The organism is Microbulbifer maximicatervae (SeqCode) (assembly GCF_052467385.1).
Map to the genome: position 1 here is coordinate 783,349 of NZ_CP174311.1, position 57,671 is coordinate 841,019.

Below are 57,671 nucleotides of genomic sequence, written 5' to 3' on the forward strand. Positions count from 1 at the left end.
ATCCATTCCCAGGGCGCGACTCAAAAACGTGCGTCCAGGTCCGAGGCTGTGGCTGTGATCGCTACTCAGGCACTCTAATTTCCTGTCGCGGAGTCGGTAGATCCGGGAATCGCCGATGTGAACCAGATGTGCGCTGGTGCCTTTGAAAATAACGGCAGAAAATGTGGTCAACCAACCCCGTTTAATTTCGGCACTGCCGCCACTTTGTCGAAACAGCCAGCTATTGAGCGAGTGCAAAACCCGCGCAACAGCGTGCTTTGTCGACCAGGTTTGCGGGGTGCTGTAATAATCGGAAAAGAATCCATTGATGGCTGCGCGGGCTGCTTCACCGCCGGCTTCCGCATTGGCAACACCGTCGGCTACTGCGGCAAGGCTGCCGTGGCGCTGTAATTCAGCGCCTTCGGGAAGCCGCACTGCGCAGGCGTCGTCATTGTGTTGGCGAAGTCCGGTGCAGGAGGCAGTGAACAGTTGCAGGGCATCTTTTTTATTGCCCTGCGAACTGTCACTGGCAGCGAGCCCGGATTCTTTGGTGCTCGCTGCAGTGGGTAGATCGTTATTAGGCAACATCGATCATGGATACGCTGCCATCGGGGTGTACTTCTGCCATTTGTCCCTCCGGTTCTTCCAGTAGAAGCAGGGCGGCAAAGCCGAGCAATGCGGTAGCGCAGATTACCAGGAAAAAGGTCTGGTAAGACACCATGCTGAGAACGGTGAGATAGAAAACGGCTCCGACATTGCCGTAGGCACCGGTCATACCGGCAATCTGTCCGGTAAGGCGGCGTTTGATCAATGGCACCACTGCGAATACAGCGCCCTCACCGGCTTGCACAAAGAAGGAGCAGGCCATGGCAGCGGCGACCGCCAGGTACAGGGGCCACTCGGCATCGATCATGCTCATAGTGAAGTAACCCAGAGCCAGGCCAGCGGTGAGAATCAGCAGGGTAGGTTTGCGCCCCCAGCGGTCGCTAATCAATCCGCCGGCAGGGCGTGACATCAGGTTCATAAAGGCATAGGCGGAGGCCAGCAAGCCAGCTTTTACCGGGTCCAGTGTAAAAGTCTCAGAGAAAAAGAGGGGTAGCATGGAAACCACAGCCAATTCGGAACCGAAAGTTGCGAAGTAGAGCAGGTTCAAGACTGCTACTTGCTTAAATTTATAGCGGTGTACTGGTGCGGGTGGGTTGCTGAGCACTTCGCGGTTAATACTGTAGGTTTTATACGCGTCCAGAAGGTACAGTAGTACCAGGCCTGCATAGATCAGGTTGGCGGTAAGGTTGGATATTAATGCAACGCCGCTGGATAATTTCCAGGTTAGCAGAGCCAGTGCCGCATACATGGGCACTTTCATCACCAGAAGCAGGATAAAATCCCCGGGGCTGGTGACTTCCATAGCGCCAATTTTTTTGGGTTTGAAATAGGTTGATCCCTTGGGCGTATCAGTCACAGAGAAGTAATAAACTACGCTGTAAACCAGTGCAATTGCGCCGGTGAGGCCAATGGCATAGCGCCAGCCGTCGTCACCGCCAAAAAACAGGGCGATAGTGGGCAGGGACATGGCTGCTGCGGCTGAGCCAAAATTTCCCCATCCCCCGTAAATACCCTCTGCGGTACCCAACTGTCGAGCTGGGAACCATTCGGACACCATTCGGATACCTACAACAAAACCTGCACCAATAAAGCCCAATAGGAATCGGCCAATGGCTGCCTGCACAAAATTGTCTGCCAGGGCAAAAATAAAGCAAGGCACACTGCCGATTGCCAGTAATAGCGAGTATGTGAGTCTGGGGCCATATTTATCAGTGAGCATCCCGATCACAATGCGCGCGGGAATTGTCAGGGCCACGTTTAAAATAAGTAGGGTTTTGACCTGGTCCGGGGTTAATGAAAGGCTTTTCGCAATTGCCATTAGCAATGGTGCGTGGTTAAACCAGGCAAAGAAAGTGATAAAGAAGGCCACCCAGGTTAGGTGGAGCACTTTTATCTTCCCGCGGAACGAGAATAGATTGAGTGAGTCACTGGACATGCGCATTTCCTTTGTTTGCTAATTCCGCAGGCACAAAAAAAGCCCAAAGCTGCAGCCGCTTGACTGCAGACGATGGACTTCGTTGCCCGTTATATTCGGCGAACAACCGCTTCACCGCGCTGATGCGCCTGAGGGAAGGCAATTGCATCATCGAATTATTTCCATTCAATTAATGTGCCACTATTTTTTTGCGAGCAGGAAATCCACCGTTTGCCGGTAGAGGTCTGGACGATAGGCTTCTGCTGCACGAAGTGTTGAGCTCCCCAGATCTGAATACATCTCCAGCAGTTGCCGTGCTTTTTCCTGAGTTGGACGCCCACAGTCGTTATCAATATGGGCAAAGAGGTGCCAGCCGGGATTGGCGAGGATTTCCCGGTCACGGTGGTAGAGAATCTGGTCATTGAGGGAGCGTTGAATCAGCTCCTCAGGCAGGTTGAGGTATTGCCCCAGGGACAAGAGCTTGGCAGCCTCGGCTCTGTTTGTGCGTGCGGCAAGCCAGGTACAGGCTTTGAGAAGAGCGGCCCTTAGGGCCAAGTGGGTTGCAGGGTTGGCTTGGTGCCAGCTTTCAGTGACTGTCAGCACTTTTTCCGGCATAGCTGGCAGCAGTGTATTACAGGCTGCAATGACTACTCCGGACCCTTTGTGGGCGGCCAGGGAGTTCCAGGGTTCGCCTACACAATAGCCATCGATAACGCCGCTGTGGAGGTTTTCCAGCATTTGTTCAGGTGGTAATACCACCAGTTTTATATCCCGGTCCGGGTCGATATCGGCAGAGCGTAACCAGTATCTTAATTGCAAGCTATGACTGGAGAATGGATAAACCGTGGCGAGCCTGACAGTAGGTGGGTATTTATTGTCGTGAAGGTAGCGCTTTAGCGCCAAGGCGATATCACTTTGTGAGTCACCTTCACAGTAATTTTGCAGGCGTTCGAATAATTCTGCGGAAAGGGTAATAGCGTTACCATTGCAGCTGAGAATTAATCCACTTAACAAGCGTTCGTGGCAATTGGGTAGTGCTTGTTCAAGTGTCAGGGGCATAGGAGCGAGCATTGCTGCAGCATCGGCTTTGCGCGCAATTAACTTGTCTCGCAGGGTGGCCCAGCTTGTTTCTTTTTGCAGCTGTACCTTTAATCCATATTCTTGGAAGTAGCCTAGCTCCTTGGCGACAATTAGCGGTGCGCTGTCGGTCAGGCGCAGGTAAAGCAGTTTGATGGTCTTTTTTTCCGGGCACAGAAGGGCTGACATCGGTAATCTAATGCTCTTTCTGAAAATATTGGATTACTTGCTCGGCAACTGTATGGATGGTCGAGTTGCTGTTCATCGCGAGATTGCGCAAGGTCTTATGGGCATCCTCTTCACTGAGGTTCTTCTTGGCCATTAATAGCCCTTTGGCCCGCTCGATTGCTTTTCGCTCTGTGAGTTGCTGCTGGGTGCGCTCGAGAGACTGACGCAATTGCTGGAAATGTTTAAATTGTGCCATAGCGATTTCTATCGCCGGTGCCACGCGCTCAGGAGTCATTCCCTCGGCCATATAAGCGCTTACCCCGGAGTCGACCGCGCGACTAATAAAGTCTGCGTTTCCGTTACCTGAAAACATAGCCACAGGGGTTGGCGCCTCACGATTGACTATGGCCAGGCTTTCCAGGATATCCCTGTCCGGGGATTCGATGTCTATCAGCACAATATCTGGACGGTATTTTTCCACCTGGAAGAGGAGCCCCTCGGCACTATTGATCTGGGCGAGAATGCTGTAGCCAGCAGCACGTAATCGCTCACAAACCAAGTGGGCGCGCTCGGGATTGTCATCGACCAGCATGATTCCAGGGCTTGGATTAGTCACAATTTACTGCGGCACTCATCTAATAATTTTTATTGGGCTTTACCAACTTTTAATCAATAGTTGTGCCAAATACGCAGAGGTGGGGGAGTGGATGTATGTCTCTAATTCCATGAGATAAATCTGATGTTACTGCTTTTTCCTGGTGCGACATTCTGCGGATATTGTTTTTTTTGCACAAGTAGGGGGCTACTACATATTTTTCAGGCAGAAAAGTGTGACTTGGTACTATGGAAGCAAAATTATCTGCACATTTGTGGTTTGCGTGAATAGACTGTCACATGGCGCGTTATTTTTTATTATAGGTGTAATGTGATGGTCGCCTTTATCGACAATATTTAACTAACACGGTGTGTTTGGTGATCTATTTGCGGTTATTAAAAATAGTCAGTTACCCCTAAATTTTTATAGTTTTTTGTTTGTTTGTAGGTGGTCACTCCACTGTGGGGATTTTCTTGGGTTGAAAATTCATAGTGAATTGAGCGGTAAGGCCATTTAAAAAGGAAAACTCCTTATATTTTGGATAAACAAATAGCAATTTAACTTCAGGGAAAAGGTTTCGCGCAAGACTAATTTTTGCTTATTTCTCTCAGGTCTATATAGCCAATTCAGGATATATAGTCTTATTAATTTCACCAATTACGGCTATCAGGTTATCCCCCTTTTCATCCCCTTTGACGACGTTTACACTCGATCTGTTTATAAATTGGGCAATCCAATACTTTTTGAGGTAGATGTAGCTGTAAGTTCATAAAATCAACTAAGAGGGGCACGGCGGTGATTATAGCCATACCTAGAGAGACCGCAGAGGGAGAAGCACGTGTTGCAGCGACTCCCGATAGCGTAAGACGATTACGCGATTTGGGTTTTTCCGTAGCGGTGGAGAAGGGGGCTGGTAACAGGGCCAGTTTTACTGATGAAGCTTATGCTGAAGCCGGTGCAGAAATCCGTGAGGATATGCAACAGTGTCTGGCTGATGCGGGCATAGTATTAAAAGTACAAGCACCAACTGATCAAGAGTTGGCCCTGATTCCCAAAGGGGCTACGCTGATCGCCTTTCTGAAGCCGGCACAAAATGCCGAGTTCCTACAGAAGCTTGCCGAGCGCGATATCAATGCGCTAGCGGTCGAGTCGATTCCAAGAATTTCCCGCGCGCAAAAAATGGATGCGCTCAGCTCCATGGCAAATATTGCCGGCTATCGTGCGGTTGTGGAGGCTGCCCACAATTTCGGTCGCTTCTTTACCGGGCAGATCACGGCAGCAGGAAAAATTCCCCCGGCAAAAGTACTTGTTATTGGTGCTGGTGTAGCGGGGCTCTCTGCAATAGGTACGGCAAAAAGCATGGGAGCTATAGTGCGGGCCTTCGATACCCGCGCTGAAGTACGTGAGCAAGTGGAGTCCATGGGGGCTGAATTCCTCACCGTAGAAATTGAGGAGGAAGGCTCGGGCTCCGGTGGTTACGCCAAGGTGATGTCGAAGGAATTTATTGATGCTGAAATGGCCCTGTTCCGCGAGCAGGCCAAAGAAGTGGATATTGTGATCACCACTGCCCTAATTCCGGGGAAACCCGCTCCAAAATTGTGGCTTGCAGATATGGTCGACAGTATGCCTAAGGGTTCTGTCGTCGTGGATTTAGCGGCAGAAATGGGCGGTAACTGTGACTATACAGTGCCCCATGAAAAAGTGGAGCAGAACGGCGTCACTATTCTTGGTTATACCAACCTGCCCAGTCGAGCAGCGGCACAATCCTCGCGCCTGTATTCAACCAATCTCGCTCACCTGCTTGGGGAGCTGACTCCAGAGAAAGATGGTGAGATTAATCTCAATTTTGAGGATGAAGTGATTCGTGGAGCCACGGTGGTTAAATCCGGTGAGATTACCTGGCCTCCACCCGCACCAAAAATTTCTGCCCAGCCCAAGCCATCGGCGAAAGCTACTGAAGAAGTGAAAATTGTTGAGGAGAAAGCTGAGAAACGAAAATCTCCCGTATCTATTTTTGCATTTTGGGCGGTCGCGGCCATCTTATTGTTGTGGTTGGGGCGCGTGGCACCTCCTGATTTCGTCTCGCACTTTACCGTATTTGTCCTGGCAATATTTGTTGGCTGGCAAGTGATTTGGAATGTTACCCATGCGCTACACACTCCGTTAATGAGTGTTACTAATGCAATTTCCGGCATTGTGGTTGTTGGTGCATTAGTGCAGCTTGGGATTGCCAATTCGGGTTTGGTGAGCCTGCTTGCTTTCATCGGCGTGTTGGTGGCCAGTATTAATATATTCGGTGGTTTCTTTGTGACCTACCGTATGTTGAAAATGTTTCGCCGGTAACGGGAGGAGGGAGTGATGAACGGTATGATTGCAATGGCTTATCTCTTCTCGGCAGTGATGTTTATCTTGAGTCTGGGAGGTTTATCCAGTCACGAAACTGCGCGCAGGGGAAATATTTACGGCATGGTGGGAATGGCAGTTGCCATTATCGCCACTATTGCTGGAGTGGCCGCCGGGGCTTACTGGATGGTCGCCATCGCCATGATCGTCGGCGCGGTGATTGGTTTGGCACTGGCCAAGCGTGTGGCTATGACTCAAATGCCACAAATGGTTGCTTTGCTACACAGCTTCGTCGGCTTGGCTGCGGTATTAATTGGTTGGGGCGGTTTCCTCGATCCGGTTGTGGAGTTACACGGAGCTGCTCATGTTGTCCACAGCACTGAGATATACCTGGGTGTATTTATTGGAGCAATTACCCTGACCGGTTCTTTGGTTGCTTTTTGTAAGTTGCAGGGATTGGTTTCCGGGAAACCATTAATGCTACCGGCCCGGCACTGGCTTAACTTGATTGCCATTTTGGCTTGTATTGTTCTGGGTGTGTTGTTTGTACCGGCAGATGTGCATGCGGGTACGGTTATTAACTTGCTGTTAATGACCTCAATTGCATTGCTGTTAGGTATTCACCTTGTGGCAGCTATTGGCGGCGCTGATATGCCGGTGGTGATATCCATGCTGAACAGCTATTCCGGTTGGGCCGCTGCCGCTACCGGATTTATGCTGGGCAATGATCTGTTAATTGTAGTGGGCGCCCTGGTGGGTTCTTCCGGTGCCATCCTGAGTTACATCATGTGCCGGGGAATGAATCGCTCTTTTATCAGCGTTATTCTCGGTGGGTTTGGTTCTGATGGTGGTGAAGTCTCCGATGAGGAAGTCGATGGTGAAGTAATTGCCATTGATCAACAGGAGCTTGCGGATGAACTGGATGCGGCGGACAGTATCATTATTGTTCCCGGATTCGGAATGGCGGTAGCCCATGCACAGCAGGCGGTTAGTGACTTGACCGATCGTTTGAGAAAAGCGGGCAAAACAGTGCGCTTTGGTATTCACCCGGTAGCTGGACGTCTTCCCGGACATATGAATGTGCTCTTGGCTGAGGCTAATGTGCCTTATGATATCGTTCTGGAAATGGATGAGATTAATCCAGACTTTCCTGCTACAGATTTGGTTTTGGTGATCGGTGCTAACGACACGGTAAACCCGGATGCAGTGGAAAAACCGGGCTCGCCAATCGCCGGTATGCCGGTATTGGAAGTTTGGAAGGCCGGTAAGGTTGTTATCCTCAAACGCTCTATGGCTTCAGGGTATGCGGGAGTTGCTAACCCGCTGTTTTACAAAGAAAACTCACGCATGCTGTTCGGTGATGCAAAAGATAGTTTGCAGGGGGTTTTGGGTAAAGTCGGCAATTAGTTGCTGACTCGGGTTATTAATAGTAATTAACCTCTTTTGTACTGAAAGGCCTGGTGGGGTACAAATTGTGATGTGCCTCTTCAGGCCTTTCTGTATTTTGGTTTAGCAATTTCTTTTGATGAAAAACTTGGTTATCGAACCCTTTTTCAAATAGTGGTAGGCTCCACTGCTTTACATATCTTTACTAATAAAAAGGTTAATAGGAGTTTGGGGATGGAAATCCGTCTACGTAAGCTAGCTTTAGCAGGGGTTGTTACTCTGGGAGCTTTGGGCTTGGCGGCCTGCGGAGGTGGTGGCAGTTCCGATTCTGATAGTGGCAATGAGTCATCCTCGCCGACTCCGGTTGGCGGCTCCTGGGAAGTGGATAACTTTCTGCCATCCACAACTTATACAAACCGATGTGTTTCTCCCCGCAGCGGCACAGATCCCTCAACAGGTTCTGCATATGCGGACGTGGCGGGCACCCGCGAGGATGAAAATAACTGGTTGCGCTCAATGAGTAATGAGCTTTACCTATGGTACGACGAGATTGAAGACAAGGATCCAGCGAGCTTCGATGATTCCTTAGCTTACTTCGAAGAGCTGAAAACATTCGCCTTAACCCCCTCGGGTCAGGAAAAGGATCGCTTCCATTATACGGTTCCATCAGACGAGTGGTATTCACAAACCGAGTCAGGGGTTTACGTTGGTTATGGTATTCAGTGGGCTTTACTCTCCAGTACGCCGCCACGTAAAGCGGTAGTTGCTTACCTGGATGAAGAAAATGGTGGCAATCTGTCGGATATTATCACCCGCGGTGCAGAAGTTATCAGTGTGGACGGTGTGGATCTCGCCTACGGTGATGATGTCGATACTTTAAATTACGGTATGTGGCCGGAAAACGCTGGTGAGTCCCATGTATTTAAAATAAGACCTTTGGGTTCTTCAACGATTGAGACTGTCAATTTGGTTGCATCCCCAGTGCAATCGGACCCTGTTCAATATGTTAAAACGGTGGATACAAATTCGGGCCGCAAAGTCGGATATATGTTATTCAATGATCATATTGCGACAGCCGAAGCGGAATTGATTGATGCTGTCAGCGAGCTTGAGTCTGAGTCTGTTGACGATTTAGTGCTAGACCTTCGTTATAACGGTGGTGGTTACCTCGATATCGCTGCAGAGTTAGCTTATATGATCGCAGGTGATAATACTGCCGGGCAGGTATTTGAAATTGCCCAGTTTAACGACCAGCATCCGGAAACTAATCCAATTACCGGAGCGCCATTGGATGGGACTCCATTCTACTCGACCGGTCTGGGCTTTATTGATGAGTCTTTATACGGAAAAGAATTGCCGACTTTAAACCTCTCTCGGCTATTTGTCCTAACCAGTGAAAATACCTGCTCAGCCAGTGAGGCCATTATCAATGGCTTGCGCGGAATTGATGTAGAAGTTATTCAGATCGGTGAGACTACTTGCGGTAAGCCCTATGGTTTTTATCCTTTGGATAATTGTGGCACCACTTATTTCACAATTCAGTTCTCCGGTGTGAATGCAAAAGGCTTTGGTGATTACTCCGATGGCTTTATGCCCAATGGTGATTACGGAACTGATGCCGATTTGCCTGGGTGTGTGATCGGTGACGATTTTGAGAATCTCTTGGGGGATGTCGATGAAGCGCGCTTTGCTACCGCACTGAATTACATCGAGACCGGAGAGTGTGGAGATATTTCCACCAGTGCATTCTCCATATCAGGTGAAAGTGAAGATGCTCCCGTTTTCAATGCGAGAGTGACCAAGGAAGTTTCCCGCAGTAACCGCATAATGGTGAAGTAAAATGAGAATGGCAGCTCTGGCTAAACTTTGTGTTTTTGCATTAATGTGCCTTGGCTGCTCCTCTCAGCAAAGTGTTGAAACTGCAACACCGGCGCTGTTACGGGAAACAAGCCCGGAGATTCAAAGCAAGTTGCAAGCTGCAGTTTCGCAAGCGCTGGGCGGGGTTAATGTGACCCTGGGCCCGAGGGTGTTTGTGGACGATACTACTTTGGTGATTGAGAATGATCCCAAAAAGATGGCTCTGATTGGCCGGGATATGGGGCGGCCGATCAAGTTTCAATTAGTCGGCAATGGTGAGAAGTGCTGGTTGAGGCGACTGTCCAATGGAGAATCCTGGGAGTTGCCTGTGATGTGTAAGCCTGTTTCCACTGGTTGAGAAAAGAAAGGGGAGCATTAGCTCCCCTTTTTGTTTAACGCAGCAGGTTGGACTTGCGAATATCCGGCTTCTGCGCCGCACGGAAAATCAGGGCAATCTTGCCGATTTCCTGTACCAGCTCGGATGAGGATTTTTCGCAAAGCTCACCAACGATTTGGTGGCGTACTTCCCGGTCGGCGATCATCAGTTTGACCTTGATCAGCTCGTGGTCTTCGAGTGCACGGTTCAGTTCTTCCATCACCCCCTCGCTCAGCCCATTGCCGGCTACGGTCACGACAGGTTTCAGGTTGTGACCTAGAGAGCGAAGAGCTTTTTTGCGGTCGGCGGTTAAAGGCATACAATACTCCATTACCACTTTGTGGAATTCGATGTGGGAGCGGCCACAGACCGCGATCGTCGCCAGCGTTTGTTCGGCGGACCCGATCGCGGCCAGTGGCCGCTCTTATAATTAAGCTGTAGTGATTGTAGGCATTGTACCCGATGGGCCGATCTAAGAGCAGCCACCGTTGGCTGCGTGAACATTTTAATGACCATTACGTCAAACAGTCCCAAAAAGAGGGCTATCGCTCCCGTGCCAGCTACAAGCTGCAGGAGCTACAAAATAAGGACCGCTTATTCAAGCCAGGAATGACTGTTGTCGACCTGGGTGCGGCTCCAGGGGGCTGGTCCCAGGTAGCGATGGAGTTGGTAGGGCACAAAGGCAAGGTTTTGGCGTCAGATATATTGCCGATGGACCCGCTGGCCGGTGTGGACTTTGTCCAGGGGGACTTTACAGAGGAGTCGGTGCTCAGTGAACTGTTACAGCGCATGGGCGATGAACTGGCAGACCTTGTGATTTCCGATATGGCCCCCAATATGAGTGGGATACGCGATGTTGATCAGCCCGCCTCCATGTATTTGGTGGAACTGGCGGTCGATATGGCCCGGCAGGTACTTAAGCCCGGTGGTGCATTTGTTGCAAAGGTATTCCAGGGAGAGGGTTTCGACGAGTTGATCCGCGACTTGCGTGGGAGCTACAACAGTGTCGTAACTCGCAAACCTGGTGCTTCCCGCCCCCGTTCACGTGAAGTATACGTGGTGGCGCGAGGATTTAAGGGCTGAGAGCGACTGAGGACATCGGCGTATTTCTAGTCTGACTCCCCATATGGTATAAGCGATACCTGTATCGGGGGCGAAGGCTGTTGACCCCCCGCACCTATACTGGTTTTATCCGGTATTGATGTGGCCGGCATTGCCGGAATGAACGGATTTTGATTGCGAAAGCGAGAGGGCTATCCCTTTGAATGATATGGCAAAGAACCTAGTACTGTGGTTGATCATCGCAGCGGTACTGCTGATGGTTTTTCAAAACTTTAAACCGCAGTCACGGGATGAGGCTCTCAGTTACTCCGACTTTGTTCAGGATGTGCAGTCGGGCCAAGTTAAGAACGTGATCGTAGACGGTCTGGTAATCACCGGCGAAAAAGCCGATGGCAGCCGCTTCAAGACTATCCAGCCACAGATTATCGACGATGAACTCACCAATGAGCTGGTTCGCAGCAATGTGCAATTCGTTGGTCGCGAGCCTGAGTCTCCGAGTATCTGGCAGCAGCTTCTGGTAGCCAGCTTCCCGATCCTGATTATTATCGCTGTATTTATGTTCTTTATGCGCCAAATGCAGGGCGGAGCCGGCGGTCGCTCAGGTCCTATGGCATTTGGTAAGAGCAAGGCGCGCCTGCTGGGCGAAGACCAGATCAAGACAACTTTTTCCGATGTTGCCGGAGTAGATGAAGCTAAGGAAGAGGTACAGGAGCTGGTCGAGTTCCTGCGCGATCCCACCAAGTTCCAGCGCCTGGGTGGCAATATCCCCCGTGGCGTATTGATGTGTGGCCCTCCCGGTACCGGTAAGACCCTGCTTGCCAAAGCAATTGCCGGCGAAGCAAAAGTACCTTTCTTCTCCATCTCCGGTTCTGACTTTGTTGAGATGTTTGTTGGTGTGGGCGCTTCCCGGGTGCGGGATATGTTTGACCAGGCCAAGAAGCAGGCTCCCTGCATCATCTTTATCGACGAGATTGACGCTGTTGGCCGTCACCGTGGAGCCGGTGTTGGCGGTGGTCACGATGAGCGCGAGCAGACCCTGAACCAGTTGCTGGTTGAGATGGATGGGTTCGAAGGTAATGAGGGCGTGATCGTTATTGCCGCGACTAACCGCCCGGATGTACTGGACCATGCCTTGCTGCGCCCAGGTCGCTTTGACCGCCAGGTATTTGTTGGACTCCCGGATATTCGTGGCCGCGAACAGATCCTCAAAGTTCATATGCGCAAGGTGCCTATGGACGACAAGGTGAACCCACAGACGATTGCCCGTGGAACCCCTGGTTTCTCCGGTGCCGATCTGGCCAACCTGGTCAACGAAGCCGCCCTGTTTGCTGCGCGGGCCAATAGACGCACCGTGACCATGGAAGAGTTTGAGCGCGCCCGTGACAAGATCATGATGGGCGCCGAGCGCAAGTCCATGGTGATGAATGAAAAGGAGAAGGTGAATACCGCCTATCACGAGGCCGGTCACGCCATTATTGGTCGACTGGTACCGGAGCATGACCCGGTACACAAAGTAACTATTATCCCCCGTGGCCGCGCTCTGGGTGTGACCCAGTTCCTGCCAGAGGAAGACAAGTACAGCCTGTCAAAGCGCGCGATTGAATCGCAATTGTGCTCCCTGTTTGGCGGCCGTATTGCTGAGGAAATGACCCTGGGTATCGACGGCGTTACTACCGGCGCTTCCAATGACATCGAGCGGGCCACCGACTTGGCGCGCAGTATGGTGACCAAGTGGGGCTTGTCTGAAAAGCTCGGCCCATTGCATTACGGCGAAGATGAAAGCGGTCAGCCCGGCCAGGGTAATCCGGTTTCCGGCAAGACCACTTATGAAATCGAAGCCGAAGTACGCCGTATTATTGACGGCTGTTACGACCGCGCGCAGAAACTGCTGGAAGACAATCGAGATATTCTTGAAGCTATGAAAGATGCGCTGATGGAATATGAAACCCTGGATGCGGAGCAGGTGGACGATCTTATGGCTCGCCGCAAAGTTCGCGCACCTAGGGATTGGGAAGATAATAACTTCGGTTCTGGTGGAAACAGCCCGACCCAGGATACTGAAACCACAGAGGCCTCAACTGAGGCGGATAAGAGCAATACCGTCGGCGGCCCATTAAACGGCCACTGATTCTCCGAAGCGACTAACTGGACAAAACCAAATGCCGGGTTGGGGATAGGGCGATAGCCTGTTCCGATCTGGCATTTTTTTATTTCAGCCAATGAAAATTATCTGTGGTAACCACACCTTAGACCTCTCCCAACCGGTGGTTATGGGGGTTCTGAATACAACGCCAGACTCCTTTTCCGACGGTGGCAATTACTATGCCTCCGGTAGCCTGGACTTGACCCTGGCTCTGCAGAGAGCGGAACAGATGCTCTCTGAGGGAGCGACAATCCTGGATATTGGCGGAGAATCGACACGCCCTGGCGCATCGCCGGTCACCGAGCAGCAGGAGCTGGATCGGGTAGTGCCGGTGGTGGAGGCAATCAAAGCGAACTTTGACGCGATTATCTCTGTCGATACCAGTACCCCGGCAGTGATGCGTGAGTCAGCTGCGGTAGGGGCGGGACTGATCAATGATGTTCGCGCCCTGGAGCGCCCGGGTGCACTGGAAGCAGCCGTCGAAAGTGGCTTGGCGATCTGCCTGATGCATATGCAGGGTCAGCCCGGCACTATGCAGGATGATCCGTCTTACACTGATGTTGTAGAGGATGTCGCCAGGTATCTGCAGAAACGGGTCGATCTCTGTATCGATCTGGGGGTGACACGGGACCGGCTCATTCTCGACCCGGGTTTTGGCTTTGGCAAAACCGATGAGCACAATTTGACGTTGTTGCGTAATTTGTCGCAGCTGGCGCCGGCGGATATGCCCATACTGGCAGGCTTGTCGCGTAAGTCGATGATCGGCCGCCTGCTCGATCGAGATGTAGATGGCCGACTCCCCGGTAGCTTGGCCCTGGCCATGTTGGCTGCGCAAAAAGGCGCAAGAATTTTACGTGTCCACGATGTTGCGGAAACCGTGGATGTGTTGCGCATGCAGCAATTGGTTTGCAGCGAAATTTGATGAGTGATGTCTTACAGAGACCTTAAGCCGCAGGGTCCTGTTGTGGTTTTCCGACAGAACAGAAAAGCGGCGAAGTACACAATTGAGAAGCGTTATGGAAAGAAAGTATTTTGGCACTGATGGTATTCGTGGTCGCGTTGGCGAGGGAGCAATTACTCCCGATTTTATGCTGCGCCTGGGATATGCAGCGGGCAAGGTACTGGGAAGAATTTCCAAAGCTAAACACCACAGGCGCCCCCGCATCCTTATCGGTAAGGACACTCGGGTCTCCGGCTACATGTTTGAGGCAGCGCTGCAGGCGGGCCTGATTAATGCTGGCGTGGATGTCGCCCTGTTGGGGCCAATGCCGACTCCGGCGATCGCCTACCTGACCCGGACTTTCCATGCCGGTGCAGGCATTGTTATCAGCGCCTCCCATAATCCTTACCACGACAATGGCATTAAGTTTTTCAGCGCTGAAGGCTCCAAGTTACCGGATGAGGTTGAATTGGAGATTGAAGCCGCTCTCGAGCTACCGATGGAAACTTCCGACGATCTCGGTCGCGCCTATCGAGTTGATGATGCAGCCGCGCGTTACATTGAGTTCTGCAAGGCTTCTACGCCCTGGGGTTTCTCCTTGGAGGGTTTGAAGATTGTTCTCGACTGCGCCAATGGTGCCACTTATCACGTAGCGCCGATGGTGTTTCGTGAGCAGGGAGCAGAAGTCAGCGTAATTGGAGCGGGCCCTGATGGACTCAATATCAATCTAGATTGCGGCTCCACTAAACCTCAGCAGTTGCAACGGGCCGTGGTTAAGCGCGGTGCGGACCTGGGCATAGCCTTTGATGGTGACGGGGACAGGGTGTTGTTCGTCGATGCCAATGGGGAATTGGTCGATGGCGATCAGCTGTTGTATATCATCGCTATGCACCAGCATAAATTCCTGGGCGGTTGTAGTGGTGTTGTCGGCACCTTGATGAGCAATTACGGTTTTGAGCTTGCATTGCGCGAAAACAAAATCCCGTTTGAGAGAGCCAAAGTGGGCGACCGCCATGTGCTTGAGAAAATGTCAGCTAATCAGTGGAAGCTGGGAGGCGAGTCGTCAGGCCACATTATCTGTGCCGATGCTTCTACCACCGGCGACGGTATCATTGCCGCACTGCAGGTACTGCGTGGCCTGTGTGAATTTGATGAGCCCTTGCATCAGCTTAAATCCCGTATGACAATGCTCCCCCAGCACATGATTAATGTGCAACTGGCTCATCGCGATGGTGTTCTCGATCACACAGACGTTAAGGCCATTGTTGTCGATGCAGAACGTCAGCTCGCAGATAGCGGGCGTGTGCTGCTGCGGCCATCTGGCACAGAGCCTCTGATCCGGGTAATGGTTGAAGGTCGCGACAGCGCCCTGGTGGAGCAGCTGGCCAAAGATATTTCCTCCGTGGTGGAGCGAATTGGAAATAACTGATCTGCTGCGATTTAACCCGTAGTAAATCGGTCCTCTTGGGGCGTAGAAGAAACTCGTATAATTTTGGTTGTATGTTGGCGTCAATGTCGCTAAGATTTGCGCCCCTTGAAGGAGCACACATGCGAACACCGCTAGTAGCAGCAAACTGGAAAATGAACGGCAGCCGCGAGTTTGCCGAACGTTTTTTCACCGAACTCAACCTCGAAGGTGTGAAGTCCGGTGTTGTTGTTTGCCCATCTTTTCCATATCTCGGCCTAGTGGCTGATGCGGCGGAAAAGAGCGGAGGTTTTAGTCTGGGTGCCCAGGACCTTAGCCAGGAGCCCAAAGGGGCGTTTACTGGTGAGGTTTCCGCTAGCATGTTACTGGATTGGAATACCCGTTACGTTATTGTCGGGCATTCTGAGCGCCGTAGTCTCTACGGAGAAACCAGTGAGTTAGTGGCGAAAAAATTTGTTGCGGCCCAAGAGGCGGGACTGACTCCAATACTTTGCGTCGGGGAAACCCTTGAAGAACGCGAGCAGGAGCGCACTCTCGAAGTGGTTGCAGAACAACTTCAAGCGGTTGCCGATATCATTGATTCGGCTGGCTGGAAGCAGTCCGTGATTGCCTATGAGCCGGTATGGGCCATTGGCACGGGGAAAACTGCGACACCTGATGAAGCCCAAGCTGTACATGCGTTTATTCGCTCGCAGTTGGGAGATTTGGGCGCTGAAGTACAGATTTTATATGGCGGTAGTGTAAAATCCGCAAATGCCAGGGAGCTTTTTGCCCAGGCAGATATTGATGGCGCCCTGGTGGGTGGAGCCTCGCTGGATGCCGGCGAGTTTGCTGAGATTTGTCGCGCTGCTGTTTAAATTAACAGCACGCGGGTTGGCGAATACTGAATAACGGGTTGTTTAGACCCTGGTAGAGAGTTTCCAGAAAATGGAAAAATTGGTATTAGTTGTACACGTTTTGACCGCATTAGGCATTATTGGCCTGATTTTGTTGCAGCAAGGTAAAGGTGCCGAAGCCGGTGCATCCTTTGGTGCGGGCGCGTCCCAGACAGTTTTTGGCAGTCAAGGTAGTGGAAATTTCTTTTCCCGCTTGACAGCAATTTTTGCGACGGTATTCTTCGTCACCAGTTTCGGCCTGGCCATCCTGGCTAAGCAAGGTGCAGGCGCCAACGTTGATGCGGACCTCCCGCAAATTCCAGCAATGGAGCAGCAAATTGGCCCAGCCGAAGAACTGCCGGCTATCGACAGCGATATCCCGCAGCTCGAAACAGATTTGGAAACTGGCGATATCCCACAGATTCCTGCAGACAGCACCGGCTCAGAAGAGCCTGCTAACCAGGAAGGTGAGGAACAGCAGTAAAAGATTTTTGCCCAGGTGGTGGAATTGGTAGACACGCTATCTTGAGGGGGTAGTGAGCTATGCTCGTGCGGGTTCAAGTCCCGCCCTGGGCACCACATCAAGATCCGAAGAAGTTCGGAATCATCCAAAAAGCCCGGTAAGTCCGGGCTTTTTGCTATCTGTAGGGTACGCAGCCCTCCGCTCTCGTTCGTTGTCACCCGGTGCTACCTGGTGCTACATTTGGTGCTACCTAGTTCAATTTAGAAACTGGTAGTACCACCATGGCTCTGACAGGTACTTAAATCAAACATAGCCAAACCAAGTGACAAGGATTAGTGGCTTACGGATATCTGGTAGCCCTGCATGTGGCTCTTCCGCTCAGTGCTCAATACGCAAAGTAATGTAATCAATATAACTTGAGCTTTGGGATCAGCTTTAGATCTCAACTTTGGCCAAGTAGGGAACTAGTCATTTCAGCAAGAAACGATATGGACTACTAGCTATTTGACTAAGCCAGGGAATAATTATGCCTACCCTACGCAGTTGCTTGTTTATAAGTTTTAGTATATTCGTCCTAATTTATGTCCTGCACTGGCTTCTTGCCTTTCCATGGCTGTGGGTGATTGGCTATCTTGTAGTTGGTGCAATATTCGTCGGTTTCTCAACGTGGCTTTACTCTGGTATGTATAGCGAAGACGAATGAAAATTTTTACAAGCGCGCATATGCATAGCTGAATAGTGCGGCCTTGGTGGTCCATACTGTTTGAAGTCCTGGACCTTGCCAACCACCAAGGGTTGTAAGGGGGGCGATTCTGGACTCCCTTTGGGGTCTTTTGATAACCACTTTTGCTAAAGCCGGCTTGCCTGTTCAGTATTAGGTAAACTCGCACTTTGTCGATTTGGAGTAGGTGAAGCCACGCTTGAATTTCAGTATCACGCTCAGTCGTTGAGACGCCTCAGTAGAGGGAGGATTCAAAGTGGTGTTACTTTTTTGTTGTGCTTTCCTATACGTCCCGTAACCACTAGCTAGAAATTATTTTTCAAGTCCCGCACTGATCAAGAAACGAAGAAGCTCAGAATCACCCAAAAAGCCCGGCTGGTCCGGGCTTTTTACTATTTAAAAAATAAAAATATTAACCTTTCACTTTGTCAGGAGTTGCCCTGCATAGCCTTGAATATCCCTTCCTGGCTCACTCATTTAAGACCAGGTGCCTCTCCAATAATTTATAAGTCATCTGCAGAGCTCACCGGTGGTTGATGTGATTTTGTAGGCAGGAAACATTCACTAGTAGACCTGTAATTCTATGTAATAGCTTTTCCGGGAGGTTCGGTTGCGGGTTTATTTGGGGGGATGGATACTGGATTACTCCAGTTGCTCGGTATCAAGTTAGTAACTATTTTGCTTCCCTTTCGCGATCCCTATTCTCGGCACGAGTTCTGAAAGTGAATTAAAAATCGGCTGAGATTTTTGGTAAAAATAGAAAAAGGAGTTTTCGATTGAAGTCTTATACCACTAAATACAAAAAGCTTTTGACACTTCGGGGGCTAGTAATATTTGTCGGGCTACTGTCCATGGAAGGTGTATCAGCTGACGCCTCTCTTTCTGATCTTGATATTGATAATGATGGTCTGATTGAGATTCGCAGTTTCAAAGACCTTAATGAGATTCGTAACAACCTAGACGGATCAACTTTATACAATAGTAACTATGGTTGCCCAGAAAGTGGCTGTTATGGCTTTGAGCTGACCAAAGACCTGAATTTTGATACCAATGGCGATAGTTATGTTGATGCGAATGATGAGTACTGGAACGAGGGCTTGGGCTGGGAGCCAATCGGTACGAGTGAAAACCCGTTTACTTCGACCTTTGAAGGTAATGGCTATTCCATCAGTAATTTATATATAAACTTCTATGGAGGGGAATTTACAATTCTAAATGAACACTCAGGCCTTCTGGGACACGCTCAATCGGCGGAAATACATAACCTTACTACAATTGATACCGTTGTTTCTTTCATGGGTGTTATGCCCGCAGGAGAAGACTCGGCAAACCCTAGTGAGGGATGCTCGGGCGAAGCGGTTGACTCTAGTACAATTTCCAATGGAGACTTCGATACGACATGTGTATTCAGTTCGGTAGTGATGACCTTGGATTTAACAGGTGCTGAGATAGAATTACCCTATATTAATTTCGAATCTCCAGTAGAAGGTAATGAAGTATCTGTTATTGATTTATCTAATTTCCCTTTAGTTGATAACGGGTGCGGTGCTAGTGATTTCTCCGAGGACAGTGATAGCTTTTGTGTTATTGAGTCAACGATTAGTTTCCAAGATTGGGCTGATGGTGACAGTTTAGTTGCTATTTCAAGTATTCCACTTATACCTAGCGCTACATTTAACTTTTACCCCAAAGTTACGGCAAAGCTATTTCAAGCTGGCCAGTTCAGGGCTGTAATTTATGAGGATCAGGGACCGGCAGAGATTCAAGCCTGGGTCACAGATGAGTATGAGCTGGACCCATTTACCTATAGTTGGAATAGCCCAAAGCTAGTTCAGCTCAACGACTCTGGTGAAAGCGTATTTACCTTTGATCCAGCAGGTTTGTCGGGAGCTTTCGAAGTTACTGTTACTGTTACAGATTCTGGTGGTTTGTCAGATACTGCGAAGCTGATATTGCGAGTGGATGGTAGTGCCCCTGTATTGTCCGATAATGAGGATGCTGATCAGGATGGGCTGAGTGACAGCGTTGAGGGATTCTTAGATTTAGATGGTGATCGAATACCGGACTATCTAGATAGGGTAGCGGTTCGTTCCCAGCTGCCGGTAAATAGAACTGGTGCAGTGATGCAAAGCTCTGAAGGGACAAGCTTGAGACTTGGTGATAGTGCCTATATTGCCGGTCAACAAGTGGGCCAGGTTACGTTGGAGGATATAGATAATCTCTTTGAGGATAATTTGGCAGGACAGAATAGCTATAAATTCCTGCATGGTATTTTTGACTTTGTTATTTACGATACAGATTTTGGAGAAAGCGCTAACATTGTTGTCCCTTTAAATGCCGCTTTACTCGAAGGTGCTCGTTATCTGAAATATCGCCAAAGTGTTGGATGGGTGGATTTTATTGAGGATGAATTTAACCGTGTATCTTCTGCACTGGGGCAATTGGGTGATTGTCCTGAGCCGGGTAGTGAGAAGTACCAGCCTGGGCTCCATGAGGGCCATTTTTGCATCCAGCTTAGCTTGGTAGATGGTGGCCTCAATGATGATGACGGAGAGATGAATGGTATTATTGTCGATCCTGGTGCTGTCGCGACCCTCAATGTTAAAGAACCTATTGTAAATATAAAATCCTATGCACTTGAGAATTCACAGTTTCAGTTAGAGGAGGAGGCACCGGTGTTGGCTTTCTCCCTACAGAGTGACTCTGCTGATGCGATGCTGAAGTCACTCACACTCAAGGCCGATGGTGAGTTGGATGAAGTATCGGACATACAGAGGGTGCGTCTGTATTTGGATATGGATAACAATGGAATTGCCAGTAATTCGGAGTTAATCGGCGATGGTCTCTTTTCAATTGATAATGGCTATCTGAAGTTAGATTTATTCAAAAAGTTTCAGTTGCCCGTTGGTGAGGCCCAGTTTTTGGTGACGTATGAATTTTAAAACCTCAGAGAGTTTTTCGGAATTACTGCTATTAATTGGTGGATATATGAAACCTTTAAAATCCAATGTGCGTTTTTATTTTGTTTTAGTTATCGCTGCTTTTGTTGGTGGTTGTGCTGATTCTTCGAATAGCATAGTTGAGCCAGAAGAAAAGCCCGTAAGTAAGGCCTTTTCGATTACCCTAGAGTCAGTTGAGGTTGAGAGGCTAAGTAATGGTGAGACTGTCTCTGTGGATGCAGGTGAGATAAAAAATGAAGCTCTTATTTTGGTGCCAAATTTCGATTAAATAATTCTTAGTAAGTAAGCGTAAAGCCCCTATTTAGGGGCTTTTTTAATGTTTAAATGCAGGAGTGCTAAAAGTAATTAGCTAATATTTGTTTCTAATAACTTTGCACTAAAGGGTTTAAGTATCAAAATAATAACCGAAGTTGATGCAATTACCTTGAATATTTTACAGTTTATATAATAGCAGTCGATTTTTGGCTGATAACCAACCGTACATACACTTCCTTAGTGAGCTGGAAAAGATACCCAGACTTGGGTAAGGTATTTTTTCTAATCAGGGTGACATGCGGTAATAAAGTTAGTGCCCCTAAAGTGACGCTGAGAGACTTAGTTCTCAAAAACGGAGCTGGTTCCTGATATTGCTTTCTCTTTAGGATGGTAGGTCACCAGATTTCGACTCTGAAGGGTATCAGCTGATCATAAGGAAAAGAGTGGATAGTTGGAGTCAATATCTGCTACTTCTTCTCCACCAGTAGATCAAGTGGTGGCAGAAAATTGATTGAAGAGTATTGATGCTAGATTCAGTAATAAAGAAAAGTGGTTGGAGTGAGTGAAATCAACTTAACCAGTTTGAGATAACCCAGGAGCTAGCTTGTAATCGAGGTGATGTACTTTAAGTAAAATAAAAGAGTGCTTAAGCTGTAATTAGATCGAGAATAAGCTTTAGGCTAGCTGAGTTGATATTTTATTACTTCGTTTGTTTTAGCTTTTTAATATCATTCGGGTCTTAAACATGTTGTCGATGTCTGCGATGTGATAGATGTTTCCTTTGCTTTGTTAATTATTGCTTTTTAATCGCGGGGCAATATTCAAATAAAAGCTAAGTTTTTCTTTAAGTGGTTTCCTGTCGTTTGGTTGGGATGTTGTGATCTGTTATTTTGTAGCGAGAAAAGATAAATGGAAATTAAATAATCGGTTAATTTAAGTTTTGATTTATATTTTTTGAGATTTTTGTAAGGCATACTGAGTGTGAATGCAGCCTGAATATATAGTTTTTTTGCTGTAATTGCTGAAGTATTTATAAGTTTAATTTTTTGTTTGGATCTTCTTGTTAGTTAATATTTGGGTATTTATACTGCCTGCTCGATTATTTTTTAAGGGTGAAAAATGAAGTTTTTGAAGTCTGTGTTGTCGGTGTTTACCTTGTTGTTAGCGAGTCAGTCTTTTGCAGAAATGACTTTTATTAGCGGCGTTAAGCACAATGTTACTGAGTACTCTTATACTTCGGATACTCGGCGAATTGCTGAGATTGATATCTTGGGTGATAGTGCGCAAGAAATCAGTTTCGATATTACTGCGATTGTATCTGGTTTGGGAGGGTTGAGGCCAGATGTAGTTTGTCGTTATTCCCATAGGGAAGAGCGTTGCTACACTATAAATCATCCTAGAATTTTTGACTATGTGTATGACGTTTCGATCACGGCAAGTTGTGTTGCCAAAGATGGTACTCAAACTGCAATAGGGGTTGATAGGGGCGATAAAAATATTTATACGAATGTGCCCATTTCAGATTTTCGCAATGAAGTAGTCTTAACGATAGATAATGGTTCAATTGCCGCGGATATGTGCGATACCTTGACAGTTGATATTCAGGGTGATTTAGAGGCTATTGAAGATGTAAATTTAAAAGTTTTCACCTACGAAATTTTCTAGTTAATAGTATGAATGTGTCGGTAATAATTGCCGGCACTTTCGCAGTTGAACTCCAATCTAGTATATCCATACAACCAAAAGTAGTGGATCACCGCATATCTAATAGAAATGATGTCAGCTCTGTATCAGAGTCAGAAGCAGTTAATAAAGTCTTTTCTTTTATCTGAAGTCGGTAAGGGTTGAACGGCTTAGTAGTGGCGATTCAGTGCCGATAGCTACCGGCCGGTTAAAAGTGATGAGCTTATATTGAGCTGAATACCGATTCGTTAAATTTCCTTCACAATAGAATCTGTCGCTAGTTTTGAGCCCCATCAAGGGGCTTTTTTGTATCTGTTGATTGACAATTGATATCAATAGCTGATGCTGGCTAAAAGGGCGGGAGAACTGTCTGTACAGGAATACTCTCATATAGAGAGGCGAATGGGATTAATACCCTTATCTTGTGTGTGGTCTATGCGATAACTGAGTACTTTTCTTTGTGTGAGGTAGTAGGCGCTACCCTGATTTCCGGTGCGGAAAGTGAGAAAGATGCCCAGACTTGAGCCAGATCATTTTTCCCCAGTCAGAGTGGCATAAGGTAACGGAATTAGTGTCCCGGCAGTGACGCTGAGAGATTGAGCACTCAAAAATGAGGCAGAGGCGCTCGCACTGCTCTGAGTGTAACTGTTCCCTCTAGCTCTTGAAAAAAGCATGGCTATAACGGAGTAAGAGGGCGGAGACTGGATCAGGGAGGATCGTGGTGAATTTGGTTGAAGATTCCTGGCTGCCAATTATCCGGCGATGCGGTATGCAGGAAAGAATTGCTCCTTGGCAAATTGTCGAGGTGGATAATCCTGTCGTAGATATTTGTACGGTACGACCGGATTTTCGCGGGGCGCTGTTCCAATTTTTAATCGGCCTGTTGCAAACAGCTTTTGCACCTGAAAGTGTGGATGATTGGGGAGTCTACTGGAAAAAGGCGCCTACAGAGGAAACACTAAAATCACGGCTGCAAAGCTACGTTCCCAATTTTGAATTATTTCAAGAGCCCGGGCCTGCATTTATGCAGGACTTGGAGCTGAGAGATGGGGAATCAAAGTCGATTGCTGCCCTACTGATTGAGGCGCCGGGCAGTAAAACCTGTAGAGATAATCAGGATCTATTTATTAAGGGCGGTAGGGTGCAGGGTGTATGTCCCAGCTGTGCCGCTAGTGCCTTGTTTACTTTGCAAATTAACGCCCCCTCCGGAGGAGTGGGGCATAGAACCAGTTTGCGTGGTGGTGGTCCTCTGACCACATTGATAATACCAGAGGCAGATGATGCCAACCTTTGGCAGAAATTGTGGCTCAATATCCTGCCACAAGAGGAATTTGGGTCAAGGTCTGAAAGCTCTGATAGTTGCATCTTCCCCTGGCTCGCTCCCTCCCGCCTCTCTGACAAACAAGGTTCCTCTACGTCTCCCAATGATACCCATCCCCTGCAAATGTACTGGGGTATGCCGCGCAGGATACGTTTCCATATCCCGAGAGAAGGCAAGGGTTACTGCGATCTTTGTGGAGAGCAGACGAGTCAATTAATTCGGGAATATACCACTAAGAATTATGGCATTAATTACGAGGGTCCCTGGATTCACCCCCTAACGCCCTATCGACGTGACCCCAAGAAAAAAGCCCCACCCTTGAGTTTGAAAGGTCAACAGAGTGGTCTCGGTTATCGGCATTGGTTGGGGCTTATGTGGAATGACCATTCAAATGGCGATGAAGCGAGCCGTGCGGTGCGCTTGTTCCATGAGGAATATGCGGAAATTCTCGAAGAACTTGATTTGAATGTCGATGTACGCCTGTGGGGATTTGGCTATGACATGGACAATATGAAAGCGCGTTGCTGGTATGAACAGGAAATGCCAGTACTACCTATTTCCCCCGAGTACCGGTCGCTATTTATTCAGCTAGCAGGGCAGCTTTTAACGGCTGCAAAAGATACTTTGAAAGAGCTGCGCTTTAGGGTCAAGGCTGCCTGGTTTAATAACCCTAATGAGGCTAAAGGGGATTTTTCATTTGTCGATCAGGCGTTTTGGCAGGCGACGGAAAGCCAGTTTTATCACTCGCTCAAGCAATTATTTCTCGAATCCAAGAAATCCCAATTTACACCTGCACCGGTGGCTATTGCCTGGGCACACACACTGAGAAAAACGGCTTTAGCGCAGTTTGACCATTGGTCAATGGAGGGCTCTGCGGAAGACCTGAAATTGCAGCGAGTGACTCGGGCGCGACGTCTTTTAAGGAATAAGCTCGCCAGTCTGGCAAGTTTAAAGACTCTGGATAATACAGCCAAAGTTGAGCAACAACAGGAGGAATTGTGATGGCCGGATATCAATATCTTAGCGATACAGATGTGAGCCGACTGCGCGAGTGGCACCGCTGGCTCAATGACAAAGCTGGCCGGGCCGACCGAGCGCGTTTGCGCCGTGCGGTAGAGCCTATGGATGTAATGCCTACTCCCGCCTTTATCCGTTTTTTAAAGGATATGCCCGAGCGCTGGCAGAAAGATGAGCAAATTCGTATCGAAGATGCGGCTCTGGTAGCCACAGTAATTGCACACGTAAAAGCTGATAACACGAGCAAAACAATTGATATTGATAGCAGCGAGGCTATGGATGTCAGCTTTGCCCGATCCCTGGCTATGCCCCGGGAGAGAGGCGGGCGCCCCCCTTTAAGTGAGCTGCGCTTTTTTCAGTTACAAAAAAGTCGCGATACGGCCGAGTTTTATCGCCGCATAGTACGGGCCCTGGCCCTGCTGGATGGCAGAGCCAATATAGCTTCTCTTGCCAATGATTTGCTGCACTGGCAAAGAGAGATGCGCACGATTCCAGCACGGCATCCACAGGAACGCCTGACTGTGCGTTGGGCAACTGATTACTACGCCGTATTACCAGACTGAGAAGTATTTAGAGAATTACAAATTAAAGGGGTCTTAGGGGCCTAAAGAATTTTTAAATGCTATTCCCATAACAACACTAAGCACAGAGCAAAGCCAGACCGATTGACAGTGACTGTTGATCAGATACCTGAGAAATGAATCGAAGTAATGTGATGGCCTGACGGTCGCAACAAGGAGAGATTTATGAGCCGCTTTATTCAATTGCATGTATTGACCGCCTATCCCCCTGCGAACCTGAACCGGGATGACTTGGGGCGGCCAAAAACAGCGAAGATGGGAGGTTGTGATCGCCTGCGAATCTCTTCCCAGAGCCTTAAGCGTCACTGGCGAACGTCAGAGTTGTTCCAGCAGGTATTGGCTACGGAGCAGGGGGATAGCCTAATTGGCACCAGAACCAAGCGTCAAGGGGTACTGGCCTATGAGACTTTATTGGATCTGGGTGTCTCTGAAAAAAAGGCCAAATTGTGGGCACAGAAAATTGCCGAGCAATTCGGTAAGTTAAAAAAGCCGGAAAAAGATAACCCTCTGGCCGATTTGGAAATCGAGCAATTGGTTCACCTCAGTAGTGCTGAGCAAAACGGGATCAATGCATTACTGAAAACCTTGGCAGAAGAGGGGCGGGAGCCGGAGAAGGCGGAGTTGGATTTATTGCGTAAGGAAAACATGGCGGTGGATATCGCCTTGTTTGGCCGTATGCTCGCTTCCAAGCCCACCTATAACGTTGAAGCGGCGTGCCAGGTGGCCCATGCACTCTCGGCTCACTCTGTAGTGATTGAAGATGATTATTTTACTGCGGTAGACGACCTGAATGATCGCAGCGAGGATGCCGGTGCCGCTCACTTGGGAGAGGCGGGTTTTGCTGCGGGATTATTTTATTCTTATATCTGCATTAACAAAGAGCTGCTAATTGAAAACCTGGGCGGGAATAAACCCCTGGCCAATCGAGCTGTAGCTGCGCTGACTGAGACAATCCTTAAAGTTTCTCCCAGCGGTAAACAAAACAGCTATGCCAGCCGTGCCTATGCCTCATATGTCGTGGCCGAAGCCGGTGGCCAGCAACCGCGCTCTCTCTCTGCGGCCTACCTGAAGCCGGTTGATCGCTATAGCGAGGATTACGCCCATGACGCTATTGATGCACTGCAAAAGCAATTGCAGAGTTTCGATAAGGTGTACGGGGATTGTGCTGATAGCCGCTATATTCTCAATGCCGTAACTGGCGAAGGTAATATCGAGGAACTTTTGGCCTTTGTCAGCGAATAGGTGGCGCTATGGAATACCTAGTATTTCGTCTTTACGGTGCCTTGGCTTCCTGGGGGGAAGTGGCTGTGGGGGAATCCCGCCACAGCGCACACTATCCGGGTAAATCCGCTATTGCGGGACTATTTGGTGCGGCACTGGGGATACCCCGGGAGCGAGAGGATTTACATCAGAACCTGGCCCGGCAATATCGCCAGGCGGTAAAGGTGCTGAATGTCGGTACTTTGCTTAAGGATTTCCACACGGTACAGGTCCCAGATTCCGCTGGCAAGCGCCGCTACCATACGCGCCGGGATGAGCTGGTTGTAGGGAAAGCGCGTCTGGGAACCCTGTTATCTCGCAGGGAGTATCTGGTGGATGCGCAGGCGATAGTGGCCCTTAGATCCTGTGAAGAGGCTAACTGGTCTCTGGCGGAGCTGTGTGAAGCCCTGGCCCGGCCAAAGTATCACCTCTACCTGGGGCGCAAGGCATTTCCCCTTTCAGCCCCCACTGCCGCACGGGTGATTGGTGCGGATAATTTCCGCAGCGCCCTGGATCATTATGAATCCCCGGAGTTGCTGGATTACCAACCGGAATGGGCCCGGCAGGAGCGCTGGTTGCCCACTGAAGAGAGTTGTCGTTACTACTGGGAGGGTAGCTTGGATGATTTCTCTGCGGAAGATGGAGTGTTTTCAGCAGGATCTGTACAGCGGCTTAGCCGTCTCGATCAGCCCCTATCTCGCAAGCGCTGGCAGTTCCAGCCGCGTATTGAAAATCTCTGGCAGTCATAAGGGAGCGGCTATGTATTTATCCAGAGTTCAACTATCTCCCTCGCTGGCGGTGCAGAAGCAGCTGGCACGGTTGCTCAGCGAAAACAGCTACGGTATTCATCAAATCTTGTGGGATCTTTTTGATGGTGATGAGCGTTTTTTATTTCGTGAGGAATCCTCGCGGGAACAGCTGCTTAGCAAACGCAATCTACCGGTGTATTACCTGCTGTCTAAAGTCCGGCCTGCGCAGGACAATCCGATATTTTTGGTAGAGACTAAAATCTTCGAGCCCCGCTTAAACCCCGGCGATCGGCTGGCCTTCCGCCTGCGGGCGAACCCTACAGTTGCTCGTAAAACTGAAGGGCAAAAGCGCGGCAAGCGGCACGATGTGCTGATGGATGCCCAATACCATTGGTTGAGGGAGCAGTGCGAATTGCATGGTTTACCTGTTGAAGGTGGCAAAGGGCAGCTGAAGCAGAGCTTGGTGCAGGAAAAGCCGGAGCAGTTTGACCAGGGGCAGATTGAAACCCGGTTACAGGATATCAGCCAAACTGCCGCCCGCAGCTGGTTAATTCACCGGGGGGCACGCCTCGGATTTGATATTTACCCACCAAAGCTACACTGCAATGGCTATCGCTGGAATTTGTTACATAAAAAGCAGCGCGGTGCAGGTTTCAGCTCCGTGGATTACCGGGGAGAGCTTTTGGTTACTGAACCCGAATTATTTATAAGAAATATTTTTGCGGGTATGGGACCGGCCAAAGCGTTTGGCTGTGGATTGATGTTAATCCGCCGAATCTGATTGGGATAAATAGAGTTGTTATACAGCTGGAAGTGTTTGAGAGCGAGGGCTGGAATTCAAAAGTGCCGGCAACACTACTAAGGCTTTAGCGGATAGCAAATAGGCAGACTTAGAGAGTTCCCCGCATCAGCGGAGATAAATCGACCGGTGAGATGATGGTCAAGCCAGCTTCAAACTGTTCCCCGTATATACGGGGCTAAACCGGAGGGTATCCTGTTATACACTCCTTTCCGAATAGGTTCTCCGCATAAGCGGAGTTGCACCGGTAATTGCGCAATAAGGCGATCTTAACTGAGGCTGTTCCCCGCCCAGGCGGGGTTAAACCGTGGAAAATCGTCAAAGCTGCACGGTAATTATTCCGGCTATTCCCCGCTGCTGCGGGGGTAAACCGAGTGTGGGGTTGGGTTGTGCCGACGCCTGAGTTTGTTCCCCCGCTGGGCGGGGCTGGACCGTAGCCGATAGCGTACGAAGATTAGCTCTGAAAATGTTTCCCCGAAAGCTCGGGGATGCAATGGGGGTGTGCTATGATCGCGCTCCTTTTGCGCGACTGTTCCCTGTTTGTACAGGGGTAAACCGGATAAGGCATGGCCTTTGTGCTCTGCGCAAGGTGTTCCCTGAATGCTCGGGGATAAACCGACGATGGAGAAGTTGTCGGAGTGCATCCTAGTTGTTCCCCGCTCTCGCGGGGCTGCACAACGACTTTTCCCTTCTTCTTTTTCCTGTAGCGACCGCAATCGAAAGCCCCGCGGTGTATTACCGGGGGCTTCTGAATTTTGGCTAAAATTATTGGATGATTACGCCGGTATTACTCTCACCGCCGATCTGGAAGTTAAAAGCGCGACCATTAGAACCTGTCTGGGTAATTTCCTTGGTGTGATTGTTACCAATTTGCAGGCTAAAGGCTGAGTTGGAGTCACCGCTCTGGGTGATGGTGATGTTATTACTATCGCCAAATTGTCGGGAGCTTATTGAAAGAGACTCACCAGCCTGTTCGAACGTTGCCCGGTTATCGAAACCCAACTGACGGGTGAATATATCTACCTCTGTTCCTGCCTGCTCGATATTGGCAACATTCTGCAACCCGGTTTGTTCATTGGTCGCGCTGATCAGGAAGCCGCCTTGATTAATAACAACCACATTATCAATCAGGAACTGTTCGCTGTTCATGGAGTTGAATTCGGCACCCAGCTGGGAACCCGTAATCTGGTTGGTGGTACCGGTCTGGCGTATATCGATACTGCTACTCAGTGCGGATTGTTCTAAAGCCGCGTTGTTGCCCCCACCATTTTGGCGCAACTCAAGGGTATTAAAGGCACCGGTTTGGGTAATCGAGGTGATATTGGCATCGCCGAGCCTTTGGATAATCAGAAGGTCATTGAACAGACTGTCTACTTGGGTCGCAAAGGCGAAGTGGCGATTGTTTGTTTGCCGTAAGGTCATACTGCTGCTGACACTGGCAAATTGTGCGAGCCCGCCATAGATATCGCTGCCATCCTGCAGTATGTCCAAGGTGCCATCGATTGTGGCAACCAGGCTGGCGGTGGCGAAGTCGTCCCGATCAAACTGAAAGATTAAAACGGAACTGCCTATATTGCCTGCGGTTTCCTCTACCACGGCACTTTGCCTTTCGCCGTCCTGGAATACAAAAATGCTGCCGTTAGCACTGGCTTCCTGGCGACCAATAAAAAAGTGACTGTCTCCGTCCTGGATATTGGTAATGGTATTACCGCTGCCAAAGCGCTGTTCGATAGTGGAAGCGTTGGAGGTACCGAGTTGCAGAATAGAGACCTGGCTGTCGAGAGAGAGTTCTTGGGTGATCTCGGAAGTATTTTGCGATCCGATTTGTGTATTGGTTGCGCTTAGAGAAGCACCACCGGATTGAGATATCGTGGTCTCGTTTTGACTGCCGATCTGGGAACTCTGAATACTACTGTTAATAACACCGCCACTTTGAGTGGCGGTAGCGGTATTAGTATCACCTATTTGGCGTTTGATAATAGTATTGCCGAAACCCGCTTCAGTTTGATCGGAATTTGCTGTGTTACCTGAACCGATTTGTTCCAAGTCAGTAGAGTTGGTGCCCAGCGCATTGCCGCTAAAGGCAACCAGTGCGAGTGTCGCAATACTGGCGCATAACTTCATGAGTAACTCCTTTACTACAAAACTTCCAAGGAGCCCATTCGGGGCTGCTAATGGATATCGTCCACTCGCACTTCACAAGTAGACATCAAAAACTACGAGCCGAATACATCAGTATGGGATCTTAGCTACTGCTAGCCGTCTATCTAAGCGCCAAATTATCCCTATGGGATAAACGGATGCCAGGTAGCTTTTACTTTCAGTAGCTATTTCCCGCCGAATAGAAAAATTATTGCTGGCATCGAAGGGGTAGGATATGAGAAATAAGTATTGAAAATGTAGGAAGAAAGTCCCAGGGGTGTGACTGGGAAATGGCGGCGATAACTGCCTTTCATTTTCTCGAGAATTATCGTGGGGACTTTCGACACTCGCGGTCCACGCGTTTCAATAAAGTGGGGATACGGTGGTCTCCATGCATCTTTTTCACCAATTTTTTGGCTTCCGGCAAAGGGAGACCGAGGCTGCTGATATACAGCGGTTTTACACTTTTTCCCCGCAGCAGTTCCGCCTCAACAGGGGTGTCCTTAAACGGTTTCTTGGCGACACCGATGATGGGAACTTCCTGCTGGAGAGCAGAGTAGAGATGGGCACCCAGACCCGGTTTTTGTTCCCCTCCGAGAAATACATAACCATCGATAACAATCAGTTCTGCTTCTATCCTGTGCTCCTCGATTAGGGTGAGGATACAGGGGAGTTCTCGCTTGTAGAAAGCACCGGGCTCATAGGCCAAGGTACTCTCTATTTGACTGAGATATAGTTGCTCGGGGTCAGGAGCTGACCAATCCTCAAAGCCGACCCCGGCTACCATTGCTCCGGGGTCCCGGTAATCTACATCTACCGCCAAAATCATATTGGGAGCCTTTTTACCATTGAGCCGAATGTTGCGATTGGTTCAGGATACTTCCAGTTTTGCCTGCTTTAACAGCTGCTTATGAGTCGCTTTGTAGTGCTTGCCCAGTGTTTTGGATTTATCGAGGATTTCATTGAACAAGACATTGGCCTTTTCCACCTGGGATTGATCTTTCAAGAATAAGGCAAAGTAAAAAGTCGCTTCTGGTCCGCTGTAGTATTGGTACAGCGTTTCATACTCGTGGTAGGCCTCTTTGACTTGCTTCAATGCCGCCAGTGTACGAGCGTAAAGCAAGTGAGCATCCTGATTTTTAAATTCGGGGTTCTTTTCGATTAATTGATCCAGTGTCTCTTTGGTCGATTCAAACAGATTGAGAGCAAACTGACAGCGAGCCAACCCAAACATCAGCTCAGGGTCATCCTGATGAATCCCCTGAAGGCACTTTTCATAGAGAGTTTTTGCCTCGTGATAAAGGCCGCGCTTCACGCATTCATCGGCCATGCGCATAGAGTTTTCCACATTATTGGAACGGGACAACTCTTGTGCAGCCTGATGGATATCCCGATTGGGATTTAGTGTTTCCCGTACCGTCCTGCGCGCATTTTTGGCACTGCGTGACTGGTTTAATTCCGGCAGGATTTCCAGGACCAGGTAAGCAATAACTCCGGCCATGGGCAGCATCACTAGAACCCAAATCCAAGTGGTGTTGCGCCCGGTTTTGAGCACGTGAATTACAAAAGCTGCCTGAATAAGGATGGATAGAATAAGAAACGGCATAGGGATTACTCTTCTTATTTTCGCTACTAACTTTTCGTGGGCAAGGTTAACCGAGTTCGCTTAGAACACAAGAGCTGTGGATCACGGAGTTGTGCACCGGGGTACCACTCTGTATTGAGTGCACAGTTGTCGCAATATACTACTGGGCCATGGGAATAAGCCGTCTAAGATTTCTGGGGATAAAAATGACCAGTGCCCTAGACACTTGAAACTATGGCGCATAGGGAGGTGAGCCAATGGCTCAATTGTCGCGACGGGAATTTTGTTTTGCCACTGGCGCATTGGGGGCGGCCTTGCTAACAGGGGTGTCGACATCCAAAGCTGCCCAGGCACAGAAGGGTCGCCGTCAGGCTTTACCAATTCCCCCGGAGTTGCGTGCAGATAGGCAAGGCCGGATTAAATTGGCAGCGCGCCCGGGCAAGCAGTCTTTCCTACCGGGGGTGACTACACGTACTTATGGGTTCAATGGTCCGTTTTTAGGTCCGGCGATACGGGTGCGCAAGGGCGAGAAAGTAACCGTCAGCGTGGTCAATCATCTGCCGCAAAATGTAACCGCGCATTGGCATGGACTGATCGTACCCGGCAATGCCGATGGTGGCCCCTATATGCCATTGAAGCCTGGAGAAACCTGGACCGTAGATTGGAACATAATCCAGCCCGCCGCCACCTTATGGTTTCATCCCCACCTCTACCCGACAACCGCCGAGTTGGTACTCAAAGGCCTGGCGGGATTGATTATTATCGATGATGAAGAAAGCGATGCACTGCCGATACCTTCGCGGTGGGGTGTGGACGATATTCCGTTAGTGATTCAGGATCGCCGCTTTACCGATGATGGTCAGTTCTTCCATCGCTTTAACGAAGTGACGGTTGCGGCGGGCTATTGTGGGGATCGACTTCTGGTTAATGGCGTTATTAATCCGGTGGTCAGGCCACCTAAAGGCTGGGTGCGCTTTCGTATTTTGGATGGCTCCAACGGACGCAACTATCGGCTTGCCACCAGTGACAAGCGTCCACTCTACGTGATCGCCAGCGATGGCGGTTTTCTCTCGGAACCAGTGAAAGTGGATGTACTGCCTATTGCTGCGGGAGAGCGCTACGAAGTAATGATCGACACCCGCGATGGCAAGCCTTTCGACTTCCAAACACTGCCAGTGCCCCAGCCAATAATGCGCCTGCCGCCATTTGATCAGGCCCACAGTTTTCTCAGTGTGGTGCCTGGAACATCTGAGGGAAAAGGACAGTTGCCGGAGAGCCTGGTATCCCTGCCGACAATTCCCCCAAACCTGCCACCAATCAGTCAGAAGCTGGTGATGCAAATGAACCGACAGAATCAGGCGCAAGCAGTGATTGGTGCAACGGGGCTACCGCAGATGGTTGCCGCCGGTACGACCAACCCCGAAGTGGTGGCTAAGGTATTGAAGCTGATTACTGAGGGGCCGGCATTGCCGTTAAAAGAGCAGCTAACTGCGAATGCGATTAATGGGGTTTCCTTTGCATTTACCGAGCCTGGATTTAAGGTCGCGAGGAATAAGGACCTGCGCTGGGAGATCTCAGAAGGACAGGACCGAATGCTACACCCGGTACATATCCATGGCTGCCAGTTTCGAGTCACGAAATACAATAATGCAGAACCGCCACTCTATATGCGTGGCTGGAAAGATACGATGCCCATATCCGATGGCGGCAAAGCGGAAATATTTGTTCGTTTCCCGCTGCCGGCGATGCCGGATATGCCCTATATGGCGCACTGCCATGTTTTGGAACACGAGGACTCGGGAATGATGACAGAGTTTAGTGTCTCCTGACTTTATTCGCTGCTATTCTGTCAGCGTCGCTTCTGTTTCCTGTCTTCCTTATGCTGTAACTTGGTCGCTTTCCTGATCAGGTTTTGGAAGTTGGGGCACTCCAGCTGATTGACCTCGGGACAGTTGGCCACATGGCGTAGCCCATCGCGCATAGCTTCGAGTCGGCGGATATTCTTTTCCAGATCGTCGGCCCTGGCGAGGAGCTGCTCCCTGTCGATAGCGGGGTTGCCACTAGAGGAAAACATCTCGCCAATTTCATCCAGGGAAAAACCGGCGTAGCGGCCAAGGGAGATAAGGGACAACTGTTCTATCACTGTGGCTTTAAAAATCCGGGTAATTCCCCGACGACCACATGACTTTATCAGGCCTTTTTCCTCATAATACCGAAGTGTGGAAGAGGGGAGTCCCGACAGTTTGGAGACTTCGCGTATATCCAGTTCTTCCCTGTTATTCATCGCTTATTGACCTCAAGCTCACTTGAAGTTGTATGCTAGTTTCACGCGTCATTACTGGCAAGTCAAAGTTCAGCTTATGCACACCGCGAAAAGTTATTCCGAAGATCCAATTTCCCAAGAGGCTGCTCAGGTTTCCAAAAGAGGAGTCCTGGTCACCTTGTGCTTGGCGACCTTGCTCGCAGCCTTGGGAGTCAGCGCAATTAATATGGCGCTGCCTGTATTAATCGAAAGCTTAGGAGCTTCCTTCAGTAATACTCAGTGGATTACCGTGGCCTACATGATGTGTATGACTGCGACCCTGCCTATTGCCGGCAGTCTCAGCGACAAGCTGGGTCGCAGGAAATTGTTCCTAAGTGGCGGATTGATATTCACCTTATCGACATTACTTTGCGCGCTGTCTTTTAATGTTTGGACCCTGGTTTTTTTCCGCGCAATACAAGGGGTCGGTGCCGCGATGTTCGTGGCTGTGTCTATGGCTATTGCCAGCGACGTTTTCGATAAAAGTGAAACGGGAAAGATAATTGGATTACTGGGCAGTCTGTCTGCGGTTGGGACTGGTATGGGCCCTATCGTGGGCGGCTTGATTGTCGAAAATCTGAATTGGCAGGCCATCTTTTGGCTGGTGGTGCCGGTGGGATTGGGGGTGTTTTTCCTGGCATATCGAACTGTGCCGGAAAACATAGTCGGCGAAGTTGTTGATGGCAGAAGTCGATTCAAACGTTACATGGCTGCGGCATTCCTGTTCTTTAGCATTGTTTTTTATACCCTGGCAATTAAACCATTGGGAGAGGGATATTCCGCAGTTAATGGCATTGCTATCGCTCTATCGGTGATATTTGGTGTGGGGTTGTTTTATTTCAGGCAGAAAGTGCAACCCCTGCGTGAAGGATTTACGGAGTCTTCTGGAAAGCAGACATTCTTGGCGAATGTGGCTGGAAACTTTTTGGTGGCTTCATCGGTAATGAGTAGCCTGATTGTAGGGCCTTTTTATTTGACCCTGGCACTGGATCTGGACCTTTTTATCGCAGGGCTGGTGATGACAACCGGTTCATTTATGGTGGCTGCTTGTTCAAATCTTGCCGGTCGAGCCGTGGATCGATTCAATAGTCGGGGTATCGTATTACTGGGTCTGTTAATTTTGCTTTGTGGAGCCATGGGAATGGGGCTGCTCAGGGTGGAGCAGGGCTTGGTAGGCTATCTGGTTTTTTCCGTCACTATGGCAATGGGTTACGGAACTTACCTGTCGACAGTTAATACCATGACCATGAATAGCGCCCGGGCCGAAGTTCGTGGGCGTATTTCCGGGTTTCTCAGCCTTTCACGAGGTTTGGGTTTATTGACCGGAGCTTCAGTGATGAGTGTGATTTTTGTAGGGCTTGTACCCAGCCAGCCCCTGCAAGACATGAGCCCGTCGCAGATAGCGGATGGTCTCAATGCCGTTTATCGCCTGGCATCAGTGTTCTTATTAACCGCATTAACAATACAGATCGTGTCTATTCTTGCCAGCAAGCTTGCTTCCAAAACGCAAAATTAACGATTACCTCCAGAGCTATAAAGTAAACCCATTAGCGAGTGCTTCGTTTTAGTGAGCACTCGCGGGTATTAATAGCTGCTGGAGCTATTAATACCCATCTCTATTTCCTGATTTATTCCTATTTTCCAGGCCAACGCTTTTACACTTCACCCACGACTTAAATAGCTAAAAATACAGGCACAGATCTGGTTGACTTAAAGCTGGCTTCAAGTTGTATCTTGAATTTGTGGATTCGCAGTAATTTTCAACAAGATATCGAGAGAGCTTTAGGAGGACCAATCAGTGACGAATTCTTTGAGACAGTGTGTTGAAGCACTTAAAGCGAATTGGCAGGGACTTGATACTTCATCAATTGTGAGATGTCGAGAAGCCCTGGGAAAATTGGCGGCATCAAATCCTGATGAAGCATGGTTGGCTGATCTACACAGTCGCCAAGAACCCAGTGTAGAGTTATACCGGGATGAAGATAAGGGTTTTATCTTACTGGCTCATGTTGAGCCTCGTGGGCTCTATCGTCCACCACATAATCATGGCAATGGCTGGGTATTTTACGCGGTGCAACATGGTGAAGTGGAGATGTCTACCTATGGTTTGCTCAATCAAGACGACGGTGAACAACTGGTGAGCCGGGGCTGCTATCAAATGAAGCCCGGTGACTGTAGTGCGTTCTTACCAGGGGATATTCACGATACTCATTGCCTTTCCGAATATGTATTGATGTTTAGGTTGACCAGTTGTGACTTTAGCGAGGAGAAGCGTGAGGGTCGACTTAGAGTGTTTTCACCAAGTTTTGAACCTATCAGTGTATAATTTTTGTTGGCCATTAGGTAGCAGGTATGCCAGAGAGGAAGTGTAAAGAAAATAATCTCAGGCACAAAAGCCCTTAAAGTATTTCCCTTTGTATTTGGGGGGGCACATTAAGCTCTCTGTAAGTCAACGGAAAGTGAGTGTTCCCCCGGTTTACTCCTACTATTACTACTGAAATATCATTCCGGTATTCCCGTTACCCGCCTGATTAGCGGTGATATTTCCATTCATCTCATCTTGTGAAATTTCCATAAAATTATCCAGCCCATTTTGCTGAGCTGTAGTAAAACTCAAAGAGCCACCCTGATTTGCTGTAATCTCATTAGTCATACCGATCTGTGTCGTGCTTATATCCATAAACTCTCCCTCTTGTCGGGTATTTAAAATATTGTCTGATCCAATTTGACTTGATTGGGCATAGCTATTTTCAATGAATATCTGTAACACAGTCGCATTATTGCCATCGCCGCTCTGGGTTATCTCATTCATAATGGATTCGCCAAAATTCTGTGCGCTTGTCGCCTCGTTTCCTACACCGTTTTGTGTAACTGTTGCCGTGTAGAAGGCACCACGCAGTTGTATAAGGACACCGTCATTTGAGGTTCCTGTTTGTAATAATGACCCTGTATGGAATTCACCACTGGTGGCGCGAACAAAGCCTATATTGCTTTGTCCTGATTGAAATAGGTAGCCGGTATCATTGAGTGAGTCAGTTTGGAACATCTCAGCATCGTTCAATTGCCCTTCCTGGTAAATCTCCCCGATAGTATTTTCTGCGAGAAAATGGGTGCTCAATGCAATTTGGTTATCACCAACCTGTTGTATCAACATCATTGTGGAGTTGCTTTCCTCCTGGCTGGAAGAGGCATCATTGCTGTTGCCGGTTTGTGTTTGAATTATCGAGCTAAATGAAGAGTTTACAGTTTGTATGGCTTCAGCTGAATTGGTATTACCTGTCTGCGACTGATCTATCAGGTTATTTTCAACGGAGGGGTCGGTTTGATCGGTGACTGCCAGATTTCCATCACCGGTCTGTTCCACATTGGAAGTATTACTGTCGGCGCGAATAGCCATACTTGGCAAAAGAAGTATGACCGCAAAAAGGATATGGTGCTGCTTCACAGAAAACTCCCAATATTGAGCTAATCAAAATACATATTTGTTTGAGGCTTATGGCGATGAGTTGATACTGTCGATAAGGTGAAGGGTTGCTAGTTTCGGCTTATTACTACTGATATTGCCGACTTAAGTGTCGTATGAAGTGGGGGGAATGCCATGGGATATAAGTACTTTAAACTTGAGAATAAAGTCACTTTTTAGAAGGTTGGTACTTATTGAGTTTATTATTTGCTGACTGTGGGTCACAGTGATATTGGGAGATTATTCTCATTTACCCATAAAATAAGTGCATTATTTCAGTAATAATGACGGAGGCGGCTACAGAAGTTCTCAAAGTAACATTGGGTCGCAACTATCTCTTCCCTGTTCATATACTTCCCGGTCGATCGGTTAGGATAATTTGCCAATTAAAGATACATTTTAGGCTTATAAATCCCTTGTGCTGTATTTTTTGTAATTAATTCCTCGTTTAATAATACTTGCCCACTTGCGCACATCATCTATGTCTAGGTGGTCACGAAATATTTTCTGTATGTCTGGAACCATTCCCCCTGGGGTTTATCGAATTTGCTGTGTACGTATGGGGTTATATGAACAGCGTACAAAAATAAAGTAAGTATTTGTAAAGGTTTTTAAGGGGCGCAAAGGCAGCTGCATTTAATCGAGTGAATAATAACGGGAGAGGGGATGTTGCCCTTCGCTGAGTTCAATGACTTTGATCGCATAAACAATTTCATAATTGTCTACTGCTCAAATCGCAAACGCTATCCGTTACAGATCATTCACACGAGCTCTTAATCTCTATTTTTACAAGTAATACCTGGCAGTTCGGTGGTTGCCTCATCGCATAAAACTGCGTTTTTAAATAGAACCCTAAAAACGACAATTGGAGATTCTATGAGCCATATTTTTATTCGCACAGCCATAGCATCGGCGCTGATGCTGGGCGCTCAAGGTTTGAGTGCGGCACAACCCGCCGACGACTACGTTGCGGGGCAGAGTTATTCCGGTGGCAGCCAGGTTTGCTACGGGGGAAACTTGTATAAAGCTCAATGGTGGGCAACAGCTTCTCAAATTCCCTCGGATGCCCTGACAGCAGAAAACCGCTGGGACTCCCCCTGGATCTTGGAAGAGTCAGGTGTATGCGATACCGATGGTGGCGATGACTCCAATTCCGGTGATGGTGATAACACCGATTCTGATGATGATACTGATACCGGTACCGGAAATAACGGAGATACGGATTCTGGTAACAATGATGATACAGGTTCCGGCAGTGGTGGTGGCACTGGTGGCTCCGATGACTCCGATACTTATATTTCCGGTCAAAACTATCGCAAAGGCGAAGAAGTTTGTTACGACGGCGACCTATTTGTTGCCCAGTGGTGGGCTAATGGTGACGACCACCCCACCGATGCATTAACGGCTGAAAATACCTGGGGTTCCCCTTGGCTTCTTAAGGAGGCGGATGGTTGCTCCAGTGATGGCGGCTCCGATGATGACACCGGCACCGGTGGCGATGATAGCGGCAGTGGCAACGACGATAACGACAACAGCGGCGATGGCAACGATAATTCTGACAGCACTCCCATTACGATCAGTGCTTCAGTGTCGCAGTCACAAATTACCGGTGGTGGCACTGTAACACTTGATGCCAGTGCCTCCGGTGGCGACGGCAACTTATCTTACAGCTGGGCCCAATTATCCCCGTCCTCACCTGAAGCAGATATTGCCTCTGCGACCAGCGCATCTACCACTGTTGCCCTACCTTCAAGCACCTTTGATGTGAGCTATGTCTTTAGCCTGATCGTCAGTGATGGTGACACTACTGAAGAAGCACAGATAACCGTGCAAAACCTCGCGGTGGACGATACCGATGAAGACGACGATGATGATAATACCGATGGTTCTGAAAGCTCAGTAACCGCAATTATCTCGGCCTCAAGTATCAATGTAGGCTGTAGTGGAACGGTTAATCTGGATGGCTCAGGCAGTACCGGCGGCAGCGGCATCTCTTATATCTGGAGCCAAACCAGTGGCCCGGTTGTTAAGATGACCAACTATACCGGCAGCGCCACCTCTGTGACCCTGTCTGAGGTATACAGCGATGTAACCTATACCTTCCAGCTGACGGCTTCTGACTCCACTCAAGCCAGTGATGTGGACGAGGTCTCCATTAGCCAGGATGGCTGTGCCGCAGCCGATGGCTATGTGATGGGCATCAGTGAACTGGAAGCTGCGGAAGAGTCGATTACCAGCAGTGATTCCCTGCTTCAGGAAGTAAAGGATACTGTCGAAACCCGGGACAACGCTGTGGTTGAGGCGGTACAACCTGGCCGCAGTGCAAACCCCGAAAATGTCCTCCGCGTTGAGAGTATCCTGTCTGAAGAAGACTGGGATTACCTTTTCGCCCTCAGAGCGGAAGAGTACACCTACACCAATTTCCTCCGAGCCGTAGCCAAGTTCCCAGCTTTCTGTGGTGACTATACCGATGGCCGCGATGCCGAAGCGATCTGTCGCAAGTCGATGGCTGTCATGTTTGCACACTACGCCCAGGAAACCGGTGCCCACGCAACAGGTTGGGAAGTTCCGGAATGGCGCCAAGGCCTATACTGGTTGCGGGAAATTGGCTGGACTGAAGATACTTCCGGTGGCTACGGCGCCTGTGATGCCAGCAGCAGCTGGGCAGCAGAAGCATGGCCCTGTGCGATCAATAGTGATGGTGGCTACAAGAGTTACTTCGGCCGCGGCGCCAAGCAGTTGAGCTGGAACTATAACTACGGTCCCTTCTCCCAAGCGATGTATGGCGATATTTACACCCTGCTGGAAGCCCCGGAATTGGTAGCGGATACCTGGTTGAATCTGGCAAGCTCCATCTTCTTCTTCGTTTATCCACAGCCACCAAAGCCAAGTATCCTGCACATAATCGATGGCACCTGGGAACCGAACAGTGTGGATCTGGCCAATAACCTGACTGCTGGATTCGGTGTTACCACCAATATTATTAATGGTGCGATCGAATGTAGTTCTGGTACTGAAGACTACCGCTCACAGTATCGGATCGAGTACTACCAGAGCACAGCGGAATACTTCGGTGTAGAAATTCCGGCAGATGAAGAACTCGGTTGTGCCAATATGGGGCAGTTCCAGACTGGTGGTGCAGCATCCCTGGATATTTACTGGGATAAAGATTGGGGATGGTCTGCAGATACCCCAAATAATGAGAGCTACGCATGTCAGTTGGTGAATTACCAGACTGCCTACTCAGCACTGGATGAGGGCGACTATGCCAAGTGTGTTGAGGGCAACTTTGATATGACCATCGATTACCAAGACTAAAAACCAGGGGGCCGAATAGCCCCCACCCAAACCCTTTCAGTGACCTGGTTCTCCCCCGCAGCCAGGTCACTTTTTTATTAGTACCAGAGTTAATACTGCCCCTGTTTGAAGCCTCTCAGTGTTAAAACTATTGCATAACACTGACAAAGTTTGAGCTGCCTATTTGAACAGTAAAGGATGACTGGTCTACTCCGGTTTGTGATATTTCCTTATAGTGCCCATCGCCGATTTGTAACAATGTTAGTGTGTTACCTAAACCACTCTGAGCAATTACGGCTTCATTGGTTGTGCCAAATTGTGCTGTTGTCGCATCGAGGAGAGCGCCGTCCTGCTGGAGAGTGACTGAATTGCTAGAGCCGAACTGGGTAACTGTCAGATTTACATCAGCCCCCACCTGATCTGTAGCTGTTGAGTTTTGGTCTCCGGCTTGAATAATAAGTGCGCTGCTAAGATCGGTATTCTGATCTGCTTCGACACTATTTGCCGAACCCGCTTGGGTTACAATTAAAGTACCATTCTCTGAAATATTCTGGTTGGTTGTGGCTGTATTCAGTGTGCCGACCTGAGCGATAAAAACAGTATTAAAATTGCTGATATCTTGTGTCGCCTCTGCTGAGTTTTCTGCTCCAGCCTGAACTATCTGGGCGTTATCTGCTGCGGCATCTATTTGATTGATTTGGGCATCATTATTTTCTCCAATCTGGCTAATGAAGGTAAAAGAATCAGTGACACTCAGTTGGTCAACCCTGGCCGTATTTTGAAGACCTATTTGTAGTAGGGATGCGTTGGGGTTACCACTAGCAAGCTGGAGTATATTCCCAGTATTTAAACTTCCGAATTGCTGTAAAGTACCAGATCCAGAATTTAGGTTTTCCTGGTAGATCACAGCAGAGTTCTGTGTACCTACCTGTGTAGCCAGTGAAAAAATTGCGTCAGCTACCACCTGCTGTGAATTGGCAGTGTTCGATGTGCCAAACTGGTTAACGGCGAGTATGCTGTCGGTAACAGTCCCTTGACCGGCATTAACGCTGTTACTGGCCCCTAGCTGTCGAGAATTTATCTCGCTGCTGGTCGTATTCTCCTGGGCCGTTTCACTATCATTGGCATCCCCAATTTGGAGTTGAATAATAGTACTAAGGAATGTACCGTCAATTTGTAAGGCGTCTGCACTATTATTGAAACCGATTTGGGTTTGAATAATTGTGCTGTTGTTAACATCTGTTTGAGCATTATTGGCTGTGGCAGTATTGCCAATTCCAATCTGATCCTGGATTACAAAATTATTGTCAGCAACTGCAGTACAGCTAATAGCTAATGCAAGGTGAGTTAGCGCTAAACTTGAGATTTTCATAAATACTCCTTAACTGCAAAATCTCTAATGAAGGCACTTCTGGAAGTTATTTGAAGTAGCTCCTTACATAAAAACATAAGGGTACTTGAAAAGGCTTGGTGTAGCCTTTATCCATTGGGAGGAAACTATTGGATAAAGGTCGCACTATTCCCGTCACCTAGTTGGGTAACACTAATTGTGTCATTAAAGCCGGTTTGAGTAACAGAAAGAAAATTACTGCTGCCATCCTGTGATAGGGTGGCGTTATTTTGCATACCACTCTGGGCTAGCTCAACAGTATTTAAATCGCCTGCCTGTAGGACTGACGCAGTTTCCATATCTCCATCTTGAGTGGAAATAATATCGTTCTCGTCACCATCTTGAATGATATCTAGGGAGCCACTAAAGGCTGTTTGGCTGGCTGAAACCATATTCATATTTCCAATTTGTTCAACAGAGGATGTATCCGATGAACCACTTTGTGTGACAGTAGCATTGTTTTGTGTACCGTCCTGGGAAATAATATTGGAGCTATTGTCAGTCGACGCCTGTAAGGCTGTAGCCATATTGGATGAGCCTGACTGATAAATTTCAATGTTGTCACTGGCTCCTGATTGTGTTGCCAAAGCCATATTATTGTCATCACTTTGGCTAATATAAATGTTACTTTCAAAAGCACTACTTTGTGTGGCAACCGCTGATTGATTATCCCCATATTGGTAGATGGATAATATATTGTCTGCAGTATCAAAACTAGTAGCACTGGCAAAATTGGAGTCTCCGGACTGTACTACGATAGCACTATCGGAACTTGAGGTGTTTCTGTTAATTGAGGCATTGTTGAAATCACCAACCTGACTTATCAAGTCCGAATTGGTAAAGGAGTTAAGGTGAGATATCCCAGCAGCATTTTGTTGCCCGAATTGAATTGTGGTAGCGCTGTTACCAGAGCTTGCTGTGTTTTGCAATGTAGTTGAAATATTTAAGTCACCGGATTGGGTAATGACTACAATATTGCTGGAACTCGTATCCTGAGTACTAGTAGCCAGGTTTTGATCGCCATACTGGCTGATTGAAATAGAATCAGAATCTGAGGAGGTTTGTTCAGAGCTGGCAAAGTTAGTGTCACCATTCTGGAGGATTTCACTGCTACCGTTTGAAGCGGTTTCCTGACTGGCTAAAACGATATTGTTATCCCCGACCTGGAGTGCTGATGCCGTAGTGCTGGTTGTGGCATCTTGTGTCGAGGTGACACTATTATTATCTCCCTGCTGTGTTTGATAAATGGCGCCGCTGACATTGCCATTAGTTTGACTGGCATCAGCGTCGTTGTTATCACCAATTTGTGTTTGCACAATAAGGTTATCAAATACGGTCGGATCACTTTGATCAGCTGTCGCGTTATTATCTGTACCCATCTGGTTCTGGATGACAGTATTTTCCGCATAGGAAATCCCACTGATCATAAAGGATAAGGCCGTGGCTATAAGGGAATAGGTCTTCATTGGATAACTCCTTTACCAATTTGGACTTTGGGTGGTAAGCATATACTCTGCCTTTAACATCCATATAAAGGCAGAGTGTTTTTCGTGTTTCTACGAAAAATTATGTGCGGTCAATAATGATTGGGAATCTTAAGTGGAGGCTAGTACATAAAAAATATCACTCTACTACACGATGATATGGTTTAAAGCCATAGGTTGGGTTGTTAGCCATTTGATTTATAGCGTCAGATCAATCAAAGGCTACTTTAATTTTTGTCGATGAATTGGTATGTAGCTATGAGAATTTAGTTTGGCAAAGTTAGGAATAAAGTCGAGTTTGTGTTTTGACTGACTACGTACTGGGCTGATCTATATTTTATAGATTGACAAGAATATAGGGAGGTTGCGCCCTGATGATCACATCAGCTCACTGATCAGCACAGCTTTCGAGACAACCTTGAAAGGGCTAGGTTATTGCTGCTGGTAGTTTGCGCTGTTGTCACCACCTATTCGTAGTATGTCAGCACTGCTATTAACCCCCAGTTTGCATCATTTGTATAAAGTTATTGCTACCAATTGGGGAGAGTTCGACAGTATTTTGTCTCCCACTCTGGGTTAGACTGAGCCCATGATCGCTACCTATTTGGTGAGTGTAGAGGTGAGTCTCTTCTCCACTCTAAGTGACGTTTAAACTATTAATATATCCCTCATGCAGTAGTTGCAGTTCGCTACTTGTGCCGCCCAAATTCACTGTTTTAATATTACTACTGCCGAGTTGATTAATAATGACCTCATTATTAGCTGTAGAGATAAGACTAATATCGATAGTCTGCCTGGCCCCAGCTTGTATAATCTCTACTTTGTCATTATCACTAATACTGTGAATTAGAAAAACCTGGTTGTCCGCACCAACTTTCTTGATATAGTCTATTGCCGAGTTTGTCGTGCTAATAAACACCTGGTTTTGATTGGTATCACCGTTTTGAGCAGAAATTGTACTATTATTAGAGCCACTGTTTAAATCTATTATTGTTGGTTTGTTACTAAGTCCTATCTGATGAAATTGCATTTCTCCATTGATAATATTACCTTGTGAACTAGTGGCAGAATTTTCTGTGCTTTTTTAATAGACAGAAATAGAAGCATTTTCAGAGTCAATTTGAACACTTTGGGCGTTATTTTGATGGCCTAACTGGATATAGTTAAAATGGCTGTTCGTAATGGAGTTTTGTAGTGAACTTCCCTGGTTGCTATCGTCAATCTGGTAGTGAATACTAGTAATATCGCTTTGGTCAGTAGTGGCACTGTTAGCGCTACCCTACTGATACAGTGATGTACTATTTGCTTCAGCCAAAGAATTTGTGGCAACAAATAAAGATAGAGCGACGTAAATACCAGCCTTGGTGTACATGATAACTCCTTTTTATGACCGAACATTAAGTAACAGTTTCCCGGAGTTAGTACTTCTATCATGAGTAAATTTTATATAAATAACCTAAGTTTTTCATAATAAGCTGCATGCACTAGCTGGCGAATAAAATCGTACTTTCCAAAGTTGGATCAGAGTATGGTGTTTAGGGTTAAATGCTAGTAATCATCAGAAAGTAATTGCGCCAGATTAAGATTCTGTATTTAATCGTTGCTATCGATATAGCTGCACTAGTTTCTTCAAAAGAATGACGTAGTTTTTTATACATTCGGACGTCAATTATTTTGGGCAATTTTTCTTATGGTGGAAGTTATTATTGCATCCAAACTTAGGGGACTCAGTATCTCTGTGCTGAGGTATATTATTTTTTTCTGAACTGATAGGAGTTGGATGTGAAAATTAAGCAGTCTGTAGATAAAGTGGCACTATTAGCAATAATAGCTTTTTCGGCGTCTTCATATTCATCAATTACTTTGGCTGAAGTGGCTTGTGGCGATGTAATTACAACTGCAGAAGTTCTCACTGAGGACTTATCTTGTGATCTAACAACCGATGAACCTGATGCACTTACTATTGTCGGCCCAAGTGGCAGCTTAAATATGGGCGACTATTCCCTGACCTGTACTACAGGAGGAGACCTAGGTGGTGCAGGAATTCGAATAGAAGGCAATGGCGCCACCCTCACTGGAGGCGTTATTGATGGCTGTTTTGATGGAGTTTTTTTAGAGGGAGAGGGGTATCACAAAGTACTTGGTACCGAAGTTGTTAATAGTGTTAATGATGGGATAGATATAGATAGTATTTACAATACTATAAATGACTGCGTTATTACTGATAGTGGTAGAGTCGGAGTCGATATGGATGATGACTACAATACTTTTTCTGGCTGTACCGTAACAGGTAGTGTTGCCGACGGAATCCAGGTGGATGATAGTTTTTCACGAGTTTTTAACAACACTTCAAGTGGAAATGGGGGGGCTGGTATTCTAATAGAAGGATCGTCAAATAATGTGATATCACAGAACACAACTACCGACAATGGCAACGGTGATAGCCAAGATGGTGGTATAGTTCTTATTTTTACTAATTCCAACTTCAATATTATTTCTGCGAACTCTTCTTTTAATAATGATCCTTTTGATCTGAGGGATACAGTTGACCCTGATTGCAGTGGTACTAATATTTGGGTAAACAATGAATATCTCACTAAAGATCCAGATTGTCTGGATTAACAAGTTTTTATTAGACAATTTCTTTTCCATGGACTGCTAAATTTGGTGGTAACGTTTTGTGGAATTTTATAGCCCGATTTACTTAATTTTTTTATAAAATTTATCAATCAGTAATCTATTAGGGGCTCGTATGTGAAATATATGAGCTTCCTTTATATAGCATAATATAAATATATTTATATCTATTATAGTGAAATATGGTAGAGGTTTAATTAAAATAAAAATATCTCCAAGGTGAGTATCTTGTAAAGGGCTCTCAGGCGTATATTTTTCACATTAAATGTTATTGTATGAATTAAATAATATTTGCATCTAAATGTTGATATGTTTCCATGTATGAGATTTTGATGTGGAAGATTAGATGAGTATTTTAAATATTAGGCATTAATAGGATGTTGAGTTGAACAGCAGGTATGCGGTTAGTAAGCATGATCTAAATGTTTAATATATATTCCTAAGTTCACCACTTAAAATACGATGGATGTCTGATGGCGTATATGTAGCCAGGTATTTGAGGTTTTCAAGAGGGGACTTTTTTGGAGAGTACTATGTGAGTGCAGCGATGCTGTAGTGTTTCGGTAATTTGGGGGGGCGCAAACAAACCGAAGAGTGTGAGTAAGTGTGGGTGTAATTTTAAATTGCCTCTTTTTGTGGTATTGCCACGATATTCAATGTGCTGATGGTTGGTTCTATAAGAAATAGTAGTTTTGGGAATGCACTGAGACGATAGATATGATAACAAAACAGAATAACATATATTCAATAATTGTATCAGTTCAGTGAATCCCCAATTTATGATCACTAAATATTTTTCTATGAAATTAAAGTGAGCTTGAGGCCAGGCATATTATTGCATTATGTTTCCGCTATTGTTGTCTCCAAACTGTGTCACGGTAGTTGAGGCAGATGGATTCACCTGCATGGCCTGTAGAAAATTATTATTTCCACTTTGTGAGAGTGTGACCAAGCTACTCATACCTGTCTGGTTAAGATCAACTTCGTTGAGCATACCATTTTGGTCTGTATCGGCAGAAATTAAATCACCATCCTGAAAAACAGAGAGCACATTTTGTATGCCTGTTTGCATACTTAGAAGGCTATTTGATGATCCAGTTTGGCTAGCCAAGGCCATATTTTGTTCGCCATTTTGCCAAAGGGTTAATATTGACAAATCACTCATAATTTGGAAAGCAATTGCATCATTGGCAATGCCTATCTGAGTGACCTCTACGATACCGTTGCTACTGGAAAAATGGCCCATACCTCCAATGATATTTTGATCGCCGATTTGGGTCGCAGAGCCGATTACATTGGAACTTGAAAGTGCCTGCACACCACCTACTAAATTATCATTCCCTATTTGCTGGGAAAACGAATGGCTTTGTGTACTGTCAAGTTGGCTTGAGCCCCCAAGGTTTGAGTTCCCGACCTGATTAGTAAAAGTACTACCAAAACTACTGTTTGAATTACTGCTCCCCCCCAAGTTATCAGTGCCATTTTGAATAACAGTGCTTGTCATAAAGTCAGAATTGTCGAACTGTGAAATTCCACCGTTGTTAAGTGATCCAGTTTGTAAAACTACGGAGGTAGTGTTGTCTGTATTAAGGCTTGCAGATGCAGAACCAATATTTTCAGATCCATCCTGGCTAATAAATATGGAGTTGTTATTTGAATTATTGAAATGAGAAGCTGCTGATTGGTTGTCAGTACCAACCTGAACAATGTTTGTACTGTTTAAGCTGGAGTTAAAGTTTACGGTTTCAGCAAAATTGATTTCACCGGTTTGGGAGACAAAGTTGGTGTTATTGGAGTCACCAAGCATACTGGATGTAACTTCGTTAGTATTACCTACCTGTAAGGTTGTCAGCGTTGTGCCTGTACTATCCTCCTGGCTCGCGTTGGCTAAGTTTCCATCTCCAATCTGGGTCTGAATAATCACGCCATCACTGCTATTAATGATCTGTTCCGCCTCTGCTGTATTATTATCCCCATTCTGGGTTTGTACAATCAAATTATTGGTAACGGTGGGATCGCTTTGGTCTCCCATAGCCATGTTGTTATTGCCTGTTTGATTTACAATATATATATTACTAGCCTGTGCCGCAGCGCTGATACTAATTGCTAAAATGCATGGGATTGCTGGAATATACGAAGACATTCTCATTGATAAAACCTCGACTTCTCTAGTGTAGTCATTTTCCTAAAACAAAATTTTAAAAAGGCTTGTTACATATTTAAATTGAGTAGGTACAAGCTTAAATGAATATCATTAATGTCCATTTCTATCTGGAGCTGATAGCAGGTTGGCGCTATAGAGATCAATATTTGCTTGGGGAAGTTTCAGAGCTGCCAAAAGAAATTTTCCGAAACTGACTAATCGGCATTAATACTTAGCTATGCCTGTTATTGATCAAAGCTGAACATGCTTAAGATTTCATCAAGTATGGACTAAAAATTTTGCGATTAATAAATGCATGCTTACTGTCTAATTCTCCTTTAAACCTCCTGAAATCTATTAATGCCGGGTAGAGCTATTTAATCTTCTACCCTACCTATATATGATTACTGCCTTTGGTTTCCCTGAGTAAGTTGAAAGTTTGGTAAAAGTATTGATGAAGCATGAGTCTTTTCAATGAGAGATAAGTGTGTAACTGCTAGTAATAAAGTTTACTTCCAGTGAGTTAGGCCAACTGATATTTTTTGCACTATAATTTTTCTCTTCTAGAATGGATCAAAATTTATCTGGTTGTGAATAATTTTAAATCTAGATAGAGGTTGCAGTCCTAGCTTATGAAAGCTTTAGGCTAACCCTGTTGCCTTGATTTATCCAGGAAGATTATCCGGGGATAAACTTACACCATTTTTTAACAGAAAAAATGACACCAAACAGAAGCATTTGGTATCATCGACTACATATAAAGAAATTCACGTCTTAAGTGGAGTAAATGATATGAGCATTTCTCCTAATGCATGTCCTTTATGAATGGTCATGTATTCCGCTACTTTGTGTACTTTGAGCTAATAGTGGGTGAGTTACTGCATGATATTACCACTATTGTTTTCGCCAAACTGCGTCACAGTGGATGAGGCAGATGGATTTGCCTGCATAGCCTGTAGAAAATTATTGTTACCACTTTGTGTAAGTGTGGCAACACTACTCATGCCGGTCTGATCAAGGTCAATTTCATTAAGTGTGCCACTCTGATTGGTATCGGCAGAAATTGAATCACCATCCTGAATAATAGAAAGTACGTTCTGTATTCCTGTTTGCACGCCAAGAAGGATGTTAGATATCCCTGTTTGCCCCGCCAGGGCCATATTTTGTTCTCCATTTTGAGAAATAGCTAACAATCCCGAGTCGCTCATAATTTGGAAAGCAATTGCATCATTAGCAATACCTATTTGAGTGACCTCTACAGTACCATTGCTACTGGAGGAGTGGCCTGAACCACCAATTATATTTTGGTCGCCTATTTGTGTGATGGAGGCGCTAACATTATTGCTAGAGTTTATCGATATGCTGCCTAAATTGTCAGTACCGGTTTGCTGGATAAATGTATGGCTCTGTGTGCTATCAATTTGGCTTGAACTTCCTAAATTTAAACTTCCCACTTGATTAGAAAAGGTACTGCCGAAGCTACTATTTAAATTACTAGCTCCCCCTAGATTATCATCGCCACTTTGAATGACCGTACTTGTCATAAATTGAGAGCCACTAACTTGCCCAACTCCCCCATTGTTCAACGATCCATCCTGTAAGATGACAATACTGTTGTTCTCCGCATCGAAACTTGCGCCTGGAGAACTCGTATTTTGAGATCCGCTTTGGTTTACAAATATGGAATTGTTACTTGAGTTAAAGCTATGAGCTGTGAAAACTTCATTGTCGGTTCCGGTTTGTAAAACATTAGTACTATTAGATGTAGAGTTGAAATTAACGGTAGAGGTGAAATTCAATTCACCACTTTGAAAAACGAAATTGGTGCTCGCGGTATCATTTTGCATAAAGGAATCGACTTCGTTATTGTTCCCCATCTGTACGACGGTATCGATTGTGTCGGTGCTATTTTCTTGGCTTGCTGTGGCTAAGTTTCCATCTCCAATTTGAGTCTGAGTGATCACTGCATTATTGCTATTTATGATTTGTTCTGCCTCAGCTGTATTATTATCACCATTTTGGGTTTGCACAATTAGGTTGTTGGCAACGGTGGGATCACTTTGATCCCCCATGGCAGTGTTATTGTTACCATTTTGATTGACTATGTAGGTGTTGCTCGCTTGTGCTAGCTGTATCACAGCAACGGTGGATAATCCGGCAATTGTGGCTTTGAATTTCATTGTTGAATTCCTCTTCGAGCTACGCTGTGACTAAGGTTTGGTTTAGTGGGTGACTTAGATTTATAGCTCATCGTTAAAGCTAAATTTAAAATCATCGCTGGTGCTGCCTTTTTGTATTGGCTTCAAACCATATTTTTGGCATTAAAACTTGACTATGCCAGGTGGGGGAACTCTTCGTTTATTTGGGATAAAGCATAGAACTTCCAAACGTACACTGTACTGCTTTGTACTAAATTAAAGCCTATGATGTACTGCACTGATAAAGCAATAGTGACAATTGAAATGTTTGTTGCTGATATCTACCATTAAATTGTCCCAAAAAATTATTGTCAATGAGCGGTGAGATGTATATAGGATAAAAGTACTGAGAAAGTAGTAAGAAAAACTCAAGCCGATAATTTCAAAACTGTCTTGTCAGTATTTGAAAGTCTAATAAGGTCTGATAGGGCCTGCAAAGAGGTTTGCAAGGCCCTTGGTTTTTTTACTGCATATAGGTGGCGCTGTTGTTGTCACCTAGTTGGGTGACACTGATTGTATCGCTAAAACCGGTCTGCGTTACCATTAGGAAATTGCTATTGCCATCCTGAGACAATGTAGCAATATCTGAAGATCCACTCTGAGTTAGATCTATTTCGTTGAGATTGCCGCTCTGGTTAAGGGTGGCTGAAATACTGTCTCCGTCTTGGAGGGAATTAATCAAGTTGTCCTCGCCATCTTGTGAGGCGTAAAGGTCGGCATTGAAGTTGGTTTGCTCCGCATTTATTGTGTTTAATTCACTCATTTGAATTATCTCAGCCGAGTGGTTGGAGCCGGTCTGTGTCAGATCCGCATCATTGCCATTACCAATTTGGCTGATGGAGTAGTTATTATCAGATACAGTTTGCAGGCTAACAGAAATACTATTGTTGTCACCTTGCTGAAGGTTTGAACCTACACTGTTATTGGCATTGTCATCTGTGGAACCAAAGATATTGTCATTTCCATATTGTTCAACTGTAGTAAATTGATCAGAACTTTGGCCTCGTACGGTAAACCCTGAATTGAAATTGCCGATCTGTGTTAATTGGACTGAAGTGTTTGAGCTGCCATCATCATCTACCCCTCCGCCGGTATTATCATCACCCATTTGAAAGACGCTGATACTGCTATTAAAACTATCCCACTGGCCTGATGTACCGATGTTCCTATCACCGATGGATACTACAGTCAAAACTGCCGAATCCATATTCTCCTGTCCTGATGAACCAATATTATCGGTGCCAATCATGGTAAATTGCATCAAGCTATTTGTAGAATCTCTTTGTGGAGAGCTACCAACATTACTTGTACCGCTAATGTTATAGATCATTGAAGTATTGGTCGTATTTTCTTGTAAGGAGCTGCCAATATTGTCGGTTCCCATGATGGTGAAGCTCATTAATGTATTCGTTGTATTTTCCTGAAGGGAGCCACTACCATTATTTGTACCCATAAGGGTATTTATCATAGTTGTACTAGTAGTGCCTTCCTGCCTTGAGCCGCCAAAATTATCGGTACCGATAAATGTCTCTTGCATTACACTATTGCTAGTTGAAATTTGGTCCGTTCCCGTTCCGTTATTGTCTCCTATCAAAGTAATTACTGCTGAAGAATTACTGCTTCCGTCTTGTTCACTATTCGCGAAGTTGTTGTCTCCCTGCTGGGTTTGAATAATGGTTCCATTGCTGGTGGCATTGAATTGTATTGCTTCAGCATCGTTATTGTCGCCAATCTGAGTCTGCGAGATTAAACTATCAGTGGCACCAGTTTGGTCCCCCATGGCCATATTCCCGGTTCCCTCTTGATTAACAATATAAGTATTGTCACCATACGCAATACCGGAAATGGCTAACGCTAAGGTAGTGATTGCAAAGGCTGATGTTTTCATAAATGATTCCTTTCATTTAATGATTTATGGATGGTGTTAAGAGCGATAGATCTCTTGCTTCTATAAAGGTAATTAACGAATGAAACTTCTGTAGCTCAGTTAATTTTTAATGAGCGCTAAGTAAGAAGCTTAAGGGCCCTAAATGGTGAGAGAAGTAGTGATAATGCTTGCTTGTACTGATCCCAAGCCATTTTTTGGCATTAATGCTTGGAGATGCCGAGGCTATATTCATTTTTGCTTCGATTGATGTGAAATATTTATTCCAAATTTTTCACCTGTATTGGTTGATTTTACTATTCATTTAATTTGCTCCTATTTGGTTTGTTGGTCCGCCAAAATGTAGTGAAGTGATAAATGACCCCTACTTACGGTATCGCTTTTAGTATTATTAATAAATAAGATAATTGGTATGAGATAAAAGCACTGAGATGCTAGTAAAAAAGTCTGATTTAATCAGTATTTTCATTGCAGAGTTATATTGATATTTGATAGTGGATAGAATATGTATGGTTAGGTGGAGTCCATATATGGGTATACGGACTCCTATCAACGATTTACTGTGTAAAAGTGGCGCTATTATTGTCACCAAGCTGTGTAACATTAATGCTGTCGTTGAAGCCTGTTTGCGTGACCATCAAGAAATTATTATTGCCATCCTGAGATAAAATAGCGGTATCCTGCTGTCCACTCTGAGTTAAATCTATTTCATTTAAACTTCCTGTTTGGTTCAGAGTAGCTGACTCTGAGTCTCCATCTTGCAAGGAGCTAATTAAGTTGTCTTCACCACTTTGCACCGCGTATAGATATGCATCAAAACTGCTTTGTTCAGCGTCTATAGTATTCAAATCATCGATTTGTATGATTTCTGCATAGTGAGAAGACCCACTTTGAGCAAGTAACGAGTCGTTGCTATCTCCTGTTTGGGTCACTGAGGAATTACTATCAAAGGCTTGACTTAATAATGTATCAGCATTATTACTTGAGCCCTCTTGAATGATTGAGGCAGTGATATTTGCCGAGTCATTATATAGGATAAAGGAGTTATTTTGATCGCCTACCTGTAACAAATAACTTGTACTACCACTGGTGTTATTTGAAGATGACCCAGAAAAGTTGTCGTCTCCATATTGTTCAATTGTATCATTTTGGTTAAAGCTTACATCGTGAACAAAATTGATAGTATTTGAGTTTCCTTGCTGGATATTCACAACGCTATTATCAGCACTTCCGTCATCATCAAAACCACTAACAATATTCGAGTCACCAGTTTGTTGTATTACAATACTGGTATTGGAGCTATCTTCCTGAAAAGTTGATGCAATATTATCGTTACCATTGATATCAACTACCAAAGATACAGAGTCAGAGTTTTGTTGAAAGGAGCTACCAATGTTGTTATCTCCTGTTATCGTGAATTCCATTATGCTGTTTGAAGTTAAAGTTTGAAATGATCCGCCGGTATTATTGGAGCCAGTGATGGTATATTCCATCGTGGTATTACTAGTAGAGGTTTGCTGGGTTGCTCCCTGATTGTTATCCCCAACAATGGTCATGATTCCGCTGGAGTCAGTTGTTCCATCCTGAAAGGCAAAAACATCATTGGTATCGCCCTCTTGATACTGAATGATCACTCCATTAGTATTGCCATTAGATTGTGACGCTTCAGCAATATTATTATCGCCGATCTGGGTTTGCTCAATCAGGTTATTGGTAATAGTGGGATCACTTTGATCCCCCATTGCGGTATTTCCCGTACCCTCTTGATAGAGGATATATTCATTGTCATCTGCATGAATCAGACCACTGATGGCAAGGGATAGGGTGGTAACGGCTATAGGTAAGATCTTCACAAGTAACTCCTTTACTTCAATTCGTTGTGGCGTTTTGATGACGTTCACAGTACTTCCTGTACAACACAGGTGAAATCCATATCCAATCTCGGTGTAAACGAACGGAGACTACATTCCGCCTCTACCGTCCGCTGGGCATTGGGGGGTGATTTGATCGGCCCTAAATGGTGAGTGAAGTAGTGAGACTGCTTATTTGCACTGGCTCCAAGCCATTGTCATTGGCATTAGTACTTGGATATGCCGGGGCTAAGATCATTGGCGGCTTTCTAAAAAAGACTCAATGATTCCAAATTCTGGTGGGCATAAGTGCTCACCGTTTGTCATAGATATTTCTCCTCTGTAATCCGTTTGATTGGGCTCTCCAAAAGTCGAAATCCAGCTCGTTTCAGATATTGGAGCCTTGGAAAAAGTATTGACAATGAGACTCCTTAGGGGAATGAGATAAAAGCACTGAGATACTGGGACTAAAGTCGGAAAATATCTGATATTTTCAGTGTGTTAGGATGTGGCTGCTGGGAGGAGAGTTGGATGATAGATTCTGGGAGATAGCTGTCTGAACATACAAGTTCCTAGAGATTGGCACATGGCTTTACTGCAGAGAAATCGCGGTATTATTACCAAATTAAGTAGTGGTGATGCTATCGTTAATTCCTGCCTGCCTGCCTGCGTGGGCATTATTTAATTGTTGTTGCCGTTAAATTGTGTTGCTTCAACGTTATTATTGTCACCAACCTGAGCTTGATTTATTAAGTTGTTAGTGGTTGTTTTTTCAATTTGATTTTCAGTAGCAGTGTTGCCAGTTCTTACTTGGTTGATGAGTAAGTATTGTTCGCCAGGGCCTGATGGCCATGATTGATCGAGAGAATGGTAATGGCTAAAGATAGCACCTTCATGGGAAAATCCTGTCAGTCTTTGATTTTTGATTTTTGATTTATAAGAATTGGAGAAGGGGCCCCGCTCAAGCCTGTCGATCAATCCTGATTGATCATCGGCTGATAGCTTTAAATACTTCTGCTACCGGATACTGCTTTTGGACTGATTCGATCTGCTAAACATGGAATGAGGATTAGTGAGACTGCGGACTTACACTGACATCAAGCCATTGTTGTTGGCATTAATGCTTGTCTATGCCTGAGCTGGGGCCTAATCAGAGTATTGCGGAAGAAAGTAATTCTGGATATAGGAGAAAAGCACCGAGATTCTAGTAATAAAGTTTATGAGAACCCCATTGGTTCTAGGCTGTTACTTGGTGTTGCCTGATAATTTGCGCTGCAGTTGGTCCTTCATTGGTCCAAGCTTATATATCCATTGCATAACTTGCAAAGTGTGAAGTTTGGCATTTATGGCAGCCTCAAAGACCCCGCTATCGCGATCACAGATTATTGGCTTAACAGCATTGTCGTTGGCAGTCTTTTTGGTGGCCAATGATTTTACGGCCTTCTCCGTCGCTATCCCTGCAATGGAAAAACATTTTAACGCAGATATCTCCACCCTTCAGTGGGTGATTAACGGTTATGCATTGGTGTTCGGGATTTTTATAGTTACTGGCGGGCGCTTGGCGGATATGTTTGGTCGACGCCGGCTATTTTTTGTTGGAACCTCAATCTTCGTCTTTTTTTCAGTTTTGGGTGGTCTGGCCGTCAATGAATGGATGCTGCTGGGAAGCCGGGCATTAATGGGTGTTGGTGGTGCTCTGATGTGGCCCGCTGTGCTCGGCATGACCTATCAGATCATGCCTGATGACCGCGCCGGTCAGGCAGGCGGTTTGATAATGACGGTGTGTGGCTTTGCGAACTCTGTAGGGCCACTGTTGGGTGGTTTCTTTACAGATTTTCTTAGCTGGCGCTGGATTTTTTTTATTAACTTACCCATCGCTTTGGCGGCAATGTTGGTGGGTTGGAAAGTAATTGAGGATGATAAGCCCGATGAGAGCAATGAAAAGGTTGACTATTGGGGGATGGCCTCATTATCAATTGGCCTTTTGGCTTTAATGTTATCTCTGGATTTTGTTATCGATGTAGGATTTAGAAGTCCTTTAGTGATTGGACTTTTAGTAACATCGGTGATTTTCTTTTTGGTATTTGCCTGGGTTGAGCCTCATACTCGCTCTGACCCACTTATTCCCCCGGATGTAGCTACTAATTGGCGCTTTTTTTCTATCTGTGTGGTGACTTTGCTTCTATCGGTCACTTTTGTATCTATGTTGCTTTATATTCCTCAATTTTTAATTAAGGAGTTGAGCTATTCTGCAGTTTGGTCTGGTGCGGGTTTATTGCCGGTGATGATTACCTATGCGGTAGTCTCATATATAGCAGGGTGGTTATATGAATTTTTGGGGGCTCGCCTAATTTTAGCGGGAGCGGCACTCTTTTTAGGTTTGGGAATGTTTTTACTTTCTGGCCTAGTGGTTCGCGATCACTATCTGCACTTGGTACCGGGAATGCTCACTCTCGGTATAGGATTAGGCTTATATTTTCCTACGATAACGACTACTGCGGTTACGGTATTGGGGCCTGCCAGGGCAAGCTTGGCGGCGGCCTTAATTTATATGTTCCAAATTATCGGCGGTGCTATTGGTCTGGCGATGAATACAACGGTTGTTGCGATGGCTCCGGAATTATCTGAAGGTATTGATCGGGCATTTACTGTTAATGCGTGTTTGGCTGCTGCAGCACTGATTGTAAGTTTGCTGTTTGTGAAAGGGGATGTTTCCCAGAAAGAAAAAATCTGAGCAATAAATAATATGGTTTTTCTTAGCCTCTTTCTCTACTGTATGTATATCGCAGAATTGTTACTGCCAATCTGTGAAATGGAGATAGTAGCACCAAAACTCAATTGAATTACCTGGAGAAAGTTGTCTGTACCTAGTTGTAGTAGCTCTGCACTATTAAAGCTGCCGGTTTGAGTGAGATTGATAGTGTTTAGCTCACCCAGTTGAATGATGTCCGCATCATCAATATAACCAGACTGCGTTGAACTTACTTGATTCTGTAGGCCTTGTTGCAGCAACTGTAGTCTTGCACTAAAGCCATCTTGAATGGCTATTAATGTGTTTTGATCAAATTCCTGGTCTATAGCTGCCTCAGAGGCTGATCCACTTTGACTAATATCAGCACTATTATCTGATCCACTTTGTGTGACAACACTACTGGCCCCTTCAATAGCGAGTTGTATTGACGTGGCGCTATTACTTGTTCCTGTTTGTGTTATCTCGGAAAAATTATTGATGTTTATCT

At 46.5% G+C, this 57,671-nt stretch carries 44 protein-coding genes and 1 tRNA gene (2 of these 45 only partly in view); 25 read left to right on the top strand and 20 right to left on the bottom strand.

Translation table 11 applies throughout. From position 1 onward, the window contains the following. The 4 genes from ACJJIR_RS03400 to ACJJIR_RS03415 form a co-directional block, all read right to left on the bottom strand. Window positions 1-567: the start of a bifunctional protein-serine/threonine kinase/phosphatase gene (locus ACJJIR_RS03400; protein ID WP_444907335.1), read on the bottom strand. The gene continues 1,215 nt to the left of window position 1, outside the view; the window shows 567 of its 1,782 coding nt (coding positions 1-567); its start codon is at window positions 565-567; its stop codon lies beyond the left edge, outside the window. Further along, a complete protein-coding gene (locus tag ACJJIR_RS03405) occupies window positions 557-2,020 on the bottom strand; it encodes a NarK family nitrate/nitrite MFS transporter (protein ID WP_444907336.1) in 1,464 nt (487 codons plus the stop codon). Before ACJJIR_RS03405 ends, ACJJIR_RS03400 begins: the two co-directional genes overlap by 11 nt. 180 nt (window positions 2,021-2,200) lie before the next feature. Continuing rightward, on the bottom strand, window positions 2,201-3,265 hold the full coding sequence (locus tag ACJJIR_RS03410) for a CmpA/NrtA family ABC transporter substrate-binding protein (protein ID WP_444907337.1): 1,065 nt from the start codon (window positions 3,263-3,265) through the stop codon (window positions 2,201-2,203). A 7-nt stretch (window positions 3,266-3,272) separates the two neighbouring features. Further along, window positions 3,273-3,860: an ANTAR domain-containing response regulator gene (locus tag ACJJIR_RS03415; protein WP_444907338.1), complete on the bottom strand. Its 588-nt coding sequence runs from the start codon at window positions 3,858-3,860 to the stop codon at window positions 3,273-3,275. Between the two features lie 774 nt (window positions 3,861-4,634). Here ACJJIR_RS03415 and ACJJIR_RS03420 point away from each other — a divergent pair. From ACJJIR_RS03420 to ACJJIR_RS03435, 4 genes are all read left to right on the top strand, one after another. Then, on the top strand, window positions 4,635-6,182 hold the full coding sequence (locus ACJJIR_RS03420; RefSeq protein WP_444907339.1) for a Re/Si-specific NAD(P)(+) transhydrogenase subunit alpha: 1,548 nt from the start codon (window positions 4,635-4,637) through the stop codon (window positions 6,180-6,182). A gap of 15 nt (window positions 6,183-6,197) precedes the next feature. Further along, entirely contained in the window at window positions 6,198-7,589 is a 1,392-nt protein-coding gene (pntB, locus tag ACJJIR_RS03425; protein WP_413663233.1) for a Re/Si-specific NAD(P)(+) transhydrogenase subunit beta, read from the top strand. 213 nt (window positions 7,590-7,802) lie between these two features. After that, a complete protein-coding gene (locus ACJJIR_RS03430; protein WP_444907340.1) occupies window positions 7,803-9,407 on the top strand; it encodes a S41 family peptidase in 1,605 nt (534 codons plus the stop codon). 1 nt (window position 9,408) lies between these two features. Continuing rightward, window positions 9,409-9,783, top strand: coding sequence for a hypothetical protein (locus ACJJIR_RS03435; RefSeq protein ID WP_444907341.1), 375 nt, complete (start codon window positions 9,409-9,411; stop codon window positions 9,781-9,783). A 34-nt stretch (window positions 9,784-9,817) separates the two neighbouring features. Here the strand turns inward: ACJJIR_RS03435 and yhbY are convergent, their stop codons facing one another. Next, complete coding sequence (gene yhbY / locus ACJJIR_RS03440) at window positions 9,818-10,120, bottom strand: ribosome assembly RNA-binding protein YhbY (protein ID WP_108734403.1); 303 nt, start codon at window positions 10,118-10,120, stop codon at window positions 9,818-9,820. 143 nt (window positions 10,121-10,263) lie between these two features. Here yhbY and rlmE point away from each other — a divergent pair, with 143 nt between their 5' ends. The 15 genes from rlmE to cas6e all read left to right on the top strand — a co-directional run bounded on the left by rlmE (window position 10,264) and on the right by cas6e (window position 28,038). After that, on the top strand, window positions 10,264-10,884 hold the full coding sequence (rlmE, locus tag ACJJIR_RS03445) for a 23S rRNA (uridine(2552)-2'-O)-methyltransferase RlmE (protein ID WP_108734402.1): 621 nt from the start codon (window positions 10,264-10,266) through the stop codon (window positions 10,882-10,884). A gap of 187 nt (window positions 10,885-11,071) precedes the next feature. Further along, window positions 11,072-12,991: an ATP-dependent zinc metalloprotease FtsH gene (ftsH, locus tag ACJJIR_RS03450; protein ID WP_444907342.1), complete on the top strand. Its 1,920-nt coding sequence runs from the start codon at window positions 11,072-11,074 to the stop codon at window positions 12,989-12,991. A gap of 91 nt (window positions 12,992-13,082) precedes the next feature. Next, on the top strand, window positions 13,083-13,928 hold the full coding sequence (folP, locus tag ACJJIR_RS03455) for a dihydropteroate synthase (protein ID WP_444907343.1): 846 nt from the start codon (window positions 13,083-13,085) through the stop codon (window positions 13,926-13,928). A gap of 94 nt (window positions 13,929-14,022) precedes the next feature. Then, window positions 14,023-15,375, top strand: coding sequence for a phosphoglucosamine mutase (gene glmM / locus ACJJIR_RS03460; RefSeq protein ID WP_444907344.1), 1,353 nt, complete (start codon window positions 14,023-14,025; stop codon window positions 15,373-15,375). Window positions 15,376-15,494: 119 nt separating this feature from the next. Next, the gene (tpiA, locus tag ACJJIR_RS03465) at window positions 15,495-16,229 is read left to right on the top strand and encodes a triose-phosphate isomerase (RefSeq protein WP_444896166.1); all 735 of its coding nucleotides are present in this window, start codon (window positions 15,495-15,497) and stop codon (window positions 16,227-16,229) included. 70 nt (window positions 16,230-16,299) lie between these two features. After that, on the top strand, window positions 16,300-16,731 hold the full coding sequence (gene secG / locus ACJJIR_RS03470; RefSeq protein ID WP_444907345.1) for a preprotein translocase subunit SecG: 432 nt from the start codon (window positions 16,300-16,302) through the stop codon (window positions 16,729-16,731). A gap of 9 nt (window positions 16,732-16,740) precedes the next feature. After that, a tRNA-Leu gene (locus tag ACJJIR_RS03475) sits at window positions 16,741-16,826 on the top strand. A 1,381-nt stretch (window positions 16,827-18,207) separates the two neighbouring features. Further along, window positions 18,208-20,373 (top strand): hypothetical protein, encoded by a 2,166-nt coding sequence (locus tag ACJJIR_RS03480; protein ID WP_444907346.1) that lies wholly within the window; start codon window positions 18,208-18,210, stop codon window positions 20,371-20,373. Then, entirely contained in the window at window positions 20,363-20,659 is a 297-nt protein-coding gene (locus ACJJIR_RS03485) for a hypothetical protein (RefSeq protein WP_444907347.1), read from the top strand. Before ACJJIR_RS03480 ends, ACJJIR_RS03485 begins: the two co-directional genes overlap by 11 nt. A 1,106-nt stretch (window positions 20,660-21,765) precedes the next feature. Continuing rightward, window positions 21,766-22,311, top strand: coding sequence for a hypothetical protein (locus ACJJIR_RS03490; protein WP_444907348.1), 546 nt, complete (start codon window positions 21,766-21,768; stop codon window positions 22,309-22,311). A 739-nt stretch (window positions 22,312-23,050) separates the two neighbouring features. Next, window positions 23,051-24,652: a type I-E CRISPR-associated protein Cse1/CasA gene (gene casA, locus ACJJIR_RS03495; protein WP_444907349.1), complete on the top strand. Its 1,602-nt coding sequence runs from the start codon at window positions 23,051-23,053 to the stop codon at window positions 24,650-24,652. Further along, the gene (gene casB / locus ACJJIR_RS03500) at window positions 24,652-25,230 is read left to right on the top strand and encodes a type I-E CRISPR-associated protein Cse2/CasB (RefSeq protein ID WP_444907350.1); all 579 of its coding nucleotides are present in this window, start codon (window positions 24,652-24,654) and stop codon (window positions 25,228-25,230) included. The genes casA and casB overlap by 1 nt, the downstream gene beginning before the upstream one ends. 183 nt (window positions 25,231-25,413) lie before the next feature. Further along, entirely contained in the window at window positions 25,414-26,490 is a 1,077-nt protein-coding gene (cas7e, locus tag ACJJIR_RS03505; protein ID WP_444907351.1) for a type I-E CRISPR-associated protein Cas7/Cse4/CasC, read from the top strand. Between the two features lie 8 nt (window positions 26,491-26,498). Next, window positions 26,499-27,257 (top strand): type I-E CRISPR-associated protein Cas5/CasD, encoded by a 759-nt coding sequence (gene cas5e, locus ACJJIR_RS03510; protein ID WP_444907352.1) that lies wholly within the window; start codon window positions 26,499-26,501, stop codon window positions 27,255-27,257. 10 nt (window positions 27,258-27,267) lie between these two features. After that, the gene (cas6e, locus tag ACJJIR_RS03515; protein ID WP_444907353.1) at window positions 27,268-28,038 is read left to right on the top strand and encodes a type I-E CRISPR-associated protein Cas6/Cse3/CasE; all 771 of its coding nucleotides are present in this window, start codon (window positions 27,268-27,270) and stop codon (window positions 28,036-28,038) included. 783 nt (window positions 28,039-28,821) lie between these two features. Here the strand turns inward: cas6e and ACJJIR_RS03520 are convergent. The 3 genes from ACJJIR_RS03520 to ACJJIR_RS03530 all read right to left on the bottom strand — a co-directional run bounded on the left by ACJJIR_RS03520 (window position 28,822) and on the right by ACJJIR_RS03530 (window position 31,804). Then, window positions 28,822-30,180, bottom strand: coding sequence for a hypothetical protein (locus ACJJIR_RS03520; RefSeq protein ID WP_444907354.1), 1,359 nt, complete (start codon window positions 30,178-30,180; stop codon window positions 28,822-28,824). 343 nt (window positions 30,181-30,523) lie between these two features. After that, window positions 30,524-31,027, bottom strand: coding sequence for an endonuclease V (locus ACJJIR_RS03525; protein ID WP_444907355.1), 504 nt, complete (start codon window positions 31,025-31,027; stop codon window positions 30,524-30,526). A 42-nt stretch (window positions 31,028-31,069) separates the two neighbouring features. Beyond that, window positions 31,070-31,804 carry a tetratricopeptide repeat protein gene (locus tag ACJJIR_RS03530; protein ID WP_444907356.1) on the bottom strand — a complete coding sequence of 245 codons (735 nt, stop codon included), beginning with the start codon at window positions 31,802-31,804 and terminating at the stop codon, window positions 31,070-31,072. A gap of 236 nt (window positions 31,805-32,040) precedes the next feature. Between ACJJIR_RS03530 and cueO the strand changes: the two genes are divergently transcribed. Next, window positions 32,041-33,612: a multicopper oxidase CueO gene (cueO, locus tag ACJJIR_RS03535; RefSeq protein ID WP_444907357.1), complete on the top strand. Its 1,572-nt coding sequence runs from the start codon at window positions 32,041-32,043 to the stop codon at window positions 33,610-33,612. A gap of 20 nt (window positions 33,613-33,632) precedes the next feature. Here the strand turns inward: cueO and ACJJIR_RS03540 are convergent, their stop codons facing one another. Beyond that, window positions 33,633-34,067: a helix-turn-helix domain-containing protein gene (locus ACJJIR_RS03540; protein WP_444907358.1), complete on the bottom strand. Its 435-nt coding sequence runs from the start codon at window positions 34,065-34,067 to the stop codon at window positions 33,633-33,635. Between the two features lie 28 nt (window positions 34,068-34,095). On the opposite strand from ACJJIR_RS03540, the gene ACJJIR_RS03545 reads away from it, so the two are divergent. Both ACJJIR_RS03545 and ACJJIR_RS03550 read left to right on the top strand, forming a co-directional pair. Next, a complete protein-coding gene (locus ACJJIR_RS03545) occupies window positions 34,096-35,601 on the top strand; it encodes an MFS transporter (RefSeq protein ID WP_444908400.1) in 1,506 nt (501 codons plus the stop codon). A gap of 282 nt (window positions 35,602-35,883) precedes the next feature. Further along, window positions 35,884-36,411 carry a hypothetical protein gene (locus ACJJIR_RS03550; RefSeq protein ID WP_444907359.1) on the top strand — a complete coding sequence of 176 codons (528 nt, stop codon included), beginning with the start codon at window positions 35,884-35,886 and terminating at the stop codon, window positions 36,409-36,411. A gap of 165 nt (window positions 36,412-36,576) precedes the next feature. On the opposite strand, the gene ACJJIR_RS03555 is transcribed toward ACJJIR_RS03550, so the two are convergent. Next, a complete protein-coding gene (locus ACJJIR_RS03555) occupies window positions 36,577-37,530 on the bottom strand; it encodes a hypothetical protein (RefSeq protein WP_444907360.1) in 954 nt (317 codons plus the stop codon). Window positions 37,531-38,424: 894 nt separating this feature from the next. Here ACJJIR_RS03555 and ACJJIR_RS03560 point away from each other — a divergent pair. Next, entirely contained in the window at window positions 38,425-40,866 is a 2,442-nt protein-coding gene (locus ACJJIR_RS03560) for a glycoside hydrolase family 19 protein (protein WP_444907361.1), read from the top strand. 127 nt (window positions 40,867-40,993) lie between these two features. Here ACJJIR_RS03560 and ACJJIR_RS03565 read toward each other — a convergent pair whose 3' ends face one another. The 4 genes from ACJJIR_RS03565 to ACJJIR_RS03580 all read right to left on the bottom strand — a co-directional run bounded on the left by ACJJIR_RS03565 (window position 40,994) and on the right by ACJJIR_RS03580 (window position 44,749). Continuing rightward, entirely contained in the window at window positions 40,994-42,217 is a 1,224-nt protein-coding gene (locus ACJJIR_RS03565; RefSeq protein ID WP_444907362.1) for a hypothetical protein, read from the bottom strand. 125 nt (window positions 42,218-42,342) lie between these two features. Next, entirely contained in the window at window positions 42,343-43,701 is a 1,359-nt protein-coding gene (locus tag ACJJIR_RS03570) for a hypothetical protein (RefSeq protein ID WP_444907363.1), read from the bottom strand. 511 nt (window positions 43,702-44,212) lie between these two features. Continuing rightward, complete coding sequence (locus ACJJIR_RS03575; RefSeq protein WP_413665889.1) at window positions 44,213-44,323, bottom strand: hypothetical protein; 111 nt, start codon at window positions 44,321-44,323, stop codon at window positions 44,213-44,215. Window positions 44,324-44,356: 33 nt separating this feature from the next. Further along, window positions 44,357-44,749 (bottom strand): hypothetical protein, encoded by a 393-nt coding sequence (locus tag ACJJIR_RS03580; RefSeq protein WP_444907364.1) that lies wholly within the window; start codon window positions 44,747-44,749, stop codon window positions 44,357-44,359. A gap of 752 nt (window positions 44,750-45,501) precedes the next feature. On the opposite strand from ACJJIR_RS03580, the gene ACJJIR_RS03585 reads away from it, so the two are divergent. Next, window positions 45,502-46,341, top strand: coding sequence for a right-handed parallel beta-helix repeat-containing protein (locus tag ACJJIR_RS03585; protein WP_444907365.1), 840 nt, complete (start codon window positions 45,502-45,504; stop codon window positions 46,339-46,341). An 847-nt stretch (window positions 46,342-47,188) separates the two neighbouring features. Here ACJJIR_RS03585 and ACJJIR_RS03590 read toward each other — a convergent pair. The 5 genes from ACJJIR_RS03590 to ACJJIR_RS03610 all read right to left on the bottom strand — a co-directional run bounded on the left by ACJJIR_RS03590 (window position 47,189) and on the right by ACJJIR_RS03610 (window position 55,410). Then, window positions 47,189-48,394, bottom strand: coding sequence for a hypothetical protein (locus ACJJIR_RS03590; protein ID WP_444907366.1), 1,206 nt, complete (start codon window positions 48,392-48,394; stop codon window positions 47,189-47,191). A 980-nt stretch (window positions 48,395-49,374) separates the two neighbouring features. After that, window positions 49,375-50,679 carry a hypothetical protein gene (locus ACJJIR_RS03595; RefSeq protein WP_444907367.1) on the bottom strand — a complete coding sequence of 435 codons (1,305 nt, stop codon included), beginning with the start codon at window positions 50,677-50,679 and terminating at the stop codon, window positions 49,375-49,377. Window positions 50,680-51,160: 481 nt separating this feature from the next. Beyond that, window positions 51,161-52,585 carry a hypothetical protein gene (locus ACJJIR_RS03600; protein WP_444907368.1) on the bottom strand — a complete coding sequence of 475 codons (1,425 nt, stop codon included), beginning with the start codon at window positions 52,583-52,585 and terminating at the stop codon, window positions 51,161-51,163. Between the two features lie 554 nt (window positions 52,586-53,139). Beyond that, complete coding sequence (locus ACJJIR_RS03605) at window positions 53,140-54,483, bottom strand: hypothetical protein (protein ID WP_444907369.1); 1,344 nt, start codon at window positions 54,481-54,483, stop codon at window positions 53,140-53,142. A 630-nt stretch (window positions 54,484-55,113) separates the two neighbouring features. Then, on the bottom strand, window positions 55,114-55,410 hold the full coding sequence (locus tag ACJJIR_RS03610; protein WP_444907370.1) for a hypothetical protein: 297 nt from the start codon (window positions 55,408-55,410) through the stop codon (window positions 55,114-55,116). Between the two features lie 367 nt (window positions 55,411-55,777). On the opposite strand from ACJJIR_RS03610, the gene ACJJIR_RS03615 reads away from it, so the two are divergent. Next, window positions 55,778-57,166 carry an MFS transporter gene (locus ACJJIR_RS03615; protein WP_444907371.1) on the top strand — a complete coding sequence of 463 codons (1,389 nt, stop codon included), beginning with the start codon at window positions 55,778-55,780 and terminating at the stop codon, window positions 57,164-57,166. 35 nt (window positions 57,167-57,201) lie between these two features. On the opposite strand, the gene ACJJIR_RS03620 is transcribed toward ACJJIR_RS03615, so the two are convergent. Further along, on the bottom strand, window positions 57,202-57,671 hold the 3' portion of the coding sequence (locus ACJJIR_RS03620; protein ID WP_444907372.1) for a hypothetical protein. The gene runs 742 nt beyond the window's last position; only the last 470 of its 1,212 coding nucleotides appear in the window; the start codon falls outside the window, past its right edge; the stop codon is at window positions 57,202-57,204.

Excerpts from the sequence above, each read along its gene's own strand:
- ACJJIR_RS03405 (WP_444907336.1), bottom strand. The coding sequence starts at position 2,020 with ATGTCCAGTGACTCACTCAATCTATTCTCGTTCCGCGGGAAGATAAAA.
- ACJJIR_RS03410 (WP_444907337.1), bottom strand. The coding sequence starts at position 3,265 with ATGTCAGCCCTTCTGTGCCCGGAAAAAAAGACCATCAAACTGCTTTAC.
- pntB (WP_413663233.1), top strand. The coding sequence starts at position 6,198 with ATGAACGGTATGATTGCAATGGCTTATCTCTTCTCGGCAGTGATGTTT.
- ACJJIR_RS03430 (WP_444907340.1), top strand. The coding sequence starts at position 7,803 with ATGGAAATCCGTCTACGTAAGCTAGCTTTAGCAGGGGTTGTTACTCTG.
- ACJJIR_RS03435 (WP_444907341.1), top strand. The coding sequence starts at position 9,409 with ATGAGAATGGCAGCTCTGGCTAAACTTTGTGTTTTTGCATTAATGTGC.
- yhbY (WP_108734403.1), bottom strand. The coding sequence starts at position 10,120 with ATGCCTTTAACCGCCGACCGCAAAAAAGCTCTTCGCTCTCTAGGTCAC.
- rlmE (WP_108734402.1), top strand. The coding sequence starts at position 10,264 with ATGGGCCGATCTAAGAGCAGCCACCGTTGGCTGCGTGAACATTTTAAT.
- ftsH (WP_444907342.1), top strand. The coding sequence starts at position 11,072 with ATGGCAAAGAACCTAGTACTGTGGTTGATCATCGCAGCGGTACTGCTG.
- folP (WP_444907343.1), top strand. The coding sequence starts at position 13,083 with ATGAAAATTATCTGTGGTAACCACACCTTAGACCTCTCCCAACCGGTG.
- glmM (WP_444907344.1), top strand. The coding sequence starts at position 14,023 with ATGGAAAGAAAGTATTTTGGCACTGATGGTATTCGTGGTCGCGTTGGC.
- tpiA (WP_444896166.1), top strand. The coding sequence starts at position 15,495 with ATGCGAACACCGCTAGTAGCAGCAAACTGGAAAATGAACGGCAGCCGC.
- secG (WP_444907345.1), top strand. The coding sequence starts at position 16,300 with ATGGAAAAATTGGTATTAGTTGTACACGTTTTGACCGCATTAGGCATT.
- ACJJIR_RS03485 (WP_444907347.1), top strand. The coding sequence starts at position 20,363 with ATGAATTTTAAAACCTCAGAGAGTTTTTCGGAATTACTGCTATTAATT.
- ACJJIR_RS03490 (WP_444907348.1), top strand. The coding sequence starts at position 21,766 with ATGAAGTTTTTGAAGTCTGTGTTGTCGGTGTTTACCTTGTTGTTAGCG.
- casB (WP_444907350.1), top strand. The coding sequence starts at position 24,652 with ATGGCCGGATATCAATATCTTAGCGATACAGATGTGAGCCGACTGCGC.
- cas7e (WP_444907351.1), top strand. The coding sequence starts at position 25,414 with ATGAGCCGCTTTATTCAATTGCATGTATTGACCGCCTATCCCCCTGCG.
- cas5e (WP_444907352.1), top strand. The coding sequence starts at position 26,499 with ATGGAATACCTAGTATTTCGTCTTTACGGTGCCTTGGCTTCCTGGGGG.
- cas6e (WP_444907353.1), top strand. The coding sequence starts at position 27,268 with ATGTATTTATCCAGAGTTCAACTATCTCCCTCGCTGGCGGTGCAGAAG.
- ACJJIR_RS03520 (WP_444907354.1), bottom strand. The coding sequence starts at position 30,180 with ATGAAGTTATGCGCCAGTATTGCGACACTCGCACTGGTTGCCTTTAGC.
- ACJJIR_RS03525 (WP_444907355.1), bottom strand. The coding sequence starts at position 31,027 with ATGATTTTGGCGGTAGATGTAGATTACCGGGACCCCGGAGCAATGGTA.
- ACJJIR_RS03530 (WP_444907356.1), bottom strand. The coding sequence starts at position 31,804 with ATGCCGTTTCTTATTCTATCCATCCTTATTCAGGCAGCTTTTGTAATT.
- cueO (WP_444907357.1), top strand. The coding sequence starts at position 32,041 with ATGGCTCAATTGTCGCGACGGGAATTTTGTTTTGCCACTGGCGCATTG.
- ACJJIR_RS03540 (WP_444907358.1), bottom strand. The coding sequence starts at position 34,067 with ATGAATAACAGGGAAGAACTGGATATACGCGAAGTCTCCAAACTGTCG.
- ACJJIR_RS03560 (WP_444907361.1), top strand. The coding sequence starts at position 38,425 with ATGAGCCATATTTTTATTCGCACAGCCATAGCATCGGCGCTGATGCTG.
- ACJJIR_RS03565 (WP_444907362.1), bottom strand. The coding sequence starts at position 42,217 with ATGAAAATCTCAAGTTTAGCGCTAACTCACCTTGCATTAGCTATTAGC.
- ACJJIR_RS03570 (WP_444907363.1), bottom strand. The coding sequence starts at position 43,701 with ATGAAGACCTATTCCCTTATAGCCACGGCCTTATCCTTTATGATCAGT.
- ACJJIR_RS03580 (WP_444907364.1), bottom strand. The coding sequence starts at position 44,749 with ATGCAATTTCATCAGATAGGACTTAGTAACAAACCAACAATAATAGAT.
- ACJJIR_RS03590 (WP_444907366.1), bottom strand. The coding sequence starts at position 48,394 with ATGGCTATGGGAGACCAAAGCGATCCCACCGTTACCAATAATTTGATT.
- ACJJIR_RS03595 (WP_444907367.1), bottom strand. The coding sequence starts at position 50,679 with ATGAAATTCAAAGCCACAATTGCCGGATTATCCACCGTTGCTGTGATA.
- ACJJIR_RS03600 (WP_444907368.1), bottom strand. The coding sequence starts at position 52,585 with ATGAAAACATCAGCCTTTGCAATCACTACCTTAGCGTTAGCCATTTCC.
- ACJJIR_RS03615 (WP_444907371.1), top strand. The coding sequence starts at position 55,778 with ATGGCAGCCTCAAAGACCCCGCTATCGCGATCACAGATTATTGGCTTA.